52 protein-coding genes are annotated in these 57,091 nt (G+C 71.9%); 25 read left to right on the forward strand and 27 right to left on the reverse strand.

Annotated elements, in window-relative coordinates; genetic code table 11:
* Nucleotides 1-452 precede the first annotated feature (452 nt).
* The gene (locus tag ACFXMF_RS19775; RefSeq protein ID WP_360324188.1) at nt 453-1,067 is read left to right on the forward strand and encodes a DUF2797 domain-containing protein; all 615 of its coding nucleotides are present in this window, start codon (nt 453-455) and stop codon (nt 1,065-1,067) included.
* A gap of 28 nt (nt 1,068-1,095) precedes the next feature.
* On the opposite strand, the gene ACFXMF_RS19780 is transcribed toward ACFXMF_RS19775, so the two are convergent.
* Nucleotides 1,096-2,121, reverse strand: a complete 1,026-nt coding sequence (locus ACFXMF_RS19780; RefSeq protein ID WP_360324186.1) for a hypothetical protein — start codon at nt 2,119-2,121, stop codon at nt 1,096-1,098.
* Between the two features lie 349 nt (nt 2,122-2,470).
* Between ACFXMF_RS19780 and ACFXMF_RS19785 the strand changes: the two genes are divergently transcribed.
* Nucleotides 2,471-3,304: a carboxymuconolactone decarboxylase family protein gene (locus ACFXMF_RS19785; RefSeq protein WP_360324184.1), complete on the forward strand. Its 834-nt coding sequence runs from the start codon at nt 2,471-2,473 to the stop codon at nt 3,302-3,304.
* 3 nt (nt 3,305-3,307) lie between these two features.
* Here the strand turns inward: ACFXMF_RS19785 and ACFXMF_RS19790 are convergent, their stop codons facing one another.
* The gene (locus ACFXMF_RS19790; protein ID WP_360324182.1) at nt 3,308-3,856 is read right to left on the reverse strand and encodes a GNAT family N-acetyltransferase; all 549 of its coding nucleotides are present in this window, start codon (nt 3,854-3,856) and stop codon (nt 3,308-3,310) included.
* Nucleotides 3,857-4,056: 200 nt separating this feature from the next.
* Nucleotides 4,057-5,046 (reverse strand): AraC family transcriptional regulator, encoded by a 990-nt coding sequence (locus ACFXMF_RS19795; protein ID WP_360324180.1) that lies wholly within the window; start codon nt 5,044-5,046, stop codon nt 4,057-4,059.
* An 80-nt stretch (nt 5,047-5,126) separates the two neighbouring features.
* On the opposite strand from ACFXMF_RS19795, the gene ACFXMF_RS19800 reads away from it, so the two are divergent.
* Genes ACFXMF_RS19800 through ACFXMF_RS19810 form a run of 3 tightly spaced genes read left to right on the forward strand, consistent with a single transcriptional unit; the run spans nt 5,127 to nt 7,052 of the window.
* Entirely contained in the window at nt 5,127-5,981 is an 855-nt protein-coding gene (locus tag ACFXMF_RS19800) for an NAD(P)H-binding protein (RefSeq protein WP_379990482.1), read from the forward strand.
* Between the two features lie 2 nt (nt 5,982-5,983).
* Nucleotides 5,984-6,463, forward strand: coding sequence for a DUF1772 domain-containing protein (locus ACFXMF_RS19805; protein WP_379990483.1), 480 nt, complete (start codon nt 5,984-5,986; stop codon nt 6,461-6,463).
* 43 nt (nt 6,464-6,506) lie between these two features.
* Nucleotides 6,507-7,052 carry an anthrone oxygenase family protein gene (locus ACFXMF_RS19810; RefSeq protein ID WP_360324174.1) on the forward strand — a complete coding sequence of 182 codons (546 nt, stop codon included), beginning with the start codon at nt 6,507-6,509 and terminating at the stop codon, nt 7,050-7,052.
* Between the two features lie 98 nt (nt 7,053-7,150).
* Here the strand turns inward: ACFXMF_RS19810 and ACFXMF_RS19815 are convergent, their stop codons facing one another.
* Nucleotides 7,151-8,344, reverse strand: coding sequence for an RtcB family protein (locus ACFXMF_RS19815; protein ID WP_379990484.1), 1,194 nt, complete (start codon nt 8,342-8,344; stop codon nt 7,151-7,153).
* Nucleotides 8,345-8,775: 431 nt separating this feature from the next.
* Here ACFXMF_RS19815 and ACFXMF_RS19820 point away from each other — a divergent pair, with 431 nt between their 5' ends.
* The gene (locus ACFXMF_RS19820; RefSeq protein WP_360324170.1) at nt 8,776-8,994 is read left to right on the forward strand and encodes a hypothetical protein; all 219 of its coding nucleotides are present in this window, start codon (nt 8,776-8,778) and stop codon (nt 8,992-8,994) included.
* A gap of 19 nt (nt 8,995-9,013) precedes the next feature.
* On the opposite strand, the gene purU is transcribed toward ACFXMF_RS19820, so the two are convergent.
* The 6 genes from purU to ACFXMF_RS19850 form a co-directional block, all read right to left on the reverse strand.
* Nucleotides 9,014-9,910, reverse strand: a complete 897-nt coding sequence (gene purU / locus ACFXMF_RS19825; RefSeq protein WP_360324169.1) for a formyltetrahydrofolate deformylase — start codon at nt 9,908-9,910, stop codon at nt 9,014-9,016.
* 147 nt (nt 9,911-10,057) lie between these two features.
* Nucleotides 10,058-10,495 (reverse strand): hypothetical protein, encoded by a 438-nt coding sequence (locus tag ACFXMF_RS19830; protein ID WP_360324190.1) that lies wholly within the window; start codon nt 10,493-10,495, stop codon nt 10,058-10,060.
* Between the two features lie 187 nt (nt 10,496-10,682).
* On the reverse strand, nt 10,683-11,537 hold the full coding sequence (locus tag ACFXMF_RS19835) for a hypothetical protein (protein ID WP_379990486.1): 855 nt from the start codon (nt 11,535-11,537) through the stop codon (nt 10,683-10,685).
* A gap of 119 nt (nt 11,538-11,656) precedes the next feature.
* Nucleotides 11,657-12,781 (reverse strand): uroporphyrinogen-III synthase, encoded by a 1,125-nt coding sequence (locus tag ACFXMF_RS19840; protein ID WP_360324165.1) that lies wholly within the window; start codon nt 12,779-12,781, stop codon nt 11,657-11,659.
* A 121-nt stretch (nt 12,782-12,902) separates the two neighbouring features.
* Complete coding sequence (locus ACFXMF_RS19845; RefSeq protein ID WP_360324164.1) at nt 12,903-14,252, reverse strand: hypothetical protein; 1,350 nt, start codon at nt 14,250-14,252, stop codon at nt 12,903-12,905.
* Between the two features lie 275 nt (nt 14,253-14,527).
* The gene (locus ACFXMF_RS19850) at nt 14,528-15,904 is read right to left on the reverse strand and encodes a transcriptional regulator (RefSeq protein WP_360324163.1); all 1,377 of its coding nucleotides are present in this window, start codon (nt 15,902-15,904) and stop codon (nt 14,528-14,530) included.
* Between the two features lie 443 nt (nt 15,905-16,347).
* Between ACFXMF_RS19850 and ACFXMF_RS19855 the strand changes: the two genes are divergently transcribed.
* Nucleotides 16,348-17,004 carry a bifunctional DNA primase/polymerase gene (locus ACFXMF_RS19855; RefSeq protein WP_360324161.1) on the forward strand — a complete coding sequence of 219 codons (657 nt, stop codon included), beginning with the start codon at nt 16,348-16,350 and terminating at the stop codon, nt 17,002-17,004.
* A gap of 176 nt (nt 17,005-17,180) precedes the next feature.
* Here ACFXMF_RS19855 and ACFXMF_RS19860 read toward each other — a convergent pair whose 3' ends face one another.
* Nucleotides 17,181-17,870, reverse strand: coding sequence for an iron dependent repressor, metal binding and dimerization domain protein (locus tag ACFXMF_RS19860; protein ID WP_360324159.1), 690 nt, complete (start codon nt 17,868-17,870; stop codon nt 17,181-17,183).
* Between the two features lie 254 nt (nt 17,871-18,124).
* On the opposite strand from ACFXMF_RS19860, the gene ACFXMF_RS19865 reads away from it, so the two are divergent.
* From ACFXMF_RS19865 to ACFXMF_RS19875, 3 genes are all read left to right on the forward strand, one after another.
* Entirely contained in the window at nt 18,125-19,468 is a 1,344-nt protein-coding gene (locus tag ACFXMF_RS19865; RefSeq protein WP_360324157.1) for a deoxyribodipyrimidine photo-lyase, read from the forward strand.
* Between the two features lie 76 nt (nt 19,469-19,544).
* Nucleotides 19,545-20,291 carry an SIS domain-containing protein gene (locus ACFXMF_RS19870; protein WP_360324155.1) on the forward strand — a complete coding sequence of 249 codons (747 nt, stop codon included), beginning with the start codon at nt 19,545-19,547 and terminating at the stop codon, nt 20,289-20,291.
* An 8-nt stretch (nt 20,292-20,299) separates the two neighbouring features.
* Complete coding sequence (locus ACFXMF_RS19875; RefSeq protein ID WP_360324153.1) at nt 20,300-21,139, forward strand: hypothetical protein; 840 nt, start codon at nt 20,300-20,302, stop codon at nt 21,137-21,139.
* 70 nt (nt 21,140-21,209) lie between these two features.
* Here the strand turns inward: ACFXMF_RS19875 and ACFXMF_RS19880 are convergent, their stop codons facing one another.
* On the reverse strand, nt 21,210-22,466 hold the full coding sequence (locus ACFXMF_RS19880; protein ID WP_379992847.1) for an MFS transporter: 1,257 nt from the start codon (nt 22,464-22,466) through the stop codon (nt 21,210-21,212).
* A 586-nt stretch (nt 22,467-23,052) separates the two neighbouring features.
* Entirely contained in the window at nt 23,053-23,751 is a 699-nt protein-coding gene (pdxH, locus tag ACFXMF_RS19885) for a pyridoxamine 5'-phosphate oxidase (RefSeq protein WP_360316316.1), read from the reverse strand.
* Between the two features lie 320 nt (nt 23,752-24,071).
* Here pdxH and ACFXMF_RS19890 point away from each other — a divergent pair, with 320 nt between their 5' ends.
* Nucleotides 24,072-25,181, forward strand: a complete 1,110-nt coding sequence (locus ACFXMF_RS19890) for a citrate synthase 2 (RefSeq protein ID WP_360316319.1) — start codon at nt 24,072-24,074, stop codon at nt 25,179-25,181.
* Nucleotides 25,182-25,263: 82 nt separating this feature from the next.
* On the opposite strand, the gene ACFXMF_RS19895 is transcribed toward ACFXMF_RS19890, so the two are convergent.
* Complete coding sequence (locus ACFXMF_RS19895; protein ID WP_360316322.1) at nt 25,264-26,112, reverse strand: (2Fe-2S)-binding protein; 849 nt, start codon at nt 26,110-26,112, stop codon at nt 25,264-25,266.
* 200 nt (nt 26,113-26,312) lie between these two features.
* On the opposite strand from ACFXMF_RS19895, the gene ACFXMF_RS19900 reads away from it, so the two are divergent.
* Nucleotides 26,313-27,260, forward strand: coding sequence for a threonine/serine dehydratase (locus tag ACFXMF_RS19900; protein ID WP_360316325.1), 948 nt, complete (start codon nt 26,313-26,315; stop codon nt 27,258-27,260).
* Between the two features lie 90 nt (nt 27,261-27,350).
* Here ACFXMF_RS19900 and ACFXMF_RS19905 read toward each other — a convergent pair whose 3' ends face one another.
* Nucleotides 27,351-27,782 carry a PPOX class F420-dependent oxidoreductase gene (locus ACFXMF_RS19905; RefSeq protein ID WP_360316328.1) on the reverse strand — a complete coding sequence of 144 codons (432 nt, stop codon included), beginning with the start codon at nt 27,780-27,782 and terminating at the stop codon, nt 27,351-27,353.
* 72 nt (nt 27,783-27,854) lie between these two features.
* Nucleotides 27,855-30,704, reverse strand: a complete 2,850-nt coding sequence (locus tag ACFXMF_RS19910) for an FAD-binding and (Fe-S)-binding domain-containing protein (RefSeq protein ID WP_360316331.1) — start codon at nt 30,702-30,704, stop codon at nt 27,855-27,857.
* 161 nt (nt 30,705-30,865) lie between these two features.
* On the opposite strand from ACFXMF_RS19910, the gene serC reads away from it, so the two are divergent.
* Nucleotides 30,866-31,984 carry a phosphoserine transaminase gene (gene serC, locus ACFXMF_RS19915; RefSeq protein WP_360316334.1) on the forward strand — a complete coding sequence of 373 codons (1,119 nt, stop codon included), beginning with the start codon at nt 30,866-30,868 and terminating at the stop codon, nt 31,982-31,984.
* 70 nt (nt 31,985-32,054) lie between these two features.
* Here serC and ACFXMF_RS19920 read toward each other — a convergent pair whose 3' ends face one another.
* The 6 genes from ACFXMF_RS19920 to ACFXMF_RS19945 form a co-directional block, all read right to left on the reverse strand.
* Nucleotides 32,055-33,083 carry a hypothetical protein gene (locus ACFXMF_RS19920; RefSeq protein WP_360316337.1) on the reverse strand — a complete coding sequence of 343 codons (1,029 nt, stop codon included), beginning with the start codon at nt 33,081-33,083 and terminating at the stop codon, nt 32,055-32,057.
* Between the two features lie 204 nt (nt 33,084-33,287).
* Nucleotides 33,288-33,440, reverse strand: a complete 153-nt coding sequence (locus ACFXMF_RS19925; RefSeq protein WP_360316339.1) for a hypothetical protein — start codon at nt 33,438-33,440, stop codon at nt 33,288-33,290.
* Nucleotides 33,437-34,216 (reverse strand): maleylpyruvate isomerase family mycothiol-dependent enzyme, encoded by a 780-nt coding sequence (locus tag ACFXMF_RS19930; RefSeq protein WP_360316342.1) that lies wholly within the window; start codon nt 34,214-34,216, stop codon nt 33,437-33,439. The genes ACFXMF_RS19925 and ACFXMF_RS19930 overlap by 4 nt, the downstream gene beginning before the upstream one ends.
* A gap of 108 nt (nt 34,217-34,324) precedes the next feature.
* Nucleotides 34,325-35,719 carry an MFS transporter gene (locus ACFXMF_RS19935; RefSeq protein ID WP_379989849.1) on the reverse strand — a complete coding sequence of 465 codons (1,395 nt, stop codon included), beginning with the start codon at nt 35,717-35,719 and terminating at the stop codon, nt 34,325-34,327.
* Between the two features lie 32 nt (nt 35,720-35,751).
* Complete coding sequence (locus ACFXMF_RS19940) at nt 35,752-36,153, reverse strand: MarR family transcriptional regulator (protein WP_360316348.1); 402 nt, start codon at nt 36,151-36,153, stop codon at nt 35,752-35,754.
* Between the two features lie 248 nt (nt 36,154-36,401).
* On the reverse strand, nt 36,402-37,856 hold the full coding sequence (locus ACFXMF_RS19945) for an NCS2 family permease (protein WP_360316351.1): 1,455 nt from the start codon (nt 37,854-37,856) through the stop codon (nt 36,402-36,404).
* Between the two features lie 175 nt (nt 37,857-38,031).
* Here ACFXMF_RS19945 and ACFXMF_RS19950 point away from each other — a divergent pair, with 175 nt between their 5' ends.
* Complete coding sequence (locus tag ACFXMF_RS19950; RefSeq protein WP_360316354.1) at nt 38,032-38,709, forward strand: DUF2530 domain-containing protein; 678 nt, start codon at nt 38,032-38,034, stop codon at nt 38,707-38,709.
* A 128-nt stretch (nt 38,710-38,837) separates the two neighbouring features.
* Complete coding sequence (locus tag ACFXMF_RS19955) at nt 38,838-41,210, forward strand: cation-translocating P-type ATPase (RefSeq protein WP_379989847.1); 2,373 nt, start codon at nt 38,838-38,840, stop codon at nt 41,208-41,210.
* A 40-nt stretch (nt 41,211-41,250) separates the two neighbouring features.
* On the opposite strand, the gene ACFXMF_RS19960 is transcribed toward ACFXMF_RS19955, so the two are convergent.
* Nucleotides 41,251-44,325, reverse strand: coding sequence for a sacsin N-terminal ATP-binding-like domain-containing protein (locus ACFXMF_RS19960; RefSeq protein WP_360316360.1), 3,075 nt, complete (start codon nt 44,323-44,325; stop codon nt 41,251-41,253).
* Nucleotides 44,326-44,539: 214 nt separating this feature from the next.
* Between ACFXMF_RS19960 and ACFXMF_RS19965 the strand changes: the two genes are divergently transcribed.
* Entirely contained in the window at nt 44,540-44,797 is a 258-nt protein-coding gene (locus ACFXMF_RS19965) for a hypothetical protein (RefSeq protein ID WP_360316363.1), read from the forward strand.
* Between the two features lie 124 nt (nt 44,798-44,921).
* Here ACFXMF_RS19965 and ACFXMF_RS19970 read toward each other — a convergent pair whose 3' ends face one another.
* Nucleotides 44,922-45,773 carry a DUF3027 domain-containing protein gene (locus tag ACFXMF_RS19970; RefSeq protein ID WP_360316505.1) on the reverse strand — a complete coding sequence of 284 codons (852 nt, stop codon included), beginning with the start codon at nt 45,771-45,773 and terminating at the stop codon, nt 44,922-44,924.
* A 134-nt stretch (nt 45,774-45,907) separates the two neighbouring features.
* Here ACFXMF_RS19970 and ACFXMF_RS19975 point away from each other — a divergent pair, with 134 nt between their 5' ends.
* The 4 genes from ACFXMF_RS19975 to ACFXMF_RS19990 are packed head-to-tail and all read left to right on the forward strand — an operon-like array spanning nt 45,908 to nt 49,402.
* On the forward strand, nt 45,908-47,446 hold the full coding sequence (locus tag ACFXMF_RS19975) for an MFS transporter (protein ID WP_379989846.1): 1,539 nt from the start codon (nt 45,908-45,910) through the stop codon (nt 47,444-47,446).
* Between the two features lie 10 nt (nt 47,447-47,456).
* Nucleotides 47,457-47,915 carry a DUF2771 domain-containing protein gene (locus ACFXMF_RS19980; protein WP_360316366.1) on the forward strand — a complete coding sequence of 153 codons (459 nt, stop codon included), beginning with the start codon at nt 47,457-47,459 and terminating at the stop codon, nt 47,913-47,915.
* A 3-nt stretch (nt 47,916-47,918) separates the two neighbouring features.
* Nucleotides 47,919-48,569, forward strand: a complete 651-nt coding sequence (locus ACFXMF_RS19985) for a futalosine hydrolase (protein ID WP_379989845.1) — start codon at nt 47,919-47,921, stop codon at nt 48,567-48,569.
* The gene (locus tag ACFXMF_RS19990; protein WP_360316372.1) at nt 48,566-49,402 is read left to right on the forward strand and encodes a 1,4-dihydroxy-6-naphthoate synthase; all 837 of its coding nucleotides are present in this window, start codon (nt 48,566-48,568) and stop codon (nt 49,400-49,402) included. The genes ACFXMF_RS19985 and ACFXMF_RS19990 overlap by 4 nt, the downstream gene beginning before the upstream one ends.
* Nucleotides 49,403-49,538: 136 nt before the next feature.
* On the opposite strand, the gene ACFXMF_RS19995 is transcribed toward ACFXMF_RS19990, so the two are convergent.
* Complete coding sequence (locus tag ACFXMF_RS19995; protein WP_020556830.1) at nt 49,539-49,922, reverse strand: cold-shock protein; 384 nt, start codon at nt 49,920-49,922, stop codon at nt 49,539-49,541.
* A gap of 203 nt (nt 49,923-50,125) precedes the next feature.
* Here ACFXMF_RS19995 and ACFXMF_RS20000 point away from each other — a divergent pair, with 203 nt between their 5' ends.
* The gene (locus tag ACFXMF_RS20000; protein ID WP_360316375.1) at nt 50,126-50,362 is read left to right on the forward strand and encodes a hypothetical protein; all 237 of its coding nucleotides are present in this window, start codon (nt 50,126-50,128) and stop codon (nt 50,360-50,362) included.
* A gap of 34 nt (nt 50,363-50,396) precedes the next feature.
* Here the strand turns inward: ACFXMF_RS20000 and larE are convergent, their stop codons facing one another.
* On the reverse strand, nt 50,397-51,821 hold the full coding sequence (larE, locus tag ACFXMF_RS20005; protein WP_379989848.1) for an ATP-dependent sacrificial sulfur transferase LarE: 1,425 nt from the start codon (nt 51,819-51,821) through the stop codon (nt 50,397-50,399).
* Nucleotides 51,822-52,130: 309 nt separating this feature from the next.
* On the opposite strand from larE, the gene ACFXMF_RS20010 reads away from it, so the two are divergent.
* Together ACFXMF_RS20010 and ACFXMF_RS20015 are read left to right on the forward strand one after the other, a co-directional pair.
* A complete protein-coding gene (locus ACFXMF_RS20010; RefSeq protein WP_360316377.1) occupies nt 52,131-52,340 on the forward strand; it encodes a hypothetical protein in 210 nt (69 codons plus the stop codon).
* 6 nt (nt 52,341-52,346) lie between these two features.
* Nucleotides 52,347-53,003, forward strand: a complete 657-nt coding sequence (locus ACFXMF_RS20015; protein ID WP_360316379.1) for a VanZ family protein — start codon at nt 52,347-52,349, stop codon at nt 53,001-53,003.
* Between the two features lie 20 nt (nt 53,004-53,023).
* On the opposite strand, the gene ACFXMF_RS20020 is transcribed toward ACFXMF_RS20015, so the two are convergent.
* The gene (locus ACFXMF_RS20020; RefSeq protein WP_360316382.1) at nt 53,024-54,670 is read right to left on the reverse strand and encodes a DNA repair helicase XPB; all 1,647 of its coding nucleotides are present in this window, start codon (nt 54,668-54,670) and stop codon (nt 53,024-53,026) included.
* A gap of 297 nt (nt 54,671-54,967) precedes the next feature.
* Between ACFXMF_RS20020 and ACFXMF_RS20025 the strand changes: the two genes are divergently transcribed.
* On the forward strand, nt 54,968-55,852 hold the full coding sequence (locus ACFXMF_RS20025) for an ABC transporter ATP-binding protein (protein WP_360316385.1): 885 nt from the start codon (nt 54,968-54,970) through the stop codon (nt 55,850-55,852).
* Nucleotides 55,849-56,694 (forward strand): hypothetical protein, encoded by an 846-nt coding sequence (locus tag ACFXMF_RS20030; RefSeq protein WP_360316388.1) that lies wholly within the window; start codon nt 55,849-55,851, stop codon nt 56,692-56,694. Before ACFXMF_RS20025 ends, ACFXMF_RS20030 begins: the two co-directional genes overlap by 4 nt.
* Nucleotides 56,695-57,091 lie beyond the last annotated feature (397 nt).

Here is a 57,091-nt window from a genome sequence, read left to right on the forward strand (position 1 = left end):
GTGTCCCTTCGCTTCGCTACGGGCCACGAAGTCAAAAGTTTGCGGCTCCGCCGCTCTCCGCGCTGCGCGTCGATCACCGGGGTGGGGCTGGGTCGGGGGCGCTGACGCGCCTGGGGGTGGGGGGTGGGGTGGGGTGGGTCGCTTATCGTGGCGGGGTGATTGTGCCTTCGCAGCGGGGTGGGTTGCTTGCCACCGGGGTTCGTTGGGGTGATGGGCGGCCCTATTTGGTGTTGAGCGATTCGGGGGACGTGGAGTCGCTTCAGTCGCTTGCGCCGGGGGGTAGTGCCGGGTGGCGGTTGGTGGGGCCGCGGGTGTGTGTCGGGATTCGGCGCAAGGGTGGGCGGCGGGTTTCGTGTCCTGCGGGGGCGGAGTTGCCGGCGACGGCCGCGCGGTCGCAGTGTGAGGCGTGTGCGCTGGCGGATCCCGGGCGGCGGCTCGCGCGGGATCAGGCGATGGATGATCCTCGGCCGTTCTCGCTCTACCTCGCGTGGTTCGGGCCCGGGCTGGTCAAGGTCGGGCTGACCGCCACCGAGCGTCGCGCGGCCCGGCTCGCCGATCAGGGGGCGCCGATGTTCACCTGGCTCGCGCACGGGCCGCTGGTGCCCATCCGCGGTACCGAGCGGGCGTGTTCGGCCACCGGCACGGTCCGGGAGCGCATACCGCACAAGGCGAAGGCGGCGGCCTGGTGGCGTACCCGCGAGCCCGGCCTGCCGACCGAACTCGCCGACGCACACGCGCGGTTGACCCCGCTGCTGCCGGACACGCTGACCCCGGCGCCGTGCGACATCCAGGACCTGACCCGGTTCTACGGTCTCGCCGAGGCGCCGCCGCCGACCCGGGATCAGGTCGCCGGGCTCGCCCACGACGCGCTGCTGCACGGCGAGTTGACCTGCGTCGCGGGCCACGACGCGCTGATCACCACGGACAGCGGTCCGCTGTTCGTGGATCTACGGCTGCTCACCGGCTGGCAGTTGACCCCGGCTCGGGGTCGCACCCAGGGCGTCACCGTCAAGCCCCTGGAGACGGGCCGGGCGCCGGATGGGTCGGTACAGGAGGGGTTGTTCTAGCGGCGCACCCCGAGGGGCGCGGTACCGCTCAGATCCGGGACACCGACGGGCAGGTGCCGGGCGCGCTCGTGTTGTCGATGGGCTTGCTGCGGTCGTACGGATCGATCGTTGCCGGGGCCTTGGTCGGGGCATCCGCAGGAATTCCGTCCTCCGGGAACTCCGGGCGGATGAAGGCGTCTTCGCGGGTGCACGAACTGTTCGCGATGTCGTTCTCGATCTTCGCCACGGAGATCCGGCCCCGTGGGGTGGAGCGGTAGCGAGGGGCCCGGTAGACCTTGGTCTCCAGCACCCGGCGAACCACGGAACGGGTGACGCTCGCGCCGGATCCGCTGCCGGTCTTGGCCACCGGGTAGACGAACGAGAAGTCGGCGTGCACGGTGAGCATGCCCTCCCCGTCGACGTCGTAGCCGGCGATCCCGTTGACCTTGACCACCGAGCCGACCGGCTCGACGTCCTTGGGGTCGAACCTGGTCACCCACGCCTTCGGGTTGTCACCCGAATCCCACCGGGTCGCGGTGATCGCGTTGTCGATCCGCGCGACCAGTTCGTCGGAGGGATCCAACAGGGCGAGAAAGCCGGCCGGGCGGGCGCCCGCGAGCACGTCGCGGTCCAGGTTGCCCGCGATCAGCAGCCGGCGGGTCAGGTCCAGGGCCTCGGCGACCTCGGCGGCGGAGTACCCGGGCACCGCCTTGGCCTGGGGCATCGACAGGCCCGCCTCGTTGTCCGCGTAGTTGAGCGCCGGGGAGCCGGCGAACGGGTTCTTTCGGGTGGGCCGGTTCGGGTCCACGTCCTGCCGTTGCGCCGCCACCGAGGGTACGGAGGTGGCGAGCCCGGTCATCGGCGGTTGCACCAGCGGGTCGTCCGCGGTGGCCGTGTTGGACGCGCTGAACCAGCCGAACACCCGGTCCGGAGCGGCGGCGAAGGCCACCAGGGCGAGCACCGAGACGGTCAGCAGGACCGTCCTGAGCCCAGGCCGTCGACCGCGCGTCCTGGGCGGGTCGGACCGCCAAGGGCGCTCCGGCGGCGGCTCGTTCGCCCACTGGCGAGCCAACATCCTTGCTCGTGCGGATCCTTCCGTGCGGGTCGCGCCCTTGACGAAATCCTCGTCGAACACGTAAGAGGCGAACGGATCGTTCGCCTCGGCCCCGTCCGACGAACCACCCGACTGTCCATCGGTCCGGTCGCGGCCATCGCCTGCGTCCCGGTCCCCCCTGTTCTCCGACACGCGATCAAGATATCGACGCCCACCGACAGAGTTGGCCGATCGTGGTGCTTGTCACGTTTGGCGAGGGAAATGGTCGATTACACGATACGGATGCTTTCCGCCTCGGGCATCCTCGCGCCGAGCGGGGCGGATGTGCGTTCTTGACTTGGAGTTCACTCCAACTCTTAGGGTTCCGGTCATGAACAGCGCACCCGACACCGTCACTTCGGACAACCGCTACGAGCGTGGCCTCGCCGTACTGCGACAGGTCTCCGGCACCGATCGGCCCGCCGTGCTCGAAAGCCTCGCCGACATCGCCCCGGACCTGGCCCGATACACCGTCGAGTTCGGCTACGGGGACATCTACTCGCGCCCCGGACTCACGCTGCGGGAACGCCAGTTGGCCAACGTCGCGGCCCTGGCCGCGATCGGTCACGCGGCGCCGCAGCTCCGCTTCCACCTGGCCGGCGCGCTCAACGTCGGCTGCACTCGGCGCGAGATCGTGGAGACCCTGATCCAGGTCTGCGTCTACGCCGGCTTCCCGGCCGCACTCAACGGGCTGACCGCGGCTCGGGAGGTCTTCGAGACCCGTCCGGCGGCGACCGAGGCCACGCCGAGCCGGGCCTGCGTGCCCGGCGAGACCACCACCGACCGCTACCGCCGGGGCCTGGCCGCGCTCACCGAGATCGACGGCCACGTCGGCGAACAGGTCATCGCCTCGCTCCGCGACATCGCCCCGGATCTGGGCCGCTACCTGCTGGAGTTCGCGTTCGGCGACGTGTACTCGCGCACCGGCCTGGACCTGCGGACCCGCGAACTCGTCACCGTCGCGATGTGCACCGCCCTCGGTACGGTCGCGCCGCAGCTCGCGGTGCACATTCACGGCCTGCTCAACGTCGGCGGCACCGAGGACGAGGTGGTCGAGACGATCACCCAGATGGTCGGCTACGCGGGTTTCCCCGCCGCGTTGAACGGGATCACCGTGGCCCGCACGGTGTTCGCCGAACGGGCCGCGGCCGGCTCGGCGGGCTGAGAGCTAGGAGCCGTCCGGCCCGTCGGCCTGCGGCAGCATGTAGACGTCGCGGCCCTCCACGTCCACGAACGCGTCGCTCGCCCGGAAACCGACCCGGCGGGCCAGGGTCAGGGACGGCACGTTGGCCGCGTCGATCACCGCGACGATCGGCATCGTCGGGAGCGTGCGGCGGGCCAGTTCGAGGGTGACGTCGACCGCCTCGCGGGCCAGGCCCCGGCCCCAGGCGATCGGGGCGAAGCGATAGTAGAGGTTGAACACCGGTATGCCGTCCGGCCGCAGCCGCCGGGTCAACTGGGTCCCGGCGAAGCCGAACACCCCGGCCGGATCCGCACGCGGCGCGACCGCGCAGTAGCCGATCCCGTCCCGCTCCCAGTCCTCGATCATCGAGTCCAGGAACGCCACCCCCTCCTCGGCCGACCGCATCGGCCCGTGCGGGTTGTAGCGATTGGTCTCCGGGTCCCCGTGCACGGCGAACACCGCCGCCGCGTCCTCGGGGTGGGGCCGGGTCAGAACCAGCCGGGCGGTCTCGACGACCGTGATGCGAGATGACACGCGGATGCCGTTCGGATCGATTCGGTTCGGATCGGGTTGAAATTTGGGCTGATTGGCTTCGGGTTTGGTTCGGGTGTCCAGGTTACTGAAGCTTCGGTACGACCGTCCGGGGCCGCGGTTCGTCCGCACGGGCCGGCTCGCGGCCGAGTTCGGCCCGCCCGGCGGCCCGCCGGTAGCCGCAGACCCGTTCGGCCGGTCGGTCAGTCGTGGTCCGCGAGCAGGTGCCGGGAGCCGTCGATGCCCACACCCTCGCGGCGCAGCGCGCGGGTGCGGTGTTCGCGCGGGCTGATCCCCCGGACCCGCTTGAAGGCCGTGCTGAGCGCGAACGCGTCGCCGTAGCCCACCTTCTCCGCGATCCCGCCGACCGTGGCGGTCGGTTCGCACAGCAGATCCGCGGCCAACGCGAGGCGCCAGCCGGTGAGGAAGGTCATCGGTGGTTCGCCGATCAGCTCGGCGAACCGGCGGGCCAGCGACGCCCGGGAGAGCCCCGCCTCGGCGGCCAGCGACGCGACCGTCCACGGCTGCTCGGGGTTGTTGTAGATCAGGCTCAGCACGTGCCCGATCACCGGATCGCGGTAACCGCGGTACCAGCCCGGCGCGTCCGTCCCCGACCGGGCGAACCAGGTGCGCAACATCGCGATCAGCAGCAGGTCCAACAGCCGGTCCAGGACCGCGTCCTGGCCGGGGCCGTCCTTGACGATCTCCTCGGCCAGCAACGGGATCAGCGGGGAATCCCCCTCGCTGTGGCGGATCACCGCGAGCGTGGGCAGCGCCTCCAGCAGCGAGCGGCTGACCTCGCCGGCCATCTGGTACGTCCCGGTCAACATGATCGTCTCGGCGTCCGCGCTGTTGCCCCAACTCCGCACGCCCAGGGCCATCTCCTTGGCCAGGTCGCGGCCGTCCGGGGTCGAACAGCGCTGGCCGGGATGGATGACGATCTGCGGCTGCGAGCCGGGCTCGTCGGAGATCCGGTAGTGGTCGGGGCCGCGCACGATCGCCACGTCGCCGGCGGTCAGTCGTACCGCCTCACCCCGGTCCAGCGCGATCCAGGCATGGCCGCGCACCATCGACACGATGGTCAGTGGCGCCTCGTCGTGGATCCGCATGGACCACGGCGGGCTCAACATCGAGCGGAGCAGGAAGGCGCCTTGCGCCCGGGGCCCGTTGAGCAGACTCGCGAGAGCGTCCATGTGTAAATCCTAGACGATCGAACATGTAATTGGGTGTTTCAGCGATGTTCAGTCTCATCGCCAGGGCCTTGAATAGAGCCATGACGACGAACGAACAACGCCTCGCGAACACCACCGACACCACCACGCTGGTCCTCGGCGGGACCGGGAAGACCGGCCGCCGGATCGCCGAGAAGCTCACCGCGCTGGGCCGCCCGGTGCGGCTCGGCTCCCGGTCGGCGGCCGTTCCGTTCGACTGGGCGGACCGCACCACCTGGGCCCCGGCGCTGCGCGGCATCGACAGCGTGTACGTCTCCTTCCAGCCCGACATCGCCGCGCCCGGTGGCGCGGACACGGTCGGCGCGTTCGCCGACCTCGCGGTCGAGAGCGGTGTCCGGCACCTGGTGCTGCTGTCCGGTCGCGGCGAGCCCGAGGCACAGGACGCCGAGGCCCGGGTGCGGGCGTCCGGCGCCGAGTGGACCATCGTGCGGGCCTCGTTCTTCGCGCAGAACTTCGACGAGGGCGATTTCCTCGGCCCGATCCTGAGCGGCGAGGTCGCACTTCCGGTCGGCGCGGTGGGCGAACCCTTCATCGACGTGGACGACATCGCCGACGTCGCGGTCGCCGCGCTCACCCAGGACGGGCACACCGGCCAGGTCTACGAGGTGACCGGGCCGCGGTTGCTCACCTTCGCCGACGCGGTCGCCGAGATAGCCGGGGCAACCGGCCGGGAAATCACGTTCGTGCAGGTCCCGTTGGAGGCATACTCGGCGGTCCTGGCCGAGCACCAGGTGCCGGCGGAGGTCATCGACCTGTTGTCCTTCCTCTTCGGCGAGGTTCTCGACGGACGCAACGCACACGTCTCCGACGGTGTGCGGCGCGCGCTCGGCCGGGCACCCCGCGACTTCTCCGACTACGTACGCGACGCCGCCGCCCGCGGTGTCTGGAAGGTGTGACCATGAGCGGCCCCCTGTTCATCTCGACGCTTGTCGCAGCCCTGGGCTGCGCGACCATGGGCGGAGTCTTCTTCGGCTTCTCCTCCTTCGTCATGGCGGGCCTCGGCCGGCTGCCGGCGGCTCAGGGGGCCGCGGCCATGCGTTCGATCAACGTCACGGCCGTGACCGCGCCCTTCATGGCCGGCCTGTTCGGCACCGCGCTGCTCTGTGTGGGGCTGGGCATCGCGGCGGTCGTCTCGTGGGGCGAGGCGTACGCGGTGTACCTGCTCGTCGGCGCCGCTCTCTACCTGATCGGCGCGATCGTGCTCACCGCCGGCTACCACGTGCCCCGCAACAACGCGCTCGCCGAGGTCGAGCCGAACTCCGCCGCCGAGGAACGCCTGTGGGCCGGCTACCTCGCCGACTGGACCAGAGCGAACCACGTGCGCGCCCTCTCCGGCATCGCGGCCGCCGCCTGCCTCGTCGTGGCCCTGACCCGCTGACGACGCGACACCACCCACACCACTCGAAAACGGGGATCCGGGCATGACCGAGCAGTCCACCACCGCACCCGAAACCGCACGTCCGACCCGCACCGCCGCCGTACTGCTCGGCGCCACCCTGCTCACCACGGGCCTGGTCGCCGGTGTCTACTTCTGCTTCGCCGTCGCGATCATGCCGGGCCTGGGGCACGTCGACGACCGCACCTTCATCGACGTCCTCCAGCAGGTCAACAAGCGCATCGAGAACCCGGTCTTCTTCGCGTGCTTCTTCGGCGCCCCGATCCTCGGCGTGATCTCGATCGTGCAGACCCGCAAACTCGGCCACACCGAAGCGAACCGCTGGATCATCGCCGGCGTGGCCCTCGCCTTCGTCGGCATGCTGATCACCATCGGCGGCAACATCCCGCTCAACAACAAGCTCCGGGACGCCGGCGACCCGGCGAAGATCGCCGACCCCGCCAAGCTCCGCGACGACGTCGAAAACGCCTGGATCGCCTGGAACACGGCCCGCACCCTCGCCGCCACCGCCGCCCTCGCCACCCTCACCCGAGCCACCCGCCTCCTCCCCCGCACCTCCCACCCCTCCTGACCGACCGCCGGGACAACCCCGGGAAACGCCGAAGTCCCGCCCTCCGACGAGCAGTTGCTCGGGGAGGGCGGGACTTCGACCGGTCCGGCTCCGGACCCTCAGCCCTTGACGCAGACCACCTGACGCAGTTCGGCGACGACCTCGACCAGGTCCTTCTGCTGGCGCATGACCTGCTCGATCTTCTTGTAGGCGCCCGGGATCTCGTCCACGACACCCGAGTCCTTGCGGCACTCCACGCCCTCGGTCTGCTTGGCGAGGTCCTCGACCGTGAACCGCTTCTTGGCGGCGTTCCGGCTCATCTTGCGACCGGCACCGTGCGAGGCGGAGTTGAACGCGTCCGCGTTGCCCAGACCCCGGACGATGTACGACCTCGTGCCCATCGAGCCCGGGATGATGCCGAGGTCGCCCCTGCCCGCCCGAATCGCGCCCTTGCGGGTCACCAGCAGATCCACGCCGTCGTAGGTCTCCTCCGAGACGTAGTTGTGGTGGCAACTGATCGGCTCCTCGAAGCCCACCCGGGCCTTGCGGAACTCGCGCCGGATCACTTCCTGGAACAGGGCCATCATGATCGCCCGGTTCTTCGCCGCGTACTCCTGTGCCCAGTACAGGTCGGAGCGGTACGCGTCCATCTGCGGGGTGCCGCTCACGAACACCGCGAGGTCGCGGTCGACGATGCCCTGGTTGTGCGGCAGCGACCGGGCCACCGACATGTGGTGGTCCGCCAGTTCCTTGCCGATGTTGCGGGAGCCCGAGTGCAGCATGAGCCATACCGAATCGGACGTATCCACACAAAGCTCAACAAAGTGGTTGCCGCCGCCGAGCGAGCCCATCTGCTTGGTCGCCCGATCCCGGCGGAACTTCACCGCATCCGCGACATCGTCGAACCGCGACCAGAACTCGGCCCACCCGGTCGACCCGAGCCCGTACAGCGTGCTCGGGTCGACCGCCTCGCCGTGCATGCCCATCCCGACCGGAATGGCCTGCTCGATCTTGGACCGCACCCGGGACAGGTCGTCGGGCAGGTCGGCCGCGGTGAGCGTGGTCTTGACCGCGCTCATCCCACAGCCGATGTCCACGCCCACCGCCGCCGGGCAGACGGCGTCGCGCATGGCGATTACCGAGCCGACCGTGGCGCCGCGGCCGAAGTGCACGTCGGGCATCACGGCGAGGCCGTGCAGCCAGGGCAGGGTGGTGATGTTGCGGAGCTGCTGCATGGCCTGGCTCTCGACCGCGGCGGGGTCGGTCCACATGCGAATGGGTACCCGGGCGCCCGGGACCTCGGTGTACGACATGACTGGGTCACTCTCCTGAGTGGGTACGACGAAACATGAGCACATCGGCTCGAAGACTTGGTGGGCCGTCCCGGCGCACTCCGGGTGGTGAAGCCGGGTGCGGCACGGGGCGGCCGGTGGCGGGGGCCGCAGGGTTTGGCGACTGCGGGCCCCGCGGAGCGGAAGCGAAGCAGGGGTTACACGCGGCGGGCCGAGGCACCCTGGACGGGGCGTCGGCTGTTGTCACGGAACCGCACCGGCTCGCTCCTCTCCCTACGAGGACAGGACACACGGAAGGACCTGTCGTGGCTGGAGACCCATCAAGCCACGGCAACCGCCCACCCCGCAAAGGGTTTTCCCGATCGGCGCAGGGGCGCGACCGGCGGGCGCCCCCGCGCGCACCTCGCGCGCCGCTGTGACAGCCAACCGGGTCGGGCGTACATTCCCGAGGCATGTTCGTCGTCGGGGTAGCCGCGTGGATCACCGCCGTAGCCTGTGTCGTGTTCGGCCGCGATCGGCATCGGCCCGGGGTGCGACCCGTGGTCCGCGACTTCGACGGCGACGGCCCCCGGGAGCGCACCGAGTTCCCGCGCGGCACCCGGGCCGGCCGGCTCGCCGGTGCCGCCGCCGCCCTGGTCGGCGTGGTGGCGTTCGTGCTGAACGCCCGGTGAGCCGGCGACGACCCCGGGGTCAGGTGAAGACGACCGTGCGGGTCCCGTTGAGCAGCACACGACGCTCGGAGTGCCACTTGACCGCTCGCGAGAGCGCCTGGCACTCGACGTCGCGACCGACCGCGACCAGGCCCGCCGGGGTGACCGCGTGGTCCACCCGCTCGACCTCCTGCTCGATGATCGGGCCCTCGTCCAGGTCGCCCGTGACGTAGTGCGCGGTCGCGCCGATCAGCTTGACCCCGCGCGCGTGCGCCTGGTGGTAGGGCTTGGCGCCCTTGAAGCTCGGCAGGAACGAGTGGTGGATGTTGATCGCACGGCCTTCGAGCTGCTTGCACAGGTCGTTCGACAGGACCTGCATGTACCGGGCCAGCACCACCAGTTCCACGTCGTACTCGCGCACCAGGGCGAGCAGTCGCGCCTCGGCCTCGGCCTTGGTGTCCCGGGTCACCGGGATGTGGTGGAAGGGCACGCCGTACGAGCGGGACAACTCCTCGAAGTCGCGGTGGTTGGACACCACACCCACGATCTCGATCGGCAGCGCGCCGATGCTGCTGCGGAAGAGCAGGTCGTTGAGGCAGTGGCCGAACTTGCTGACCATCACGAACACGCGCATCCGCGCGTCCCCGTCGTGGATCTGCCAGTCCATGTGGAAGGACGCGCCGACCGCGGTGAAGCCGGCCCGCAGCGCGTCCAGCTCGACGCCCTGCTCGGCGGTGAAGTGCACCCGCATGAAGAACAGGTCGGTGTCGCGGTCGCCGAACTGCTGGCTGTCCACGATGTTGCAGCCGGTCATCATCAGGAAGCTGGCGACCGCGTGCACGATGCCGCGCTTGTCCGGGCAGGACAGCGTCAGTACGTACTGGCCGCCGGTCGACCCGGCACCGGTTTCGTCGACAGGCCGGCTCTGCTCGGTCATGGACGCGCCCTTCTTCTCCATCTGCGGCATTGGTACGGCTCTCGGTTCTCCGCCACCCGGCCTTGCGACGCCCGTCCGCGCGGTGGATCCGCCGCCGTCGAGCGGGCCGAGCCGCCGGTCGTACAGGATCCCACGTCCCGCGCGGGCTCAGCGCCCGCCGGTGCGGATGCGCAGCACGTCGAGCGAATCGGGTGGCAGGTCCGGGTCCTCCTCGTCCGTCCCGGCGAGTGCGACGTGCGCGGCCCGTGACGCGGCGACCACCTGCGGCCAGCGCGGGTGGGTGAGGTAGGCGGGCGCGGGTGCGTCCTCGCCGATGTCGTGCAGGACGGCGAGGATCTCCAGCACCGCGGCGTCCACCAGCGCGGCCTCGTCCGCGTCCACGACCAGGCAGCCGACGTAGGTGCTCGCGGACCAGCGGTCCAGCCACGAGTCGCCGACGAGGCGATAGACGGCATCGGTGATCGAGCCGTACTCCGGGCGGCCGGCCAGCCAGGACTCGCGCTGGAACGTCGGGTCGCCGAACATGTGCAGCGCGGAACGGACCTGGGCCCGCCAACGCCACCACGGAACGGTGCTCTGGCGCATACGTGTCATCGTGGCGCCTCCTCCCCTGTCTCCGCTTCGGTTTCGCCGATCCGATCCTGTTCCGTTCCCGATCGGTTTCGGGCGGGATGCTTTCGATCACCGCGAATTCCCACCGATCATGCCGCAGACCGGACCGATCCCGGCAACCGGGCGGTCCACCCGGCGCACCTGCTCGGCAGCGGGTCGCTCAGTCCACGACCTTGATCGTGACCAGTCCGCGTTCGACGTCGTACACCCGCAGCGCGGCCACCTCGAAGCCCGGGTGGTCGCGGATCCAGTTCTGCGCCCCGCGCACGATCCGGGCCGCGGTGTTGAACGCCTGCGCGGCCTCCGTCGTGTAGTCCCCCGGCAGGTGCGAGGACAGGTCGGTGTCGATCGCGATCTCGTACTTGCCCTTGTGGTCCAGGGTGAGCCGCACCTGCTGCAGCCGGGTCCCCTCCGGGGCGGTGTGCAGCGCGGCCAGCATCGCCGCGCCGTAGTCGTCCGCGGCCGCCTTGCGGTCGTCCCGCTCGGCGCCGAGCCGGAAGTCGATCGCGTCGCGGTCCGAGTCGAGGATCTCCACCCCGCCGACCCACAGCGCCGGGTGGTCCTCGGCCCACTGCGCGGTCTCGGTGAGCAGCTTGCCCGCCCGGTCCCGAACGATCTCCTCGGCCTGCACGTTCGAGCCGTCGCCGCGCACCAGGTCGGTTTCGAGCGTGACCTTGTAGACCTTGTACGAGCTGGCCACTCGGACCCTGGTCACGTGGCCCCCGTGCGGGGTGGTCCGCAGGTGGGTCAGCAGCTCGCTCCCGTAGGCACCCGATTCGGCGGTGTCACCGGCGGCGGCGGGCGGGACCACCGGCGGCACGCTGCCGCTCGGGCGGTCCGCCGTGATCGGCTTGGAGCCCGTCGAGGACAATCGCGCCGCACTCGGCCCGGCGCTGGTCACCGTGTCGGCGATCCGGCCGGTGTCCGAGGATCCGGAACACGCGGCGACACCGGCGATGGTCGTGGCGAACAGCACGACCACCGACAGTCGTGTGCGCTTCCGTATGCGTATCAAGGTTCGTGTTCACCCCCTGTCACCCAGCCATGGTGCGGGTTGGCCCTCGGCTCCTACCAGGCGGGGGGTGGCGGGCGCTGGAAATATACCGCTTTGCGCGCCCGGCCTCGGCCATCGACTCAGGGGTCCACGGCCAGTCGGTAGCCGCGTTTGGTGACCGTGCGGACCAGGCCGGCGTACGGGCCCAGCGCCGTGCGCAGTCGGGCCACCGCCGCCTCCACGGCGTGTTCGTCGGTGTGCGTGTCGGCCCACACCCGACGCAGCAGTTCGGCCCGGCTGAGCACCCAGCCCGGCTTCTCGGCGAGCGCGCGCAACACCGCGCCCGGCACCGGCGGCAGCCAGATGGTCCGACCGTCCACCAGCAGCGCGTTGCCCTGGAGCATCAGGCGCCGGCCGCCGGTGTGCAGTTCGCGGCGGGCCCGGGCGGGCAGTGCCTCGGCGATCGTGCGCACCAGCGACCCGAGCCGGCCACGCTCGGGCCACACCGACTCGACGCCCTGCTCGGCCAGCGGCCGGGCGCACACCGGCCCGATGCACACCGGCAGTACGTCGGCGCGCAGCGCGGTCAACACCTCGCCCGCCCGGCCGTGTTCCTCGGCGGTCTCCAGGAACGCGCCGATCGCGGGCGCGCTGGTGAAGGTCAGCGCGTGCAGTTCGCGGCGCACGGTCTGCTCGACCAGTCGGCGGACCGCGCCCGGGTCTTCCGGTGGACCCCAGCGGTAGACCGGGATCTCCAGCACGTCGGCGCCGCGCCCGCGCAGCGCGTCGGCGAAGCCCTCCGACGGCGCGCCGTGTTCCTGGATCGCGATCCGCCGCCCGCGCAGGTCGCGCGCGAGCAGCCAGGCCAGCACCTCGTCGCCGGTGTCGGAACCGGGCGCGTACACCTCCCGCAGGCCGGCCGCGCGCACCGCGGTGGCGGCCTTGGGGCCGCGGCAGACCAGTACGGCGGCCCGGCACGCGGCGGTCAGCCGGGCGGCGCGCCCCCAGCCCTCGGCGGCGGCGAACCAGGCGCGCCAGCCCACCCCGGTGGTGGCCACCACGTAGTCGAGTCGGCGTTCCAGGGCACGGTCGGTGGCCCGGCGCAGGATCGGGTCGTCGGCCGGCGACACGATCCGCACGGTCGGCGCGTCGACCACCTTGGCGCCCAGATCCCGGAGCAGCGCGACGAGTTCCTCGCGGCGGCGGGCCGCGGTGACGCCGATGGTGAACCCGATCAGCGGTTCGGCCCCCGTGCCTGTCTCCATGGGGTGAGACTCGCCGACGTGTGTTACGGCGCTGTTGCCGGACGGTCACGCGGGAGTTAGCTCCCGGGTCGGGTCGGCGCATCGGTGGCCCGGGGACGGTCCGGCGGTGGTCGCACGCGGGTCAGAAGTCGCCGGCGCTGCGCTTCTTGAGGTTGTTGGCGGAGGCGATCGGGTTCCAGAGTCCGACCACCTTGTTCTTGGCGGTGGTGGCCCGGCCGCCCGCCCGGTCGGCGGCGCGCTTGTGGTCGGTGTATTCGGCGCGGTGGTCCCGGCAGCCGCCGTGCGCCATCTCGTCGCCCCAGGCCGCGAGTTCGCGGTCCGACTCGGCGGAGGCGCTCCACGCGTCGCGCAGTCCGGCGACCAGTTCGGCGCCGCCGCCGAGCTTGTCGGTGGACAGTTTGGCCAGGCCGGCGATCTGCTGGTCGCGTTGTTTCGCGGCCTCGGTCAGCGCTTGCGCGCCGGCCGCGGGGTCCTCGCACTTTTGGATCTGCTGTACGGCGCGGGACACCGTCTGTCGGGAGCCGGCGCCGTCCTGGAGCAGTCGGTCGACGGCGGTCGCCTGGGCGGCGGAGCCGTCGTCGCTCTTGGCGGGCGGTGCGCTGGTCTTGGGCGGGGCGGCGGCGCCGGAGTCCTGCGGCGTGGCGGACGCGGTGGTGGCGGCGCCCTTGTCGGCGCTGTCGCTCTTGTCGTCGTCGCCGAACGCGCCGCTGGCGAACACGCCGATCGCGGCGACCACCACGAGCGCGCCGACCCCGGCGGCTATCAGCGGGGTCCGGGGGCGGCCGGCCGGGCCGGGGTCGGCGTGGTCGCCGGGGCCCGGGCCGTGCGGCGGGCCGGCCGGGGGCGCGTAGTGCGGGGAGTAGGGCTGCGGCGCGGCATACCCGGCGGGCGGCGCCGAGTGGCCGGGCGGCGCGGGCTGCGTCGAGTAGGCGGCGGGCATCGGCTGTCCCGGCGCGCCCGTCGACCCCGGTCCGGCCGGCGACGCGCCGACATCGTCCCGGAACAGACCGGCCGGGAACACCTGGGTGGCGTCGGCCGGCCCGGCGGCGGGGGTGGGGCTCGGTCGGAACAGGTCCGGCCCGACCGGCGGGGCGCCCATCGGCGCGGCGGCACCCGGCGGCGCGTGCGCGGGGCGCGGCGGCATCTGTCCCGGCCCGGCGGGCGGCGCGAACGCGGGCAACGGGCCGAGCCGGGTCGCGCCGGACGGATCGACCGGTCCGGTCGGCGGGTACGGCGTGCGCGGGTCGTGGGGCGGCTGCGGTGCGCCGTAGGGCTGTTGCTGCGCCGGATATTGCTGCTGCCCGGAATGTTGTCGGGGTGTTCCGTAGTCCTGCGGGGGTCCCTGGTCCGCGTAGTCCTCGAACCTCGGCAGCACCTCGGTCTCGTCGCGCGGGAGTTCGAGCGGGCCGAAGGGCGAGGGCCCCGGCTGCTCGCCATTGGGGCCCCGTCCGCCCGATCCAGCCGATCCCATGCCATCCACCCGTTCGTCGCCCGTGGCCGTCGCTCCCGGCGGTCGCACGACCGTCCGGATCGTCCGGCGGCCGGTAATCCGTCCGCCCGACGGTAACTCAGACGTTCGAGCGACGAACAGCGGCGCTCCTCGCATCGGCGCCGCCGGGCCGTCGGCCCGGGGTCGCGGCACGGGCCGCGCCACAGGTCGGCGGCCCGAGCGGGGCCCGGGCCCGCTCCGGCGGATCTTGTCGGACCTACGCCGCCGGAGTGGGTCCGGGCCCCGGTGGACAGCGCCTAGACCGGCACCGCGTGCACGGCTTCGGCGAATTCGCGGACCAGGTGCTCGTCCCGGTACGGCTCCAGCCGGCGCTGGAAGTCCTTGAGGTACTCCATGCCGCGCGCCGAGTGCAGCCGGCCCACCAGGTCCAGCGCCTCGGAGCCGACCGCGCACGCCTCGTCGAGCCGGTTCTGCTGCAGGTGTGCGGTGGCGAGCAGGAGGGTGTCGACCGCACGCCGGCGCACCCGTGTGTCCGCGTGTCCGTCCAGGGCCGCGCGGGCCGCCGCCTCGGCCTGTCGGGGCCGGTCCAGGTCGCGGTAGCAGTGCGCGAACTCGTCGGCGAGATACGCCTGGGAGAAATGCCCTATCCAGGACGGATCCTCGTCCGGGACCGCGACGTCCATCGCGGACTGGGCCCGGGACAGCGACGCCTCGCACGCGCGCCCGTCGCCGAGCAGCGCGTGCCCGCGTGCCTCGGCGGCGTGGAACATCGCCTGGGTGGTCGGCGTGGCCTCGTGCTTGGCGCCCTCCTGTGCGGCGCGGGCGAGTTGGGTGATCTCGCGCGGGTTGCCCAGGCTGCCCGCGAGGTGGCTCATTCCGGCGGCCAGCACGTAGCCGCCGTAGGCCCGGTCGCCCGCCGCCTGGGTCAGCCGCAGGGCCTGGATGTAGTAGCGCTGGGCGAGACCCGGCTGGCCGGTGTCCACGGCCATGTACCCGGCCAGCTCGGTGAGTCGGGCCACCGCGGCGAACAGCGCGCGGCCCGTCTCGTCGGAATAGGTCCCGTTGAGCAGTTGGCTGACCACGCTGCCCAGGTAGTGCACCACGACCGGGCGGATGTGCCCGGCGCCGAACCGGTGGTCCAGCGCGGACAACATCTCCGTGGTCGCGCAGACCGCCTCGATGTCGGAGACGCCCACCCGCGGCCCGCCGATCCGGGCCACCTGCGCGTCCGGTTCGGTGATCAGCCAGTCCCGGCTGGGGGCCACCAGCGCGGCGACGGCGACCGAGGAGTTGAGCAGGAAGTCCCGTCGGTTGACGTCGCTGCGCCACAACTCGGTGACCACCTCGACGGTGGCCGCCGGGGTCGCGGCGAACTGGAGACCGACGTTGGTCGCCAGTGAGCGACCGTCCGCCATGCCGATCTCCTCGACGGTGACCGGCCGGCCGAGCTTGCGGCCTATCGCCTCGGCGATCAGGTTCGGCACCGCGCCGCGCGGCTGTTGACCGCGCAGCCATCGGGCCACCGAGGTCTTGTCGTAGCGCAGATCCATGCCGTGCTCGGCCCCGCACATGTTGACCCGGCGGGCGAGCCCGGCATTGGAGCAGCCGGCCTCCTGGATCAGTGCCGTCAGCCTCTCGTTGGGCTGCCTCGTCGCCTGCGTTCGCGCGGCCATCGGCGTTCCCTCCCCGACCGTTGGTGCGGGCTGTCGACATGCGGGATCGGCGCGACGGGGATCGTGTGCTCCCGTCGGGTCCGCGTCCGGATGCCTGCTGAGTCCGTGATGTGTGTCCAGCGGACGTCGTCCACGTGCCGAGGCCCGAGTCGGCCGGAATTGCCGATGTTGCCCGGCAGTCATACGAAATGTGATCCGCGTACGGAGCGTAGTGACCCGTATAGCGCAGCGGATAGGGCACCCTTGATTGCGCCCCCGGCTCTGCACCCATGCGCCCCCCTTGCGCCGGATGGCGACCGATGATCCCATCACCCCTGATCACCCGGTTTCGCCTGCCCGGGGCGCGGGCGGGGGCGCGCCGCCCGGCGCGGTCGGGGACGCGCCGCGCGGGTGGCCGCGAGCGGGGGGCCGGCCGGCCGTAACCATCGCGGGGCGGTGCAGTTGTGCAGCACGTGGAAGACACCCTGGGGGCCCGGCAACTCGCCCGCGACACGCTTGTAGAGACCGCAGTCCGCTACGCCGAGGATCGGCACTGGGATGTGGTTCCCGGTGCCTCGGTGGTCGAGAACAGCGTGGGACGTCGTTGTAGCTGCGCCCATCGCGGGTGCGCCACCCCCGGCGCACACCCGATCCTGCGCGACTGGGCGATCCAGGCGGCCGGCTCGCCGGCGTTGATCCGGCGCTGGTGGGGCGAGCATCCGGACGCGGCGATCCTGCTGCCCACCGGCCGCGGCTTCGACGTGATCGACGTCCCGGAGCAGGCCGGTTGCCTCGCGCTGGCCCGGCTGGAGCGGATGGGCCTGCCCCTGGGGCCGGTGATCGCGACGCCGACCCGACGCCTGCAGTTCCTCGTATTGCCCGGTGCCCGGGACAAGATGGGCGAGATGTTGCGCCGGATCGGCTGGGCCGCCGGCACGATCGACCTGATCCCCAAGGGCGAGGGCGACTGGGTGGTGGCGCCGCCGTCCCGGATGAGCGGCTCCGGCAGCGCCTCGTGGGCCCGCGAACCCACCGAACTCAACCGCTGGCTCCCCGAGGCCCGCGAACTGGTCAGCCCGATCGCCTACGCCTGCGGCCGGTCCATGGCCGAGGCCAGGTGACGAGCACCGTCGTGACGACCGGGCCGCCCCGTCGGGCCGCCCCGCCGTCGTGATCCCGCAGCCGTTCCACCGGCACGGGTAGCGGGTGGGGCCGAAAGAACCCGGACACGACGAAAGGGCCCTCGAAACCGAACCATCTCGGTACCGAGGGCCCAAAGCCCGCGCGCCCCGCGCAACTAGCGCGCGGCCACGAACACGTGCGACGCGACCTCCGGCGACAACTCCGCGGCTTCGCCGCCGCTGCCCGCCATCACGCCACCCGCGGATTCGTGCACACTCACGACCGCCCCGGGACGAATCCCGGCCCGGCGCAACGTGTACATGAGCTGGGCGTCGGTCTGCAACGGCTCGCCGAGCCGCCGCACCACGACGTTCTTGCCGTCCGGCCCCGCCGACTCGAGCAGCGTGACCAGTCCGCCTTCCTTGAAGGAGTCGGCGTGCAGTTCCTGGTCCAGCTCCTCCAGGCCCGGGATCGGGTTGCCGTACGGCGATTCCTTGGGGTAGCGCAGCAGTTCGAGCAGGCGGCGTTCCACCTGCTCACTGATCACGTGCTCCCAACGGCACGCCTCGGCGTGCACCTGCTCCCAGGGCAATCCGATGACGTCCACGAGCAGGCACTCGGCGAGCCGGTGCTTGCGCATGACCCGCGTCGCGATTCCCCGCCCCTCGGGCGTCAGTTCCAGATGACGGTCGCCCTCGACCGTCAACAACCCGTCCCGCTCCATTCGTGCCACGGTCTGGCTCACGGTCGGCCCGCTCTGCTCGAGCCGTTCCGCGATCCGCGCCCGCAGCGGGACCACGCCCTCCTCCTCCAGCTCGAAAATCGTCCGGAGGTACATCTCCGTGGTGTCGATGAGTCCACTCACGACCAGCGGCTCCGTTCTTGGGTGGTCCTGCCGTCCAATTCTGACGCACCCGGACCGCCGATGCGGACGTCCGGCCGCTCGGGTCCGCTCGGCTGGCCCCGCCCGCGCCGTCCGACACGTGCCGCCGCGTCATCCGTACGTGTGCCCTGCCCGTGTGGGCCCGCGTTGTCGAGTGCTTACGGTCATAACGTTCCGGTATGCCAATGCCATCCCGAAAGGTCTCGGGTACATCGGGATCCCTCGATCGTGTACACGTGTTGTGGTTCCGGCGGGATCTGCGACTGAGCGATCACCCGGCGCTGCACGCCGCGGCCGGCACCGGTTTTCCCGGTACCGGCACCGGCGAGCCCGCCCGGGTGTTGCCGGTCTTCGTGTTCGACCCGGTGTTGTGGGACGCCTCCGGGCCCGCGCGCCGGGCCCACCTGGTCGACTCGCTGCGCGCCCTGGACGCGGATCTGCGCGAACTCGGCGGGCGGCTGGTGCTCCGCATGGGCGACCCGGTTCGCGAAGTGCCCGCGCTGGTGCGCGAGGTCGGCGCCGAGGAGGTGCACGTCTCGGCCGACTTCGGGCCCTACGGGCGCACCCGCGACGCGGCCGTGGCGGCGGCGCTGGACGTGCCGTTCCGGGCGACCGGCTCGCCGTACGCGGTGGCTCCGGGGCGGGTGCGCAAGGCCGACGGGACGCCGTACCGGGTGTTCACCCCGTTTCTGCGCGCCTGGCTCGAGCACGGCCGGCCCGACCCGCTGCCGCGCCCGACCGACCTGGCCTGGGCGGACGCCGACTCGGTCGAGCCGCCCGCCGCGCCGGCGCCCGCGGGGGTGGCGCTGCCCGAGGCGGGCGAGCGGGTCGCCCGCGCGAGGTGGGACGCCTTCCGCGCGCACGGCCTGGCTCGTTATCGCGAGCTGCGCGACCGGGCCGACCTGGCCGGCACCTCGCGGTTGTCGGTGCACCTGAAATTCGGCGAGATCCATCCACGCACACTGCTGACCGGCCGCGTCGACGAGACCTTCCGCGCCGAACTGGCCTGGCGCGAGTTCTACGGCGACGTGTTGTGGCATCACCCGGAGACCGCCCGGGAGTATCTGAACCGCGACATGGCGGACATGCGATACGACACCGGACCGGACGCCGACGCGCACTTCGACGCATGGCGCGCGGGGCGGACCGGCTTCCCGTTCGTGGACGCCGGGATGCGGCAGTTGCTCGCCGAGGGCTGGATGCACAACCGGGTCCGAATGGTCGTCGCGTCCTTCCTGGTCAAGGACCTGCACCAGGAGTGGACGCGCGGCGCGGCGCACTTCATGCGGCACCTGGTGGACGGCGACCCGGCCGCCAACAGTCACGGCTGGCAGTGGACCGCGGGCTGCGGCACCGACGCGTCGCCGTGGTTTCGGATCTTCAATCCGATCACCCAGGGACGCAGGTTCGACCCCGACGGGGACTACGTCCGGCGCTACGTGCCCGAGCTGCGCGCCATCGCGGGCCGGGCGGTGCACGAGCCGTGGAAGATCGGCGTTCCGGGCTACCCCGACCCGATCGTCGAGCACGCCGAGGAAAGACGCGTCGCACTCGACCGCTACGAGGCGATCCGGCGGTAAGGTGCCGGATCCGCGTACGCACGGCGGATCCGTATACGAAGCTCCGCACGCACCGAAGAAACGGGAGGACCGGGCAATGGTCGAGCTGGGTGCGCGCTACCTCGACGCGGCGATCGCACTGCTGGAACGGCTGCGCGACGAAGAACTGCCCACCGTGGACCGGGCCGCGGACCGGGTCGCCCAGGCGCTGGCGGACGGCGGCCGGTTGTTCGTGTTCGGCGGCGGCCACTCCGCGCTCGCCGCCCAGGACGTGATCTACCGTGCGGGCGGCCTGATCCTGGCCAACCCGCTGATCGCCCCCGGCAACGAACTCTCGGTGCGCCCGATCACGGTCAGCACCGCGGTGGAGAAGCTCGCCGAGTTGGCCGGCCCGGTGCTGGACGGCGCGGGGGTGCGCAAAGGCGACGTGCTCGTGGTGATCTCGCTGTCCGGCCGCAACGGGCTGCCCGTGGAGATGGCCCGTCGGGCCCGCGAGCGCGGCGCGCTGGTGATCGGTGTCACCTCGATCGTGGCCAGCGAGGCCGAATCCCCCCGGCACCCCTCGGGTACGCGAGTCCTGGACAATTGCGACGTCGTGCTGGACACCGCCATCCCGCCGGGCGACGCCGCGCTGGAGGCGACCGGCGTGCCGCAGCGGATCGGCCCGACCTCGGGCGTGGTGTGTTCGGCGGTATTGCAGACACTCATGGTCGGTGTGATCGGCCACCTGGTCTCCCGGGGGATCGAACCCCCGGTGTTCATGTCCGCGAACGTCGAGGGCGGAGCCGCGTGGAACGAGCGGTTGCTGGCCGAACACGCGGACCGGATCTTCTATCTGAGGTGAACCCGGCAGTGCATCCCAACGCACGGTCCCACTCTTCGGACCGGCAGGCCGCGCAGGCGTCCGAACAGGCAGCCGACCCGGCGTCGGCCGAGGCGGTCGGCGTGCCCGACCCGCGCTCGGCCGCGATCGTGGTCCCTGGGCGGTTCAACGGGCCGCCGGGCATCGGCAACGGCGGCTACCTGGCCGGCCTGCTGGCCGGCCGCGCCGGCGGCGGGCCGGCCTCCGGGGTGACCGTGACGCTGCGCCGCGCGGTGCCGCTGGACCGGGCGCTGGCGCTCACCCGCGACGCCGGGACGGGTGTGCTGACGCTGCATCAGGACGACGGGCCGATCGCCGAGGCGGTGCCGGTCGACGCCGAGTTGCCGCTGCCCGCGCCGATCGACCCGGTGACCCCGGCCGAGGCGAGCGAGGCGAGCCGGTCCTTCGCCGGGTTCGCGGCGTGGAACCCCTACACGGAGTGCTTCGTGTGCGGCACCGGGCGGGCCGAGGGCGACGGCCTGCGGTTGTTCCCGGGCCTGCTCGCGGACCGGCCGGACACCAACGCGTGCGTATGGACCCCGCACGCCTCGCTGGTCGCGCCCGGCACCGAGCAGATCGCCCCCGAGTTCGTCTGGGCCGCGCTGGACTGCCCCGGCGGCTGGACCGGGATGGACCGGGACACCGCCGTGTTGCTCGGCCGGATGACCGCGTACGTGTACGCGCTGCCCTATCCGAACGAGCCCTGCGTCGTGCTCGGCCGCCGACTGGGCCGGGACGGCCGCAAGCTGTACACCGCGACGACGCTCTACGACGCCGAGGGCCGGGTGGCCGCGCACGCCGAGCAGGTGTGGATCGCGCCGCGCACCTGACCCCTGCCCACCGGTCGGCCGGACGGGTCGAGCCCCGTTCGGCCGGCGGGCCGTCCGCCGACCCCGTCGACTACGGCTGCGGGTCGCGGGCGTCGTAGCGCCAGAAGCCGCGCCACCGCAACGACAACACGATCGCCAGGAGCACGCAGGCCAGTCCGCCGCTGACCACGGAGATCCGCTCGGTGCTCAGCGCGGCCACCGACCCGGCCTCGAAGTCGCCGAGCCGGGGCCCGCCGGCGACCACCACGATGAACACGCCGGCCAGCCGCCCCCGCATCTCGTCCGGGGTCGCCACCTGCATGATGGTGTTGCGAAAAACCATGCTGATGGTGTCCGCGCAGCCCGCGAGGGCCAGCAGGATCAGGCCGAGCCACAGCGGGCCGCCCAGCCCGAACACCGCGACGCAGGTCCCCCACGCGATCACCGCGAGCACCACCGCCCGCCCCTGCCGCTGCACCCGGCCCAGCCAGCCGGAGAACAGCCCGCCCGCGAGCGAGCCCACCGCGGGCGCCGCGACCAGCAGGCCGACCGTGGTGGCCCCGCCGCCGTACAGCGTCGCCGCCATCGCCGGGAACAGCGCGCGGGGCATGCCGAACACCATCGCGACGATGTCGGTCAGGAAGGTCATCCGGATGTTGGGCCTGCTCCGCAGGAAGCGCAGCCCCTCCAGCACGGAGGCCCGTCTGGGCCCGCCCGCCGCCCGGGCGGGCGGCATCGACGGCAGCCGCCACATCGCGTACAGCGCCGCGGTGAAGGCGATCGCGTCGATCAGGTACGCGGCCTGGAAGCTCCACAGGCCGATCACCAGGCCGCCGAGCATCGGCCCGACCGTCATCGCCAGCGCCATGGCTATCGAGTTCAGCGCGTTGGCGGCGGGCAGCCGGTCGACGGGCAACAGCTTGGGGAGCATCGAGGTGCGCGCGGGGTTGTTCACCGCGAAGAACGCGGACTGCACCGCCACCGCCGCGTACAACAGCCCCACCTGGCCGAGATCGAGGAACGCCTGTACGGCCAGCACGATCGACACCGCGGCGAGCCCGACCGCGGTCACCAGGCCGACCACGCGGCGATCCACGCTGTCCGCGATCGCGCCGCCGAGCAGCCCGAACACGATCAGCGGCACCACCGAGCACAGCCCCACCAGCCCGACCGCGAAGTTGGAGTCGGTCAGTGCGTACACCTGGATCGCCACCGCGACCGAGGTCATCTGCTGCCCCAGCGAGGAGACCGAGTGGCCGAACCACAGACGACGAAAGTCGGGGAACTCGCGCAGGGGGGTCAGGTCCGCGAGGACGGCCTTGGCGAGGCGCTTCGAGGCAAGGGGCACCCGCGCTATCCAATCCCAATGTGCCCTGCATCTATTCCTGATTTCGATGTGGGATCAGGCACCCCGTAAATGCGTTGCACCCGCCTGCGGGGCAGATCTAACCTCACTGGCACACGGGAGAGGAGGTGGTCTGAAGTTGCATAGCATTCGGACGCGTGAGGTGGCTGCCCGCTAGCCGCCACTCCGGTTTTCCGGCTCGGCAGGCCCCGTCGTGAGTGCACCGCGACGGACGCAGGCAGGCGGCCGGCAACACCAGGCAGACACCCGACCCGCAGGTCGCCGGGATCGTCCCCCGGCCTTCGTTCCACCTCACCGAGGTGGACGGAGAAGCGACCTGCGGGTCGCTGTTTTTTGGGCGCCTTCGGCGCCGGCTCGCGAGGCAGCACTTTTTGCTCCCCCGCTGACGCTCCTCCGCAAAAAGTGGCCCCTCGCTCGTGACTTCGTGTCCCTGCGCTTCGCTCCGGGCCACGAAGTCAACGTTTTGCGGCTCCGCCGCTCTCCGCGCTGCGCGCGTCGATCACCAGGGTGAGCCCGAGTCGGGGGCGCTGACGCACCTGGGGGTGCGGCTGTCTGTGGGGGCTTGTGCTTACGGGCTCAGGCGTTCGACCTGCCATGGGGTGCCCTCGGGGCCCCGGCGTAGGTAGCGCAGGCGGTCGTGCATTCGGTTTTCGCGGCCCTGCCAGAACTCCACCTCGTCCGGGCGGACCCGGAAACCGCCCCAGAACTCCGGCGGCGGGATGTCGTCGATGCCCGCGAAGCCGGCCTCGGCCTCGGCGTAGCGCTTCTCCAACTGTTCGCGCCCGGACACCACCCGGGACTGCTCGCTGGCCCAGGCCCCGATCCGCGAGCCGCGCGGCCGGGAGCGGAAGTACTCGGCGGTGACCTCGCGCGACACCCGTTCGGCGGAGCCGCTCACGATCACCTGGCGGGCGAGCGCGTGCCACGGGAAGAGCAGGCTCACCGCCGGGTTCGCGGCCAGTTCGCCGCCCTTGCGCGAGCCGTAGTTCGTATAGAAGACGAAGCCGTGCTCGTCGAACTCCTTGAGCAGCACCGTGCGCGTGCTCGGCCGGCCGTCCGGCGTCGCGGTCGCGACCACCATCGCGTTCGGCTCGGGCAACTCGGCCGCGGCCACCTCGGCCAGCCACGCGGTGAACAACGGGAAGGGGGTCGGCGGCAACGCGCCGACGTCGATGCCTTCGCCTCGGTACTGCCGGCGCATGGCGGCAAGCTCGGTGAACTCCACGGACAACGAGTACCACTCGGCGCCCGTCGCCGGCACGGTCACCCCCGAGCGGGTGACAATCGGGGCGACCGAACCCGGCGGTTTGTGCCGGACCTCACTCGGTCCGGCGTGTTCCGGCGTAGGTCGTCTCGATATCGAGAGATATCCTGACCGACGGACTTCGATCGGCCCATACCTTCAGGCGAGGCACCATCCCGGCCTTGCCCGGACCGAGCGGAACACCTCCCCGAGACACCGGTGGACCCGGCGTGCGGAGCATGATCGGCACCCGGCGCCCCGGCCTCGTTCGGGGGAAGACACGGTGTGGCAGTGCGGGGTATGAAGGACCACAAGTCAGTCGAGATCGCATGAGGAGCCGCCTGATGTCCGAGTTCGTACCCGGGCTCGAAGGAGTCATAGCGTTCGAGACGGAGATCGCCGAACCCGACAAGGAGGGTGGCGCGCTCCGGTACCGAGGTGTGGACATCGAGGACCTCGTCGGCCACGTCTCGTTCGGCAATGTCTGGGGCCTGCTGGTGGACGGGGCGTTCAACCCCGGCCTGCCGCCGGCCGAACCGTTTCCGATCCCGATCCATTCGGGCGATGTCCGCGTGGACGTGCAGAGCGCGCTGGCCATGCTCGCTCCGGTGTGGGGTCTGAAACCGCTGCACGACATCGACGACGCCCAGGCGCGGGACGACCTGGCCCGGGCCGCCGTGATGGCGCTGTCGTACGTCGCCCAGTCGGCCCGCGGCCTGGAGAAGCCGATGGTGCCGCAGAGCGAGATCGACAAGGCACAGACCATCGTCGAGCGCTTCATGATCCGCTGGCGCGGCGAGCCGGACCCGCAGCACGTCAAGGCGGTCGACGCCTACTGGACGTCGGCGGCCGAGCACGGCATGAACGCCTCGACGTTCACCGCGCGTGTGATCGCGGGCACCGGTGCCGACGTCGCCGCGTGTCTGTCCGGCGCGGTCGGCGCGATGTCCGGCCCGCTGCACGGTGGTGCGCCCTCGCGCGTGCTGCACATGATCGAGGAGATCGAGCGCACCGGCGACGCCACGGCGTACGTCAAGGGCGTCCTCGATCGCGGCGAGCGCCTGATGGGCTTCGGTCACCGGGTCTACCGGGCCGAGGACCCCCGCGCGCGCGTGTTGCGGCGCACGGCCAAGGAGCTGGGGGCGCCTCGCTACGAGGTGGCCGCGGCGCTGGAGAAGGCGGCGTTGGAGGAGCTTCAGGCTCGGCGCCCCGACCGGATCCTGGCCACCAACGTGGAGTTCTGGGCCGCAGTGATGCTGGACTTCGCCGAGGTTCCGGCGCACATGTTCACCTCGATGTTCACCTGCGCCCGGACCGCCGGGTGGAGTGCGCACATCCTGGAGCACAAGCGCACCTCGCGCCTGGTGCGGCCGGCCGCCCTGTACATCGGCCCGGGCACCCGCCCGATCACCGAGGTCGCGGGTTACGACGACACGGTCCGCAACCTGACCTGAGGTATGAGTGCTCGACGCTCATCCGGAGCCCCGTCCCCCGCAGGGGGTGCGGGGTTCCGTCGTGTCCGCCGCGCGGCACCGGTCAGGCGCGGCCCTCCAGGATGGCCACCTGGCGGGCGTCGTCGGCGCGGGGGCAGGTGCCGCACAGGGCGTCGGGGTCGACGGTGTACCACAGACAGCACACGCTCTGGGTGCGGTTGCAGTGGGTGCGGCCCTCGGTGCCGCGCAGGGTGCGAAAGCCCGCGTCGCGCTTGAACCGGCCGGTGTCGCCGGGGAGCAGTTCGCCGAGTTCGCGGACCGCGCGCTCGCCCTCGGCCTCGCCGAGCATGCGGCCCAGATACCAGACGGCGCTCACCAGTTCGTCCGCCACCATGCCCCACAACACCCGCTCGCCCCGGCGCAGGTGCGGCCGGAAGGCGCCGAGCAGCGGCTCCAGGTGCGCGGACACCGTGCGCAACAGCTCGGCTCGCAGCGCGGCCTGGTCGGCGACCACGCGGGCGCCGGCGGCGCCCGCGTCCGGGTCGTCGGGCAGGCACGCGAAGGTGTTCGAGGTGACCGTGAAGCAGCGGTTGGACCGTTCGGATCCGAGGTCGATCCATACCTCGTCCAGGCTCACCAGCGGGACGCGGCGACCGAGGAACCAGGGCCCGGCGAGCATCAGGCACGCGTACCACGCGTAGCCGTGCAGGGCCCACATCGCGATCGCGTCGGCGCGTGGTTCGGCGTCGAGCGTCGCGAGGATGCGCCGCCGTTCGGCGGCCAGCGCGCCGGCGATCACGTCGGGGTCGCTCGCCAGCCGCGAGGCGTGCAGCAGGTCCGCTCCCGGACGCCCGGGCTCGACCGCGATCAGCGGGCACGCGGCCCCGAGCGCCCGGAAGGTCTCCGCGAACGCGGGGCACGGTGCGAGCTGCCGAAGATCGAGCAACGTCATGATCCGAAGGTAAGGCTTGCCTAACCAGACTGTCCACATGATGCGCCCGAGAGTGCGATCACACGCCGCGACCCCACCCGGTCGGCCGATGCCACCGCGGGGCGCACGATCGCCTCGCGCGCCCTGCGGACGCGCTGCCGCCCGGAGGCGCGCAGCCGACGCGGGCCCGGGCGGGCGGCCAAGCCATAGGGTCGGGCGTCATGGATACCGCCACGCCCGAACTGACCTACGGCGACATCAGGAACGCCGCCGAACGCATCGTGGGCCAGACCCAACCGGTCACCATGATGCCGATTCACCCGTCGCCGCACGTGTGGCTCGCGTTGGAGTACATCCAGCACACCGGATCGTTCAAGGCCCGCGGCGCGGCGAACTTCACCACCGCGCACATCGAGGCGGGCACCATGCCCGAGGCCGGCGTGGTGATCGCCTCCGGCGGCAACGCGGGCCTCGCGTGCGCGTGGGCGGCGCGTGGCGCGGGCGTGCGCGCGACGGTGTTCCTGCCGGAGACCGCGCCGCGGATCAAGGTGGAGCGGCTGCGTACGTACGGCGCGGACGTGCTGCTGGTGGGCCGCGAGTACGCGGACGCGTTGGAGGCGTCGCGGCGCTACGCCGACGAGACCGGCGCGCTGTTGTCGCACGCGTACGACAACCCGCTGATCGCCGCGGGCGCGGGCACGCTGGTGCCGGAGATGGTGGCGGGCGTACCCGGGAAACTGGACACGATCATCGTCTCGGTCGGCGGCGGCGGCCTGTTCGCGGGCGTGGCGACCGCAGCCGAGGAACACGGGATCCGCACGGTCGCGGTCGAACCGGAACACTGCCGCGCGCTCAACGCCGCCCTGGAGGCCGGCGAGGTCGTGGACGTGCCGACCGACTCGATCGCCGCCGACTCGCTGGGCGCGCGCCGGGTCTCCCGCACGGCCCTGGCGACGGCACGACGCACCGGCGCGTTCTCGGTCCTGGTCTCCGACAAGGCCATCATCGAATCCCGTCAGGCCCTGTGGGACAACTTCCGCATCGTCGTCGAACCCGCCGCCGCCACGGCCCTGGCCGCCCTCTCCACCGGTGCCTACGCCCCGGCCCAGGGGGAAAAGGTCGCCGTCATACTGTGCGGCGCCAACACCGACCCGGGTGACCTGGTCTGAACCCGGCGCCCGACGCCGCACGGGCGGCCACCGCGCGAGCACGGTCGTGCGGTGGCCGTTTCGGTATCGGGTGACGATCCCGGGTCGGGCTCAGCCGAGGTCGGCGCCGTAGACGTGGTCGACCGTCATGGTCATCAGCACTCGGCGGTCGGCCACCATCACCGCGCGGTATTCGGTCCAGTTCGGGTGCTCGCCGGCGGCGTGGCGGTAGTAGTCCACCAGGGCCTCGACCTCCGGGCCGTCGGGCGTGGCCCCCGGCCCGGTCAGGGTCACCGTGCCCTCGGCGGTGGCCCATGAGCGGCCGTCGGGGCCGGTGACCTCCAGGGCGGCTCGTGGATCGCGGCGCAGGTTCGCCGTCTTGGCGCGGCCCTCGGTCATCGAGACGTAGAGGAGGCCGGTCTCGGGGTCGTAGAAGGGCATGACGGGGGAAAGCTGGGGGCGGCCGTCCGACTTGATCGTGGCGAGGACGCCGAGTCGGCTTTCCGCGAGCAGCGTGCGTGGGTTGAACGACGTGTCGGTCATGCCGATGCCAAGTCGCCGTCGCCCGCCGACATTCCCCGCCGCGTCCGGCCGGGTGACGTGGGCGGGGCCGACTCACCCGCCGGATTCCGCGCGCCCGGGGCCCGGGGGCAATGCGGCGGCCAGGAGTTCGGCCAGGTGCAGCGGCCGGCGGTCGCTCACGTGGGTGATCTGGGTACGGCAACTGAACCCGTCCGCCAGGGTCACCGCATCCGGCCCGGCGGCCTCCAGCGCGGGCAGCAGGCGGTCCGCCGCGACCGCGCGCGACAACTCGCCGTGCGCCGCCTCGTACCCGAAGTTGCCCGCCAACCCGCAACAACCGCCCGCGAGTTCGCCGGTCAACCCGGCGCGCGCACGCAGCCGGCGATCGGCCGCGTCGCCGAGCACCGCGTGCTGGTGGCAGTGCAGTTGGCCGGTCACCGGGCGATCCAGCACCGGCGGCGACCAGTGCGGCGCGTACTCCTCCAGGGCCTGGGCGAAGGTCTTGACCGAGTCCGCCAGACCGGCCGCGGCCGGGCCGAGCAGCTCGGGTACGTCGGTGCGCAGCGCCGCCGCGCAGGACGGTTCCAGGCCCACGATCGGCAGTCCGGCCTCGATCGCCGGCCGCAGAACGCGCACCGTGCGGCCCATCACCCTTCGGGCGATGCCCAGTTGCCCGGTCGAGACCCAGGTCAGGCCGCAACACACCGACCCCGGCGGCACCACCACCTCCAGCCCTGCGGCCTCCAGCACCTCGACCGCGGCGCGCCCGACCTCGGGCCGGAAACGGTTGGTGAAGGTGTCCGGCCACAACACCACGCGCGGTCGCGAACCACCCTTCGCACGCGGCCGATCGCGCCACCAGCGGGTGAACGGCTCGGCGGCCGGCGACGGGATCTCCCGAGTGCGATCGAGCCCGGCCGCACCGAGCGCGGCCCGGCGCAGCGCCGGCACCCGCGCCGCCGCGTCGATCACGCCCGCCAGACCGGGCACCGCACCCACCGCGCGGGCCCACAGCGGCAGGTTGCCCAGCACGTAGTGCGCCGCCGGCCGCAGTCGACCCCGATAGTGGTGGTGCAGGAACTCGGCCTTGTAGGTGGCCATGTCCACATCCACCGGACAGTCGCTGCGGCAGCCCTTGCAGGACAGGCACAGGTCGAGCGCGTCGCGCACCTCGGTGGAGCGCCAGCCGTCGGTGATCACGTCGCCGATCAGCATCTCGTGCAACAACCGGGCGCGTCCGCGGGTCGAGTGCGCCTCCTCGCCGGTGACCCGGTACGACGGGCACATCACCCCGCCCGAGGAGGTGTCCGCCGACTCGCGGCACTTGCCCACCCCCACACAGCGACGCACCGCCGCCGCGAAGTCGCCGCCGTCCGCCGGATAGCCGAACTCCACCGACACCGGCGTACGCGTCCCGGTGAAGCGCAGATTGCCGTCCACAGGGTGTGGACGAACCAGGATGCCCGGGTTCAACAATCCCGCCGGATCCCAGATCGCCTTGAAGGCGCCGAACAGTTCGACGATCTCCGGTCCGTACATCCGGGGCAGGAACTCGGCCCGGGCCTGCCCGTCGCCGTGTTCCCCGGACAGTGAGCCGCCGTGCGCGACGACCAGGTCCGCCAGGTCGGACGAGAACGCCCGAAACGCCGCGACGCCGCGGGTGGTGAGCAGGTCGAAGTCGATCCGGATGTGCACACACCCCTCGCCGAAGTGGCCGTAGGGCAGTCCGCGCAACTCGTGCCGGTCCATCAGCTCGGCCAACGCGCGCAGGTACGCGCCGAGCCGCTCGGGCGGCACGGCGGTGTCCTCCCAGCCCGGCCACGCCTCGGAGCCGTCCGCCATCCGGGTCGCGGTGCCGGACGCCTCCTCGCGGATCCGCCACAACGCCCGCTGTTCCGCCGGGTCGGTGACCACCCGAGCCGGTCCGGAGCCGGCCGACGCGTGCGCCCGGGCCACCGCCTCGGCGATCGAGTCGCCGCCGAACTCGACGAACAACCAGGCCGCGCCGGGCGGCAGTTCGACCTCGCGGGCGGACGCGGCCAACGCGACCAGGCCCGCGCTCAGGCTCTCCACGGTCAGCGGCCCATACGGCAGCAGAGCGGGCGCCGCGTCCGCCGCGGCGAAGTCGTCCGCAAAGCCCAGCACCACCAGGGCGCGGGCCCGGGGCGCCTCGACCAGGCGCAGGCCGGCCCCGAGCACCACCGCGCAGGTGCCCTCGGTGCCGACCAGGGCCCGGGCCAGGTCGCGCCCGTGCTCGGGCAGCAGCCGGTCCAGGGCGTAACCGGAGACCCGACGCGGCAGGGCCGGGAAGCCCCGCCGGATCAACGCCAGGTTGGCGTCGGCGAGTTCGGCGAGCGCGGCGTGGATCTCGGCGGCGCGGCCGGTCGTGGGCACCGGCTGATCGCGGCCGACCCGCATCCGGGTGCCGTCCATGGTCGCGACGTCGAGCCATTCCACGTTGGCGCTCGTCCGGCCCCAGGCGACCGAGTGCGACCCGCACGCGTCGTTGCCGATCATGCCGCCGAGCGTGCAGCGGCTGTGCGTGGAGGGGTCCGGGCCGAAGGTGAGTCCGTGTCGGCCGGCCGCGCGGCGCAGGTCGTCGAGCACGACGCCGGGCTCGACGTGCGCGATCCGGTTCGCCGGGTCGACGTGGTGGATCCGGTTCAGGTGCCGGGCCAGGTCCAGGACCACGCCGTTGCCGGTGGCCTGCCCGGCGATGCTGGTGCCGCCGCCGCGCACGGTGACCGGCGCCCCCAGCTCGTGGCACACCGCGAGCGCGGCGAGCACGTCCTCGGCGTCCAGCGGCGCGACCACCCCCGGCGGCACGTTGCGGTGGTTGGAGGCGTCCATCGAGTACAGCGCGCGGGCCTGCGGGTCGAACCGGACCTCGCCCCGCACTCGTGCCCGCAACGCGTCTTCGAGGTCCCCGAACTGTGCCGTCACCCCGTCATCCTCGCGCGTGCCGGGCGCTCGGGTCGCCGGACCCGGTCGGGCGCGGCGGGTCGGCCGGCCGTCGAGACGGCGAATGCTCGCATGGTGGGCGGGATCGTCTCATTGTTCGGAATGCGCGTCACTCGCGAATCGGGCGCGACTACGCTCTTCGCGTGGCCGAGATCCAGATTCCCGCAGCGCTCATGCCCGCCGACGGCCGGTTCGGTTCGGGCCCGTCCAAGGTACGCCCCGAGGCACTCGCCGCTCTCGCGGCGACCGGTACCTCTCTCCTGGGCACCTCCCACCGGCAGGCGCCGGTGAAGAACCTGGTGCGCCGGGTTCGCGAAGGTGTCGGCAGCCTGTTCTCCCTGCCCGAGGGATACGAGGTGATCCTGGGCAACGGTGGTGCCACCGCCTTCTGGGACATCGCCGCATTCGGCCTGGTCGAGCGCAAGTCCCAGCACCTGTCGTTCGGCGAGTTCTCCTCCAAGTTCGCCACGTCGGTCAAGGCCGCGCCGTGGCTGGACGAGCCGACGGTACTCAAGGCGGAGCCCGGCACGCACCCGCTGCCGCAGGCCGAGGCGGGCGTGGACGTATACGCCCTGACCCACAACGAGACCTCGACCGGCGTCGCGATGCCGATCGCCCGACCGGCCGGCGCCGACGCGGGCTCGCTGGTGCTGGTCGACGCGACCTCCGCGGCGGGCGGCCTGCCGGTGGACGCGGCCGAGACCGACGTCTACTACTTCGCACCGCAGAAGAACTTCGCCGCCGACGGCGGTCTGTGGCTCGCCGCGTTCTCGCCGGCCGCGCTGGAGCGCGCGCAGCGGATCGCCGCGTCGGACCGCTACATCCCGCCGTTCTTCGACCTGGCCACCGCGATCGACAACTCGGTCAAGGACCAGACCTACAACACGCCGGCGCTGAGCACGCTGTTCCTGCTCGCCGACCAGCTCGACTGGATCAACGGGCAGGGCGGCCTGGACTGGGCCGTCGCGCGCACCGCCGACTCGTCGAGCCGGCTGTACGGGTGGGCCGAGAAGTCCGCGTACGCGAGCCCGTTCGTGACCGACCCGGCGGCCCGCTCCCAGGTCGTCGGCACGATCGACTTCGCCGACTCGGTGGACGCCGCCGCGGTGGCCAAGGTGCTGCGCGCGAACGGCATCGTGGACACCGAGCCCTACCGCAAGCTGGGCCGCAACCAGCTCCGGGTGGCGATGTTCCCGGCCGTCGAGCCGGCCGACGTCGAGGCGCTGACCGCGTGCGTCGACTACGTGATCGAGCAGCTCTGATCCGCGTCCGCGAAGCCTGACGGGCCGCCGCCCCGGACCACCTCGGTCCGGGGCGGCGGCCCGTTCCCGCTCAGTCCCCGTTCCGGCCGCCCAGCCGCCGGTACGCGAAGAACAGCACTCCCAGGCCGACCACGGCCAGCAGCACCGGGCTGTAGGTCTTGGCCTTGTCCGCGACGGACTCGCCCCCGCTCTCGTCGCCGGCGGACGTGGTCGCGTCCGCGGCACCCCCGCCGTCCGAGCCGGAGCCGGGCTTGCCGCCGGGCGCGTTGCGCACCAGGTCCGGGCGGTTGTCGCCCTTGAGCTCGACCCGGCGGACCTGACTGCCCTTGCCCTCGCTGCCGAACAACAGCTCCTTGCCGTCCCGACTCCACGCCACCGATTCGCCCTGGCGCTGGATCGGCACGCCGACCCCGGCCAATTCCTTGCCGGGCGCGGCGAACACGGTCGCGGAGAAGTAGCCGCGCAGCACGAACCGGGAGCCGTCCGGCGCGAACGCGCCGTCGGTCACCGTCGAGCCGCCGGCGGCGATCCGCTTGAACGTGTTGACCCCCGTCGAGGAGAGCTGCTCGGGCTGCTCGTACAGGCCGCCCTCGCCCTCCTTGCTGGCGATGTACAGCTTGTTCGTCCGCGGATCCAGCAGCAGCGCCTCGGCGTCGCGCGGACCGTTGTCGTACTTCACCCGGAATTTGGTCGCCTTGACCGTCGCGTCGGCCAGCGTCGCGGGTTCGGCGAAGCGGTAGATCCACACCTCGGGCCATTTGCCGTGCAGGTTGTCGCCGATGTCGCCGACGAACACCGCCGGATTGCCCGCGTCGTCCTTGCCAACGGTGATCGCTTCCCAGTCCCGCGCGTCCACGCCGGACAGCGTGATGGTCGCCTTGGTGGCGCCGTCCTTGCCGATCGCGTAGATCCTGGGCGCGTCCGAGCTGTCGTTGTGCGTCCAATAGACGTCCGGGTGCCGCAAACTGGCCACCAGGCCGCTGGACTCGGTGATCCGCTCGTCCTTGATGGTGAACAACACGTCCGCGTCGGCCACCGCCGACGCCGGTATCGCCATCACCAGGGCGGCGGCGGCCGCCAGGGCTCCGAAGCCGCGCATCCCGCGTCCCACCCGGCCCCGTCCCACCCGCTTCACCCGTCCCGTCCTGTCATGGGGTCCAGCCTGCCGGCCCGGCCCCGATCACCGTCGAGGCGGCGGCACTTTGTGACAGCTCGGTCGCATGCGTCGCGGATCGCCGTGCATCGGGGCCGGCCCCGGCGACGACACGCGAGTTCGCGCCGCGCCGGGTCCGGCGTCGGTGCCTCAACGCATCAGGGCACCGATGATCACGGCGATGAGCAGGAGGGCCAGGGTGGCCGTGACGATGCGGGTTCTGGTGCGGGGATTCACGCCCCAGAGACTACGCGGCGCGGGCGCGCGGTCGAATTCCGGCCGGGCGCCCGCGCTCGCGGTCACACCATCGACACCGCCAGCCTGCGCCGGAAGGCGGCGAGCACGGTGCGGTCGCCGGTCTGCGAGACGACCGTGCCGGGGCGTCGGCCCCACAGGTAGAGCAACAGTTCGGCGGGCTCGCCGCTGACGGCCGCGTCCGCGAACCCCTGGTCGCGGGACATGGCCACGCCGGAGCGCTGCATGGTCAGCCGCCAGTGGTGCCGGTTGCTGTGCACGCCGATCGTGCGCCCGCTCGCGCCGTCGCGCGCGCTGCCGTCGTAGTGCGCCGGGAGCAGTACGCCCAGCACCTCGTCGATGCCGTCCAGGGACTGCTGGGCGTCCAGCGGTCCCGGGGTGCCGACGGCCATCTCGATGTCGGCGCGGTGCACCGCGGCCTCGCGCGCCATCCGACGGATCAGGAAGCCGGCGGTGCCCGGGTCGGGCCCGTCGCCGTCCACGCCCTCCGCCACGCCCGGGTCGAGGTTCTCCCCCTCGATCGGGTCGAGCGGGTCCCGCCGGGCCATCTCGGTCACGAGCGCCGCGTGCGCCCGGGTGTAGGTGTCGAGCAGATCCCCCTTGGTTGCGCTGCCCGCGACCGGGAGCGGGTCGCCCCCGACCGGGCGGTGCTGCGGGCGTAGTTGCCCGGCTGCATCGGTGTACATGAGCACGGAATGTCGTACGACGTCGGCGACCGTCCAACCGGGACAGGACGGTACCGGCGCGTCCATGTCCGTGACGGCCGCCTGGCCCAGACGGAGACCTTCCGCCTGGAACAGGTGCTGGAACCGCACGTAGTCCATCCATCGAGGATTCCAGCGTTTCGGGTGACGTGTCGATGGCCTGCGTCACCCCTGAGTGTGAATCCCACGTCAAGAAAAGGTGTGTCGCACACTCGTGCTGACACTCTGTCAGATCTTGACCACAGGATTACCGAACTCCGACCGTGTCGCCGAGACGGCGGGCTTCGCCGGCCGCATCGCCCGCACCACGGTGCTCGGCCGCAGCCGGATTCCGGCATGCCGGGCGAGCAGCACGCCCACCACGAGCGCCGCGGCCAACGAGATCAGGCCGCCCACGAGCAAACCGGTACGTGGCCCGAAGCTCTCCGCCAGCCACCCGGTCAGGGGGCCGCCCAGCGGGGTGCCGCCCATGAAGACGAGCATGTAGATGCCCATCACCCGACCGCGCATCGCCGGATCGCTGCCGAGTTGCACGGTCGAGTTCGCCGCCGTGTTGAAGGTCAGCCCGGCGATCCCGATCGGCACCAGCAGCAGCGCGAAGCTCCAGTAGCCGGGCATCAGCGCGGCGATCGTCTCCAGCAGTCCGAACACGATCGCGGCACCGACCAGCACCCGCAGCCGGGTCCGGCCACGCTTGGCCGCGAACAGGGCACCCGCCAGCGAGCCGACCGCGAACACCGTGTTGAGCAGCCCGAACGAGCCGGGTCCGGCGTGGAAGACGTCGTTGGAGAAGGTCGCCAGGGTGACCGCGAAGTTGTAGCCGAAGGTGCCGATGAAGCCGACCAGGGCGATCGCCACGAGCAGGTCGGGCCGACCGCGCACATAGCGCAGCCCCTCGCGGAGTTGTCCCTTCTCGCGCGGCACCACCGGCATCGTGCGCAGTTCCGACTCGCGCATGGCCAGCAGGCCGAGCAACACCGCGATGTAGGACACCGCGTTGACCGCGAACACCCAGCCGGTGCCGATCGCGGTGATCAGCAGGCCGCCGACCGCGGGGCCGACGATCCGGGCGAGCTGGAAGTTCGCCGAGTTCAGGCTGACCGCGTTGGCCAGGTCCTTGCGGCCGACCATCTCGATCACGAACGCCTGCCGCGCGGGGTTGTCCACCGCGGTGGCCATGCCCAGTCCGAACGCGAGCAGCCACACGTGCCACACCTGGACGGCATCGCTCAACACCAGCACCGCCATCACGGCGGCGAGCAGACCCATCACGGTCTGCGTACCGATCAACAACAGGCGCTTGCGGTAGCGGTCGGCGATCACGCCGCCCCACAGGCCGAACAACAGCATGGGCAGGAATTGCAGCCCGGTGGTCACCCCGAGCGCGGTCGCGCTGCCGGTGAGCTTGAGCACGAGCCAGTCCTGGGCGATGCGTTGCATCCAGGTACCCGTGTTCGACACTGTCTGCCCCGCGGCAAACAGCCGGAAGTTGCGGTTTCGTAGTGATGAGAAGGTGCCGGCTGTCGCCGCCACGGGCTCCCCCTTCGTCGTACGGTCGGCCTGGGCCGGATGAACATCCCGTCCCTGAACCGACCACGACGCGGGGCGCGCGGATTCCCGCACACGCAAGGCCGTCGAGCCTGCGCGCCGGGCTCCTAGGCCTGCGCCAACTTCTCCAGCACCGGCAGGGCCGCGCGCAACGCCTCGTTCTCCTCGGGCGTGAGCCGGGACAGGTTCTCCGCCAGCCAGGCGTTGCCCAGCCTGCGGTTCTCCTCCACCACGGCGGCGGCGGGCTCGGTCGCGGAGACCACGACCTGCCTGCGGTCGTCGGGGTGCGGCTCACGCCGCACCAGGCCGCGCTCCTCCAAGCCGGCGATCACCCGTGTCATCGAAGGCGGTTGCACCTTTTCCTGCCGGGCGAGTTCACCCGGAGTCATGGCGCCGCGCACAACGAGCACGGTCAACACCGAAAGCTGGGTGGGGCTCAGCGTCTCGTCGGCCCGCTGATTGCGCAGGCGACGGGAGAGCTTCAGCACCGAGGCACGGAGAGCAGCCACCGTGGCACGGTCGGGTTCGGACGGGGACACGTTGTTTAGCTTAACTCTTTACTCTCGCTAACTTCCAATGGTTTGCCCCCCGGAGATATTCCCGAAGACACCAGCAGGCCACAACCGGCCGCCCACCCCCGACAAAGCCCCAGCACCGCCCACCCGCCACCCCCACTTCCGAGCCCGCAGTCTCAGACTTCGCCCCAGCTCCCGAATGCGGCCCCGACCCGGCGCGCCGGCGCCCCCGACCCAGCCCCCTACTTGACCCCCAAAACCTGCTCAATCGGATCAATAGCAAAATGCACCACAAACAACCCCGAAACGACCCACAACAACACCGGAATCTCCCGCGCCCGGCCCACCGCAGTCCGCAGCACCACATACAGCACGAACCCCGCACCGATCCCGGTGGTGATGCTGTACGTGAACGGCATCAGCGCGATCGTCACGAACGCCGGCGCCGCGACCGTCAGGTCGTCCCACTCGATGTGCTTGATCTGCGTCATCATCAACGCGCCGACCACCACCAGCGCCGGCGTGGCGGCCTGCGCCGGCACCAGCTTCGCCAACGGCGTGAACAGCAGCGCGAGCGCGAACAGGCCACCGGTGACCAGGTTGGCCAACCCGGTCCGGGCCCCTTCGCCGACCCCCGCCGTGGATTCCACGAAGACCGTGTTGGAGGACGCCGAGGCGCCACCACCGGCGATCGCGCCCACCGACTCCACCGTCAGGATGCGGCCCAGATTCGGCACCCTGCCCTGCTCGTCGAGCAGTCCGGCCTCGCGGCTGACCCCGATGATGGTGCCCATGCCGTCGAAGAAGTTCGACAGCAGCAGCGTGAAGATCAGCAACGACGCGGTGATGAAGCCGACCCGACCGAACGCGCCGAACAGGTCCACATTGCCGATCAGTCCGAAGTCGGGTGTGTCCACGACACCGTTCGCCTCGGGCGCGGTCAGCCCCCAGGTCGCCTTGTCCAGACCGGCCGCCTGGTGCACGATCACCGCGAGCGCGGTCGAGGCGACCATGCCGATCAGGATCGCGCCCGGCACCTTGCGCACGACCAGCACGAACGTGAGCAGCAGCCCGAAGCAGAAGACCACGGCGGGCCAGCCCTTGAGCGTGCCGCCACTGCCCAGCGCGACCGGCACGGTGCTGTGCACGTCGTCCGGGACCCTGGTCACCACACCCGCGCTGACCAGGCCGACCAGGGTCACGAACAAACCGATGCCGACCCCGATCGCCTGCTTGAGGGCCAGCGGGATCGCGTTCATGATCGCCTCGCGCAGCCCGGTGGCGGCCAGGATCAACAGGCCGATGCCCTCCAGCACGACCAGGCCCATCGCCTCGTCCCACGTGGTCTGCGGCGCGATCTGGAACGCGACCATCGCGTTGATGCCCAACCCGGCGGCCAACGCGAGCGGCATGTTGCCGACCAGGCCCATCAGGATCGTCATCACCGCGGCGACCAGAACGGTGGCGGTGACCAACTGCGGCTGGGACAGGTGATGGCCGTATCGATCCTGGGCAGACCCCAAAATAATGGGATTCAGCACAATGATGTAAGCCATCGCGAAGAAGGTGGCGAGACCACCACGCACCTCGCGCAGCGGCGACGAGCCACGCTCCGAGATCTTGAAGAAGCGGTCGAGCCCGCCCCTTCGCGCGGTCGAAATCTCGGGGTCGGTCGCAGCGGCGGCCTGGCGGGACATGCTGATCCTCGGAGCGCGGGAACGGGTGGTCGAGACACGCACACGGCACCTGGGACCGGTGCCGGGAGACCTTGAAAGGGTGCCAGACACCACACCAAAAACCGGAACCGACCCTTCCGCTTGTTCGTCGGGACGGGCGCGGGACCGGCACAGGCGGCCAAGTAGCCTAGGTTTCGTGAGCAGGCACGGGAGCGGGAAACGACGGCGCACCTCGCCGGATCCGGACGACACGGGCGCACCGCGCCCGGACACCAGCCCGCTCGGCGGCGGTGAGTACACGTCCGACGAGGCGGCGGACGAGTACCCGCCCACGGGCTACGACCCGACCGAATACCCATCGCCCGCGTACGAGCCCGCCGAGTACGAGCCGTACTCGTCCGGGGAGCACCCCGTGCAGTACTCCTCCGGGGATCAACCCGAGCCGTACTCCTCCGGGGAACACTCCGTGCCGTACTCCGGGGAACACCCCGTGCCCACCTACGGCGCGAGCGCCTACGACCCGGCCACCGATCCGGCCCTCATGGGCGGAACCGCCGAATTCGCCGCCGTCGTCGACGAGCCTGCCGAGCCCGACCGGCCCCGATCCGCCGAGCCCCGCCCCACCGAGCCTCACGACACCGAGCCCCCCGACACGGACACCGGCATGCGCCCCGCGCCCCCTCCGCACGAGGGCGACATCATCAAGCTCGTCGCCGTCGGCAGCCTGATCTGGTTCGCCCTGTTCGTGGTCGCGTGGTTCATGCGCGACTCGCTCGCCGAGGACCGGGAGTGGTGGCCGTGGTGCGCGCTGGCCGGCTCCGGCCTGGGCCTGTTCGGTCTCTGGTACTGCCGCCGACTCCAGAACGACGACTGACCGCAACCCCACCACAGGCCACAAACCACGAGCCACCAACCACAGGCAACGAGCCGCGACCGACGAACCGCAATCGCAAACAATACAAAATCCGACATCAAGCCCATTTCCTAACGTAGCGTCAGGGCATGCTCGAAGCCCCCGCCACCCTCCCCGGCCTGACCGCCGCCCAGGTCGCCGAACGCGTCGCGGACGGTCGCGTCAACGACGTGCCGGCCCGGTCCAGCCGCAGCACCTCGGCGATCGTCCGGGGCAACGTCCTCACCAGGTTCAACGCGATCATCGGCACCCTGTTCGTGGTGATCCTGATCGTCGGCCCGATCCAGGACGGCCTGTTCGGCCTGGTCATCGTGGCCAACACCGCGATCGGCATCATCCAGGAGCTGCGTGCCAAGCACACCCTGGACGCGCTGGCGGTGGTCGGCGAGGCCAAGCCCCGGGTGCGCCGGGACGGGCACACCGCCGAATTGTCCGCACGCGATCTCGTCCTGGACGACGTCTGCGAACTCGGCGCGGGCGAACAGGTCCTGGTGGACGGCGTGGTGGTCGAGGCGGACGCGCTCGAACTCGACGAGTCGCTGCTCACCGGCGAGACCGATCCGGTCCACAAGAAGGTCGGCGACCAGGTGATGTCCGGCAGCTTCGTGGCCGCCGGCAACGGCGCCTTCCGGGCGGGCAGGGTCGGCCGCGACGCCTACGCCGCCGAACTCGCCGAGGAGGCCGGCCGATTCACCCTGGTCGACTCGGAACTGCGCCGCGGCCTGGATCGCATCCTCACCTACGTGACGTGGTTGATGATCCCGGTGGGCATCCTGCTGATCATCAGTCAGCTCCGCACCCACGACGGCCTGCCCAACGCGCTGCGCGGCATGGTCGCGGGCCTGGTCACCATGGTGCCCGAGGGCCTGATGTTGCTCACCTCGGTCGCGTTCGCGGTCGGCGTGGTGCGGCTGGGTCGCAAGCAGTGCCTGGTCCAGGAACTGCCCGCGATCGAGGGCCTGGCCCGGGTCGACGTGGTCTGCCTGGACAAGACCGGCACGCTCACCGAGGGCGGCATGGACGTGGCCGAGACGCGCCCGCTCGACGACACCCTGCCCGTCGACGCGGCGCTGGGCGCCCTGGGCACCTCCGACCCGCGGCCGAACGCCAGCCTGCAGGCGATCGTGGACGCCTACCCGGCGCCGCCGAACTGGCCGGTCACCGACGTCGCCGCGTTCTCCTCGGCCCGCAAGTGGAGCGGCGCAAGCTTCGCCGGGCACGGGACCTGGCTGCTCGGCGCGCCCGATGTGCTGCTCCCCGAGGGCCACCCGGTGCTCGCGCAGGTGGACGAACTCGGCGCGCGGGGGCTGCGGGTGCTCCTGTTGGCGACCGCCGACGCGCTGACCGACGAGGCGGGCGGCCGGGCCCGTCCCGCCGCGCTGGTGGTGCTGCAACAGCGGCTGCGCCCTGACGCTGCGGCAACGCTGCGCTACTTCGCCGATCAGGGGGTGGCGACCAAGGTGATCTCCGGCGACAACGCGCTCTCGGTCGGCGCGGTGGCCGCCAAGCTCGGCCTCGCGGGCGCCGAACACGCGGTGGACGCCCGCCGGTTGCCCCAGGACCCGACCGAACTCGGTCGAGCGCTGGAGGACGACACCGTGTTCGGCCGGGTCACCCCGCAGCAGAAGCGGGCGATGGTGGCCGCGCTCCAGGCCCGCGACCACACGGTCGCGATGACCGGCGACGGCGTCAACGACGTGCTCGCGCTCAAGGACGCCGACATCGGCGTCGCGATGGGCGCGGGCAGCGGCGCGAGCCGCGCGGTCGCGCAGATCGTGCTCCTGGACAACAGCTTCGCCACGCTGCCCTCGGTGGTGGCTGAGGGCCGCCGGGTGATCGGCAACATCGAGCGGGTCGCGAACCTGTTCCTGACCAAGACCGTCTACGCACTGCTGTTGTCGCTGCTCACCGGCGTCGCGAGTGTGGTCTTCCCGTTCCTGCCCCGCCACCTCACCCTGATCGGCTCGCTCACCATCGGCGTGCCCGCGTTCTTCCTCGCCCTCGCCCCGAACACCGAACGGGCCCGCTCCGGCTTCGTGCCGCGCGTCCTGCGCTTCGCGATCCCCGGCGGCGTGGTCGCCGCGCTGGCCACCTTCCTGTCCTACTGGCTGGCCCACCTCAACCACGGCTCGAACCTCGACCAGGACCGCACCACCGCGGTGATCACCCTGTTCCTGGTCGCGACCTGGATCCTGGCGATCGTCGCCCGCCCCTACACGTGGTGGCGGATCGCCCTGATCGCGGCCATGGTGGCACTCTTCCTGATCGCGCTCTACGTCCCGTTCGTGGCCGACTTCTTCGCCCTGTATCCCCAGCACCAGGGCAACAACGGCACCGCGGTCGGCATCGCCCTGGTCGCCGCCGCCCTCCTCGAAGTCGGCTGGCACGTCTCGGGTTGGCTGGCCCACCGAAACACCGAGGACACCGAGCACCCCGAAAACGACGGGGACACCGCGGCCTGAGCCCCGGCGCCCCCATCGCCCCCGACGTACCGAGGCCCGCTCACACCCCGTCGAAGTCGCGTTCCGTCGCGAAGTGGTCCGCGTTCTCGGGGTGGGTCAGCAGTTGTTCGACCTCGAAGCGGCGGTGCCACTCGCCCGCCGCCCAGGCCAGGCCGCGCGCGACGCCCTCGAAGGTGGTGGCGTGCACCCGGCCGTCGACGTAGCGCCAGTCCGCGTCGAGTTCGCTCTCGTTCGGGCCGGAGACGATCAGCTCCTCGTGCTCGTAGTACTCCTTCGGCGCGTCCGGCATCGCGGCCAGCACGTCCTCCGGCACCTCGTGCAGCGTGCCCTCGGAGAGCACCTTGCCCGGGATCGTCTCGGACAGCAGCGGTACGTCGAGCAGGTCGGCCAGCGCCTCGGCACGATCCGGACGCACCGGCAGCACCACGTGCGCCGCGTCGTCCGCGACCAAGGCCGCCAGGTCCGGCGCGTCGCCCACCAGCGCGTCGGCCACGTCGGCGACGGTCATCCGCCCACCCGAGACGCCGCGCAGTTCGGCCGGCGCGGACAACCGCTCCGGTGCGACGTCGGCGAGCGCGGTGTACAGCGCCCGCAACTGGTCGCGCGTCACGGGCCGCTCCGGGTCCGCCAGACGCTCCAGAAGTTCGTCCGGGCCGTCCGGGTCGGCCAGCAGCGCCGCGAGCGTCGTACGCACGCCCAGGGCCGTCAGGAAGACCGGATCCAGGCTCGCCCGGACCTCGTCGTAGAGCCCGTGCAGCAGCCGGTCCCCGTCGGCGGCGAGCAGCCCCGCCGGCCGCCGGCCGTCCAGCACCGGATGTCCGCGCAGCCACCACGAGGTGTAGGAGGGCACCCGGGCCGTGCCGCCGTCCGGCAGCAGGACGTGCGCCGGCTCGGTCACCGCGCTGCGCAGCGGCGGCGTGGCGATCACCTCCAGCGCCTCGTCCCAGGCGTCGTCCGCGACCAGGTCCAGGTCGCGCACCGCGACGAAGGTCGCCAGCACCGGCGGCACCCCGTCGTCCGGCATGTGGTCGAGCACGTCGTCGAGCCAGTCGTCCTCGGCGTCCAGGTCGTGATCGCAGCCGTCGTGGTCCAGGACCACGTCGTCCTCCCGGACCAGGCCGAAGGTGCCGAGCACGCCGACCGCCTCCAGCACGTCCTCGCCCCAGCGCTCGACCAGGTCCGGGTAGACGACGCCGAGCGCGTCCGGCTCGACCACCGCGGCGATCCGGCTGCCGGGCAACATCAGTTCGCCGGCCGGGACCGCGTCGCCGTCCGCGTCCGGCAGCAGCAGCGCGGACAACCAGGGCTCGTCGCCGGGGCCGATCCGGGCGGCCCGGACCAGTTCCAGGATCGCGTCGGCGATGTCGTCGCCGTCCTCGCTGTCGGCCACCGCCGCGCGCACCGCCGGGTCCGCGAGCACCGCCCTCGGGGTGGCCCGGATCGCGCCCAGCCGTTCCAGGAGCGGGTGGGTCGCGTCCGGGTGGGCGACGCGCAGCCGGAGCACGTCGAGCGCGGCCGGGTCGGGGCTGTCCGGACCGGGCAGCAGGATCCCGCGCGGCCCGCGCACGATCCGGCCGTCCGCGAGCGGCACCGGCAGCGCGCCCAGCGCGTCCCGGGCGGCCGGGTCGAACGCGTCGTACAGGGCCCGCCACCAGGCCGGCTCCCGATCCATGCCGGCCAACTGGTCGACCACTTCGGCCAGCGGCAACCGACGCACCCCCAGCACCCGCAGGGCCGCGCTGCGATCCAGCCCCGCGGGCAGCAGCCCGGCCACCACCGGTGCCAGCGCGTCGACCAGGCCCGGGCCCGCCGTCTCGATCAGCACCGCGTCGCGCGGACGCAGCAGGTCCCGGTCGCGCGCGGCGGTGCCCCGATCGAGCAGCAGCGCGTCCGGGTCGTCCGGCTCGGCCTCGGAGGCGGGCGCGGCGGCGGGCAGGAACGCGGTGTCGGCGAGTCGGGCCAGCACCCGATGCCGCAACAACCCGTCCAGCTCGCCCTCGGCGGTCGGGCCGGGCACCAGGCTCAGGATGCCGGTCGTACTGGTCGGCCAGGTGCCCAGCAGCGTGGCGTAGGTCTCGGCGGCGCGCTCGATCAGGAAGTCGCGCAGCGGGCCGGGCGCGGTGTGTCGGCGGGTCGGGTCGAGCGGGAAGGACGCGACGAGCAGCGCGGGCAGCCCGAGCGGCTCGTCGGTGGGCGTGGGGGCGTGCACGACGGGCCGTACGTCGGGCCGGCGCGGCTGGTCGACGGCGTCCAGCGGGACCGCCCACAACACCGACCAGGCGGCCCGCCGGCGCTCCTCTGTGGGCCGATCGGCGAGCAGTTCGGGCGCCAGCGCGCCGCCGTCCTCACCGACCCGCCAGCGGGTCGTCACGCCGTTGTCGGTCACCACGAGGGCGCCGCCCTCGGCCCGGCAGGTCAGCGTCCGCACGCCGTCCGCGGTCTCGATCACGATCTCGCCGAGCCGGCGCAGGGTGAGCAGCAACGCGTCGTCGATCTCGGCGAGCAGCCGGGCGGCCAGATCCGCGGCGGCGCCGTCGCGCAGCGGCAGCACCACGCAGGTGTCGTAGTCCTCGGGCGGCGTGCCCTCGGCCGGCATCGGCAGCCGCAGCACCGGCACACCGCCGTCGCGCCGGGCCAGCTCGTCGGTCAGTCCGGCGTTGTTCCGAGCCTGTTCGGCGACCAGGTCGCGGGCCTCCTGGAGGGACCAGCGCACGCCGCCGGTGCGCGAGAGCACGCACGGCTCGTCGGTGACCGCGAGCACCGCGGCGAAGCCGACCCCGAACCGGCCGACCGCCTCGGGCCCGTCGTCGCGCTTGGCGGAGGCGCGCAGCGTGGACAACGCCTCGACGCCCTGGGCGTGCAGCGGGTCGCCGGTGTTGGCCGCGACCAGCACGCCGTCGCGCAGGGTCAGCCGCAGCCGGCCCGGCACCCCCGCGCGGGCCGCCGCGTCGGCGGCGTTCTGCGCGAGTTCGACCACCAGGCGGTCGCGGTAGCCGCCGAGGGCGAGTTCCTCCTCGGCGTTCGCGTCCTCCCGGAAACGCGCGGGCGACGCGGCCCACGCGTCCAGTACGGCTCGCCGAAGCGAAGCGGTGCCAAAGCGGTCGTCGATGCCCATACCGTGCGCCGTCCCTCGTTCGCGGATGTGGCCGGAACCCTATTGCGTTTCCGGTCACACGGCTTCCCGGCGATCCCACCGGATGGACGGCAGTGGATCAACCCACACAAAACCCTCACATGCGAGCCTGTCCGTTCGTGTGGCGAGACCCGCGGACACGGGAGTAGACACGGCGGTGGGGGAAACCCCGCTCGGCTACGGAAGGGGAGACAACGTGGCTACCTATCGCACACAGATCCAGTGGGGCGGCCCGGACGCCGCCTGGCACGACGACGCCGACCTCGCCGTCGTGGTACAGAGTCGCAACGCCGTGGTTCCGGACAAGGCCCGCCCGGCGACCGGCACCCAGCTTTCCTGGTCCGGCCCGCAGGGCAACGCGACGATCACCTTCTTCGACGACGGCGCGCGCTTCCAGGGCTCCGCGCAGTTCCCGGGTGAGGGCCCGGTCGGTTTCCGCGGCACCGCACGCTGATCCGAGCCCGAAACGACCCGAAGCCGCCACCGGTTCGGTGGCGGCTTCGGCGTGTCGGTCGGGTGGGCGGATTCGAGGACGTCGGGCGTGTCGCGCGAGGTCGCGCACACGGGCACGGGATCGATCAGGAGTGGCCCAGTTGGTCCTCGCCGGGCTGCATGCCGTCCTCGTCCACCGGACTCTCCACCGGGCGGATCCGCACGGTCTCGATCCGGTATTCGTCCAGGGACAGCTCGGCGGCGGGCGTCGCGGCGGGCATGACCGCCGCTTCCGAGTGGCCGCCGCAGCCGTACGCCAGCGAGACCATCCGGCCGTCGGCGGGCGAGTACTCGTTGGCGCACACTCCGAACGCCTGCCCGAGCGGGCCGCCGACCTTGACCAGGAAGCCACAACTCGTGCAGTGCGCCGGGGCGGCCTGGGCCATGGGCGTGGCCCGGCCGAAGTGCTCGTCCCAACGGTCTGCGGCCAGATCGCGGCCGACCGGCGACAGGACGCGTGCGCGCCCCTGTCCCAGCTCGTACGCGACCGCCTTGGGACCGAACGCGATCGGTTCGGTCAGTTCCTCCTCTGTCTCGTCCGCTCCGGTGTAACCGAATTCGAGACGGGGGTCGTCGGCGTCGGTGGGCAACAGGTCGCCCACGCCGAGGTCGCCGGGACGAAGGCGCTCGTTCCACGGCACCCAGGCAGGCGCCAGCAGCGCCTCGGGTCCCGGGACGAGGACGGTTTCGTCCACGGTCACCAGCTTGGCGCGGGGCGCACGGGCAACGGTCACCGCCCACCGCCAGCCGTGGTAGGCGGACTCGCGGCACGCGAACAGGTGGGTGACCAGGCGATCACCATCCACCTGAACACCCAGATGCTCGCCGACGGAGTCCTGACCTGCGGCTTCCTCGGCGGCAGCGAAGGCAAGATCAACCGCCTCGGCGCAGAGGCGGTCCGGGGTTCGACTACGGGTCGCGGCACTCACGAGAGTGATTCTCTCTCACGCGTCGAAGGTCTCCACCGCCGATACCCTCAAAACACGTCCGATTCCCGAACGGGCGCGCGGAGCGAGCCCTTCCTGGCGTGTCGCGACCGCATCATCCGAGGGAGCGAGGGCAGGATCCCGGCGTGGCAGCCTCCAAGACCAGCACCGCATCACGGCGCACCATTCGGGCGCCGAGTTCGACCCGCGGGTCGTACCCCAGGAACCGAGGTCCGGCGCGGCGCGCGCTGGGTTGGTTCGGCGGACTGTTCACCGGCGGCTTCGGCAGACTGCGCGGCGCGGCCCGGGCCAAGGGGGCCGGAGAAAGCGGTCTCGCCAAGCTGATCGAGCTGCATCTGATCAACAACGCGGGCGACGCGTTGGTGACCATGGCGCTGGCCACGACCGTGTTCTTCTCGGTGCCCACCGGCGAGGCGCGCGACCGGGTCGCGATGTACCTGCTGATCACCCTCGCGCCGTTCGCGCTGCTCGCCCCGGTGCTCGGTCCGATCCTGGACCGGATGCGCCGCGGTCGGCGCGTCGCGATGGCGATGGCGATGCTGGTCCGGGTGGGGCTGTGCTGGCTGATGGCCGGTTCGGTGAACGACGGCGGGCTGGAGCTGTATCCGGCCGCGTTCGGCGTGCTGGTCTCCTCCAAGGTGTACGGGGTCAGCCGCAGCGCGGTGGTGCCCCGGCTCCAGCCGCGCTCGGTCTCGCTGGTCAAGGCGAACTCGCGGATCACGCTGTTCGGCCTGATCGGCACGATGGGCGCGGCACCGGTCGCGGGCGGCCTCAAGTACGCGTTCGGCACGCCCGGGATCCTGTACGGCGCGTGTGTCGTGTTCACCTTCGGCGCGGTCCTGGCACTCACCCTGCCCGCCAAGGTCGACTCGGCCGAGGGCGAGGACCGGGCCTCCTTCACCGCCGAGGCGCCCGGCGTCGACCACAAGCGCAAGGTGTCGCTGACCAAGCTGCGGACCGGCCGGGACGGGGGCGGCGCCGAGCCGGCGTCCGAACCCGAGGCGTCGACCGAGCGCGAGCCCGGTCGCAAGCCGGTCCGGGTCAAGACCTCGCGGCGGCTGCGCAGTGTGGGCCCGTCCGTGGTCCAGGCGTTGTGGGCGAACGCGGCGATGCGCGGCTTCTCCGGCTTCCTGATCATGTTCCTCGGCTTCCTGATGCGCCAGCACCCGGTGGCCGACCTGTCCGCGACCCAGGCCACCATCGCGGTGGTGGTCGCCGCCGCGGTCGGCAACGCGGTCGGCACCGCGCTCGGGGCCTGGCTCAAGTCCCGTGCGCCGGAAGCGATCATCGTCGGCGTGCTGCTGGTGTCCGCGACCTGCGCGGCCTGGGCGGCGGTGATGTACAGCCTGGTCACCGTGCTCGCGGTGGCGGCGGTCGCCGGTCTCGCCCAGGCGCTGGGCAAGCTCTCGTTGGACGCGATGATCCAGCGCGACATCCCCGAGGCGGTGCGTACTTCCGCCTTCGCCCGCACCGAGACCGCGCTCCAGGTGGCCTGGGTGATCGGCGGCGGCATCGGCATCGCGCTGCCCCTGAACGGCACGCTGGGGATGAGCGTCGCGGCGGGCGTGCTGACCCTGGCGCTGGTGATCGTCGGTCGCAAACTGACGACTCGCCGGGCGCGTCGCAAGCGGTCCCCCGGCGTCCGGCTGCGGGCCGCCCGGTAATCTTCCGATCATGAAGACTCGCCGCCCTGCCGCGCTCGCCGGCGCCGCCGTCCTGGGCGCGCTCGCCCTGACGGGTTGCAACATCGACAAGCCCACCCCGTTGGTGACCCTGGTCACCGGGACCACGTCGGTCCACTCCGAGGCGGAGTGCTACAAGGACGGTGGCACGCTCGACGACGCCAAGGTGTCGGAGTGCCTGAACAAGACGAAGCTCAAGACCATCTCGGTCGACGAGGGCGGCAGCTTCTCGGTGGGCGTGGACAAGAAGATCGCCGACAAGGGTTGGCTGCTCCTGTTCGACGGCAAGCCGCAGACCGCGTCGGCGATCAAGACCACCTACTACTCCGACATTCGGCTGAAGTACGGGGCGCCGGAGAAGGGCGACGAGCCGATCCTGGTCCAGGTCGTGCAGCCGGACGGCAAAGAGGGCTACCGGGGCATCTGGTCGTTCAAGGTCAAGAAGAAGTAGCTCTTGCCCATTCTGGTGATCACCGCCGTGGCCGCCGAGCGCGACGCCGTGCTCGGCGGTTCGCGTTCGTGGCGCACTCCCGGTCCGGAGGTGCTCGCCGTCGGTGCGGGTCCGGCCGCCGCTGCCGCCGGGACGGCCGCGGCGCTCGCGCGTGGTGCCTACGACCTGGTGATCAACGCCGGTATCGGCGGCGGCTTTTCGGGCCGGGCGCCGGTCGGCTCGACGGTGTTGGCCACCCGGGTGGTGGCCGCCGACCTGGGTGCGCAGACCGCCGACGGGTTCGTGCCGATCGAGGAACTGGGCTTCGGGACGGGCGCGTTCGACGCGGATCCGGGGCTGATCACCCACGTGGGTGACGCGTTGCGGGCGGCCGACATCCCGCTCGTCACCGGACTCGCCCTCACCGTGTCCACCGTGACCGGCACCGCCGCGCGCGCCGCCGAGTTGGCCGAATGGCACCCAAACGCCGCGGTCGAGGGCATGGAGGGCTTCGGAGTGGCCACCGCCGCCGCCGCGTTCGACGTGCCGATGCTCGAACTGCGCACCATCTCCAACGCCGTGGGCCCGCGCGACCGCGCGGCGTGGCGCATCCCCGACGCACTGCGCGCCCTCACCTCGGCCTTCGCCGCGCTCGAAGGGAGCCCGACCCGATGACCCTGTCGCTGGCCTACTCGCCGTGCCCGAACGACACGTTCGTCTTCCACGCCTGGACGCACGGCCTGCTCGCCGACGCGCCGCCGGTGGACGTGCGTTACGCCGACATCGACATCACCAACGGCCTGGCCGAACGCGGCGAACTGGACCTGCTGAAGGTCTCCTACGCGGCGCTCCCGTGGGTCCTGGACGAATACGCGCTGCTGCCCTGCGGCGGCGCGCTCGGCCGCGGCTGCGGCCCGCTCGTACTGAGCCTGGGCGCGAGCACGCCGGCGGCTCTGGCGGGCAAGGTGGTCGCGGTGCCGAGCGAACGCTCCACCGCCTACCTGCTGTTCCGGTTGTGGGCGGCGGGCAACGTGCCCGGCGGCGTTGGCGAGATCCGGGTGCTGCCGTTCGACGAGATCATGCCTGCGGTGCGCGACGGCCTCGTGGACGCGGGCCTGGTGATCCACGAGGCCCGCTTCACCTACGCGCGCTACGGGCTGACCTGCCTGGCCGACATGGGCGACTGGTGGGAGTCGGACACCGGGCTGCCGATCCCGCTCGGCGCGATCATCGCGAAACGCTCGCTGGACCTGCCCGCCCTGGCCGCCGCCGCCCGCGCGTCGGTCGAACACGCCTGGGCGAATCCGGCCGCGTCACGCGCCTACGTCCTCGCACACGCCCAGGAGATGGACCCGGACGTCGCCGACCGGCACATCGCCCTGTACGTCAACGAGTTCACCCGGGACCTGGGCGAATCCGGCCACGCGGCAGTGACCCACCTGCTGACCCGAGCCGCCGCCGAGGGCCTGGTCCCGCCCGTTCCGGCCGACGCCCTGAAACTTCCCTGACCCGGCGGGCGCCGGACGGCCCCGAGCACGCCGGACGCGCCGCCCGGGCCCGCCCGGCACCATCCGGCCCGTCCGGTGTTCGAGGGCACCGCACCGGCCGCCGGGCGGGGTGTCCCGCGCCGCCGTCAGGCGGTGCTCACGTGTCGAGTTCGTCGGCGACGGCCCGCAGCAGTTCGGCGACCTTCGTGGTCGCGCGCTTGTCGGGGTAGCGGCCGCGTTCGAGGGTCTTGTCGACGCCTTCGAGGACCTTGAGCAGGTCCTGGATGATCGAACTCATCTCGTCGGGCTTCTTGCGACTCGCGGCGACGACCGAGGGACGCGGGTCCAGGACCCGGAGCGAGAGGGCCTGTTCGCCCCGTCGCCCCTCGACGATGCCGAACTCGACCCGGGTGCCCGGCTTGAGCGTGTCCAGGCCCTGCGGCAGCGCCGACGCGTGCACGAACACGTCGCCCCCGTCGTCCCGGGACAAAAACCCGAAGCCCTTCTCGGTGTCGAACCACTTGACCTTGCCGGTGGGCACGGGAGACCTCGATCGTGTCGGGACGGCTTCGTCGGGACTTTTACGAGCATTTACCAGGCTGGGTGGGGCGCACACATCGAATCCGAGCAGGAACGCGTAGTGACCCCGTTCACTCGACCAGGCTAATGGTCGCGTTCTCGGCCGGACATCGGGATACCGCCCCGGGCGCATCGGGGCCGGATCGGGGCATCTACCCTGGGCGTGTGTACAACGCATCCGCAGGCCCCGGCGATCGGCTCGTCCGCATCGGCGCGGTGCTCTTCGCCATCGGGACGATCGCCACGCTCGCCACCGTGACACCGCTGCTGATCGGCGCCGACGCGCTGCCGACCGCGGTCTATCTGGTCAGCGCGCTGATGCCGGTCGGCTTCGCGGTGGCCGCCGCGGGCCTGTTCAAGTCGGCCCGCAGCAGGCGCCGCCCGGTGCCCGAGACGCTCTGACGCCGCGCCCGCCGCAACGCGCCGGGGGGCGTTCCTAGCGGTACGACTCCGGGTCGGGCAACAGTTCGTTCATCGCGCCCTCGCGGTAGCCGAGCGGGTCCACCTCGACGCTCGTGAAGCCGGCCTCGTGGACCGCCGCCAGGGCGGGTTCGTGCCCGTCCACGGCGGCGCTGAGCGCGGCGTCCACCTCGATCCGCGCGGACTGCCCCAGGTCGCGCACCCGCAGGTTGCGAACCGGGATCCCGTCCCGGGCCAGGACCGCGCGCAAGGCGGTCTCGGCCCGCTCCACCCGGGCCAGCCTGCTCGGGGTGATCGCCACGCCGAAGGCGACCCGGCTGGACAGGCACGCCGCGGCCGGCTTGTCCCAGGTCGGCAGCCCCCAGGTCCGGCTGATCGCCCGCACCTGAGCCTTGGTCAGGCCCGCGTCCAGCAGGGGGGTGACCGCCCCCGCCTCGGCCGCCGCGGCGATCCCCGGCCGAAAGCCCACCCGCGCGTCGTCCGCGTTGGTGCCGGTGGCCAGGTGGGCCATCCCCGCCGCACGCGCCACCGGCGCGAGCACCGCCATCAACTCCGTCTTGCAGAACCGGCATCGGTCGCCATTGTTGGCGCGATAACCCTCGCGGGCCATCTCGTCGCTGGGCACCAGTTCATGACGCACCCTCAGGTCCGCCGCGAAGGCCCGTGCGGCGTCGCGTTCGGCGGCCGGCAGGCTCGGCGACTCGGTGGTCAGCGCGAGCACGTTGGCCGCGCCCAGCGTGCGAACCGCCGCGGCCAGCAGGAAGGCCGAGTCCGCGCCGCCGGAGAAGGCCACCGCGACGCTGCCCAGGCCGCGCAGCCGCTCGCGCAGCCCGGCGAGCCGCAGGTCGGCGACGTGTGCCTCCAACCACGCGGGGAACTCGGTCAGATCGGTGAGCACGACGTCGGCGCCGGCCGCGCGCAGGTCCTCGGCGGAGATCGGTCCGGTCGCCACCCCGACCGCGACCGCGCCCGCGGCACGGGCCCCGGCCAGGTCGCCGAGATGGTCGCCGACGTACACACTCGCCCCCGACGCGCGCAGCGCCGCGCCCTTTTGTTCGGCCCACAGGTCGCCGACCAGATGATCCACGGCCAGATCCAGATGGTCCAGATGCAGCCGGGCGTTGGGCTCGTGCTTGCCGGTCACCACCATCGTGCGACCGCCGAGCCGATGCACCGCCGCGAGCGCCGCACGAGCACCGGGCAGCACGTCCGTGCCGAGCACGGCATGGTCGGGATACAGCTCGCGATAGCGCGCGGCCACGGCGGTGACCTCGGCGGCCGGGAACCAGTTCGCGACCTCGATCTCCAGCGGGGGCCCCAGTCGGGAGACGACCAGCGCGATGTCGATCGGGACACCGGTCTCCGCGGCGAGCACGGCCCAGGCCGCCCCGATGCCGGGACGGGAGTCGACGAGCGTCATGTCCAGGTCGAAACCAACCATGAGGGAATTCACCCGTTCAGCCTACGATGCGGCGCGTTGCAGGCCGATGTCCGAACGCGGGCAATGCCGTGAACTGCACTTTCCTTGATCGTTTCGGCTCATTCGTGTCAAGGGCGCATTCGAAGCGGAATGCGCCCGTGGACGGCTCGCCGCCCCGCGCGCTTGTGGTCGGATTCCCGTCCGCCGCCCCCGAGTCCCAGGGGTCGGCCGCACGGTCGACCCCTGGGGGGCGGTCATCCGGGAGAGGTATCGCAGCGGGCGCCCTGGTGCTGACGCGCCCGTTATGTCGGTCCGCATAGCGTCGGGGACATGAGCACGATGACGCATCTCCCCGCCCCCCATTCGTTGCGGATGCCGAAGCTGCGCGGCTCCTCCGCCGCCGAGATCCCGTTCACCGAACTGGTCCGCGCCCGGCTGCGTCGGCCCGCCCACCTCACCGCGACGGTCGCGCGCGGCGCGTGGGTGTTCACCGGCACGGCCGTTCGAGTCACCCTGCTCGGCAGGCATGCCGTGCCGTGACCCGGCATGGTCCGACTGCGCGCGGGCAGACGTCCGCTCGGGCAGCCGAATCGACACTCGGGGGTGGACACGGTGGACGACCCGTTCGGGACCGAGGACGCGCGACCCGGCACCGCCGCGAAGCCCGCCGATGCCGCCGACGGCCCCCGGCCCACCCGCACCCGTGCCGCACGCGTGCTGCGCGCCGTCGCGATCGGGTTCGGCGTGCTGGCCCTGGTCGCCTTCGCACTGGTGCTGGCCCGGGTGACGCTCACCCCACAGCCCGATTCGCAGGACCTGGTCACCGGCAACACCGACCCGGGCAACTCGATCCGGTCCTACCTGGACCGCCCCGAAGTCCGGGACGCGATCCGGCAGATCGGCGGCAACCTGGTGTTGTGCACGCCGCTGGGCGTGCTGCTCCCGGTGGTCTCCGCCCGGCTGCGCGGCCCGCTGCGGATCCTGCTCGCCGTCGGCGTGCCGATGCTCGTGGTCGAGGCGGTGCAGGGCCTGTTCGTCGTCGGCCGCGCGTTCGACATCGACGACGTGATCCTGAACGCGAGCGGCGCGGTCCTCGCCTACCTGTTCCTGGGCCGGCACCTGGCCGCCCGGGTTCACCCCCGCCGCACCCGCCGGCGACGGGAGCGACCCCCGAAGGCCCTGGAGAAGCGCCCGATCGCGTGACCGAACGCCCCGCCCGTCGACTACTTCTGCTTGTCCAAATCGTCGGAGTCGACGATCCGGTACGCGTAGCCCTGTTCCGCGAGGAACCGTTGCCGATGAGCGGCGAAGTCCTGGTCGATGGTGTCGCGCGCGACCACCGAGTAGAACCGCGCGCCCCGGCCGTCCGCCTTGGGCCGAAGCACCCGACCGAGCCGCTGCGCCTCCTCCTGCCGCGAGCCGAACGAGCCGGACACCTGGATGGCCACCGTCGCGTCCGGCAGGTCGATCGAGAAGTTCGCCACCTTGCTGACCACGAGCGCCTGCACGGCACCGGTGCGGAACGCGTCGAACAACCGCTCGCGTTCCTTGTTGGTGGTCTCACCCTTGATCACCGGCGCGTCCAACACCTCGCCCAACTCGTCGAGTTGGTCGATGTACTGGCCGATCACCAGGGTTTGTTCGCCCCGGTGCTGCTCGACCAGCTCCTTGACCACACGGGTCTTGCTCGCGGTGGTCGCGCAGAAGCGGTACCGCTCCTCGGGCTCCGCGGTCGCGTAGGCCAGCCGCTCGGTCTCGGTCAAGGTGACCCGCACCTCGACGCAGTCGGCCGGCGCGATGTATCCCTGGTTCTCGATCTCCTTCCACGGCGCGTCGTAGCGCTTGGGACCGATCAGCGAGAACACGTCGCCTTCGCGACCGTCCTCGCGTACCAGCGTCGCGGTCAGGCCGAGCCGACGACGGGCCTGCAGGTCGGCGGTGAACCGGAAGATGGGGGCGGGCAGCAGGTGGACCTCGTCGTACACGATCAGGCCCCAGTCCCGGGAGTCGAACAGCTCCAGGTGCGGGTAGACGCCCTTCCGACGGGTGGTCACCACCTGGTAGGTGGCGATGGTGACCGGCCGGATCTCCTTGCGGGTGCCGCTGTACTCGCCGATCTCGTCCTCGGTCAACGAAGTGCGCTTGACCAGTTCGGACTTCCACTGCCGAGCCGAGACCGTGTTGGTGACCAGGATCAGCGTGGTCGCCTTCGCGGTGGCCATCGCCGCCGCACCGACCAGCGTCTTGCCCGCGCCGCACGGCAGCACGACCACCCCCGAGCCGCCGTGCCAGAAGCCCTCGACCGCCTCCTGCTGGTACGCCCGCAATCGCCAGCCGTCCTCGGCCAGGTCGATCGCGTGCGCCTCGCCGTCCACGTAGCCCGCGAAGTCCTCGGCGGGCCAGCCGAGCTTGAGCAGCACCTGCTTGATCTGGCCGCGCTCGGAGGGGTGCACCACCACGGTGTCCGGGTCCACCCGCGCACCCACCAGCGGAATCATCTTCTTGCTGCGCAGCACCTCCTCCAACACCGCGCGGTCGGTGCTGGTCAGCACCAGGCCGTGGGTGGGGTGCTTGGACAACTGGAGCCGCCCGTAGCGGCCCATCGTCTCGGCGACGTCCACGAGCAGCGCGTTGGGCACCGGGTAGCGCGAGTAGCGCAGCAGCACGTCCACGACCTGCTCGGCGTCGTGGCCCGCAGCGCGCGCGTTCCACAGGCCCAGCGGGGTCAGCCGGTAGGTGTGCACATGCTCCGGGGCGCGTTCGAGTTCGGCGAACGGAGCGATCGCCCGACGGCAGTCGGCGGATGCCTCGTGCCCCACCTCGAGGAGCAGGGTCTTGTCGGACTGGACGATCAGCGGGCCATCGGGCACGGGCCAACCTTTCCGCATGGTGGAGGGGACGGGACCAACAAGTCTCAACCATCGGCGCGGCGACCGTGTTCCGAAAACCGTTTGTCATCGGCAGGAGCAGGCTCCAGGGGCCGTACTGCCCAGGGAGGAGCGCCAGACCCATCCTTACGGAGGAACACACAAACCGGCCCGTCTACCTACCCTGGATACTTGATGGCGCAACAAAAGTCGTCGGCCTCCGACGATCGGGTTCCCCGTCCCGATCGCCCCGCCGCCGAGACCCCCGAGCACGCCGGCGCACCGACCACTGGTCCCGCCGTGTCCACGCGCGCCCTGACCCGGGACTACGGCGGCGGCACCGGTATCTTCGGCATCGACCTGGCGGTGCCGCGCGGCTGCGTATACGGCCTGGTCGGGCCGAACGGCGCGGGCAAGACCACGCTGTTGTCGATCATGGGCGGCACTCGGCGGGCGGATTACGGCGAGGTGCTCTTCGGGGTCGACCGGCGCCGGGTCGCGGTGTCCACGGACGTGCCCGAATTCGAACCGTGGCTGACCGCGTCCGAGGTGGTCGAACTGGCCGGAAACCTCGTCGAACGACGGCTGCCCCGGGAGAAGGTCAAGGTCGCGCTGCATCGCACCGGGCTGTCCGGCTGCGCCGAGCGCAAGGCCGGCTCGCTCTCGCGCGGCATGACGCTGCGCCTGGGCCTGGCCGCCGCCCTGGTGGCGGACCCCGAACTGCTCATCCTGGACGAGCCCACCTCCGCGCTCGACCCGCGCGGTCGGGCCGACGTGCTCGATCTGGTGGCGAGTCTGCGCGAACACACCACGGTGGTCTTCTCCAGCCACATCCTCGCCGACGTACAGCGGGTCTGTGATCAGGTGGGCGTGATGCGCGCGGGCCGGCTGCTCTACCAGGGGTCCACCGCCGAGCTGGTGGACACGCACATGCGGCCGAGCTGGCTGGTGCGGGTGCGGGGCGGGGGCACCGATCTGTTGCGCGCGTTCGCGGCGGAGAGCTGGGTCGCGCGTGTGTCGTCGTTGCGGCCCGGGCTGTTCCGGGTCGAGGCCCGGTCGCTGGAGGCCGGCGAGCGGCACCTCGCCGAGGTGCTCAGCCGCAGCTCGGCCCGGGTGGTCTCGGTCGCGCCGGAGGAGTCCGACCTGGAGGCGGCGTTCCTGTCCATCACCGGTGGTCCGCGATGACCCGGTCCGGCGCCGTGCAGGCGCCCACAACGACCCAGCCGACCGCGTCCGCGGTGGTGGCCGGCGTCGATCGTGTCCCGCGCGGGCCGCGCCGACTGGGGCTGTGGCGGCTGGAGTGGCTGCGGCTGGTGCGTACCCGGCGGTGGTTGTTGCTCGTGATGGCCTATCCGGGCCTGGGGCTGATCGGCCCGGTGTTCGCCAGGCACCGCGATCGCATCGTCGAGGCGCTGCACATCGACGCGGTGGCGCCGGCGGGCGGTATGCGCGCGGACAGCGGGATGGCGGTGTACACGTACGGCGTCGGCCAGGTCAGCGTCCTGGTCGGGCTCGCGCTGATGGCGAGCGCCCTGGCGGTCGACCATCGACCCGGCCTGGCCGCGTTCCATCGCACCCGGATGCGCCGCCCGCGCGATTTGGTGTTGCCCCGGTACACGGTGACCACGGCGGCGGTCTCGCTGGCCTATCTGCTGGGCAGCCTGATCGCGTGGGCCCAGGTGCACTGGATGTTCGGGCCGCTGCCGGCGAAGGCGGTCTTCTACGGGTCGCTCTACGGGATCGTCGGCGTGGTGCTCGAACTCAGCGTGGTCGCCGCGATGGCCGCGTGCCTGCGCCGGCCGGTGGCGATTTTTGGCGCGACCCTGGTGAGCTTCGTGGTGATGCCGCTGGCGGCGTTGTGGCGGCCGTTGCAGAGCTGGTTGCCTTCGCAGCTCTTCAACTCGCAGATCGATTTGCTGCGGGGGCATACTCCTGGGGAGTATGTCGACAATTTTGGGTTGTCGGTGGTTTTGTCGGGGTTGTGTGTTTGGCTGGCGGTTTGGCGGATTGGGCGGCGGGAGATGTGAGGGGGTTTGTCGGGGGGTTGTGGGAGGGAGTTGCCGAGGGGTTGTTTCGGTGGTTTCGGTGGTTTCGGTGGCGGGGGCGTAGCGAGCGGGTGGGGCTGGGACGCGGGCCGAGCCCGGCAGCGGGGGCGCGAGCGCAGCGAGCCGGTGGCGCCGGTCGCGGGCCGAGCCCCGGCAACCAGACCGAGATCGCGAGCGCAGCGAGCCGGAAGGCCCCGGTCGTGAGGTGAACAGCACGACCGGACCGGGGTCGTGAGCGGAGCGAGCGGGGTGGGCGTCGGTCGGCGATGCGGCGTTGCTTCTTGTTGGGCGCCTTCGGCGCCGGCTCGCGAGGCACCACTTTTTTGTTCCGTCGCGGGCTCCTCCACAAAAAAGTGGCCCCTCGCTCGTGTCTTCGTGT

Origin of the sequence: Embleya sp. NPDC059213 (assembly GCF_042754445.1) — a bacterium.
Lineage (GTDB): Bacteria > Actinomycetota > Actinomycetes > Streptomycetales > Streptomycetaceae > Embleya.

Coding starts and splice junctions, on each gene's coding strand:
- ACFXMF_RS19775 (WP_360324188.1), top strand. CDS start 453: ATGGATGATCCTCGGCCGTTCTCGCTCTACCTCGCGTGGTTCGGGCCC.
- ACFXMF_RS19780 (WP_360324186.1), bottom strand. CDS start 2,121: ATGTTGGCTCGCCAGTGGGCGAACGAGCCGCCGCCGGAGCGCCCTTGG.
- ACFXMF_RS19785 (WP_360324184.1), top strand. CDS start 2,471: ATGAACAGCGCACCCGACACCGTCACTTCGGACAACCGCTACGAGCGT.
- ACFXMF_RS19795 (WP_360324180.1), bottom strand. CDS start 5,046: ATGGACGCTCTCGCGAGTCTGCTCAACGGGCCCCGGGCGCAAGGCGCC.
- ACFXMF_RS19800 (WP_379990482.1), top strand. CDS start 5,127: ATGACGACGAACGAACAACGCCTCGCGAACACCACCGACACCACCACG.
- ACFXMF_RS19805 (WP_379990483.1), top strand. CDS start 5,984: ATGAGCGGCCCCCTGTTCATCTCGACGCTTGTCGCAGCCCTGGGCTGC.
- ACFXMF_RS19810 (WP_360324174.1), top strand. CDS start 6,507: ATGACCGAGCAGTCCACCACCGCACCCGAAACCGCACGTCCGACCCGC.
- ACFXMF_RS19815 (WP_379990484.1), bottom strand. CDS start 8,344: ATGTCGTACACCGAGGTCCCGGGCGCCCGGGTACCCATTCGCATGTGG.
- ACFXMF_RS19820 (WP_360324170.1), top strand. CDS start 8,776: ATGTTCGTCGTCGGGGTAGCCGCGTGGATCACCGCCGTAGCCTGTGTC.
- purU (WP_360324169.1), bottom strand. CDS start 9,910: ATGACCGAGCAGAGCCGGCCTGTCGACGAAACCGGTGCCGGGTCGACC.
- ACFXMF_RS19830 (WP_360324190.1), bottom strand. CDS start 10,495: ATGCGCCAGAGCACCGTTCCGTGGTGGCGTTGGCGGGCCCAGGTCCGT.
- ACFXMF_RS19840 (WP_360324165.1), bottom strand. CDS start 12,781: ATGGAGACAGGCACGGGGGCCGAACCGCTGATCGGGTTCACCATCGGC.
- ACFXMF_RS19845 (WP_360324164.1), bottom strand. CDS start 14,252: ATGGGATCGGCTGGATCGGGCGGACGGGGCCCCAATGGCGAGCAGCCG.
- ACFXMF_RS19850 (WP_360324163.1), bottom strand. CDS start 15,904: ATGGCCGCGCGAACGCAGGCGACGAGGCAGCCCAACGAGAGGCTGACG.
- ACFXMF_RS19870 (WP_360324155.1), top strand. CDS start 19,545: ATGGTCGAGCTGGGTGCGCGCTACCTCGACGCGGCGATCGCACTGCTG.
- ACFXMF_RS19890 (WP_360316319.1), top strand. CDS start 24,072: ATGTCCGAGTTCGTACCCGGGCTCGAAGGAGTCATAGCGTTCGAGACG.
- ACFXMF_RS19895 (WP_360316322.1), bottom strand. CDS start 26,112: ATGACGTTGCTCGATCTTCGGCAGCTCGCACCGTGCCCCGCGTTCGCG.
- ACFXMF_RS19900 (WP_360316325.1), top strand. CDS start 26,313: ATGGATACCGCCACGCCCGAACTGACCTACGGCGACATCAGGAACGCC.
- ACFXMF_RS19905 (WP_360316328.1), bottom strand. CDS start 27,782: ATGACCGACACGTCGTTCAACCCACGCACGCTGCTCGCGGAAAGCCGA.
- ACFXMF_RS19920 (WP_360316337.1), bottom strand. CDS start 33,083: ATGCGCGGCTTCGGAGCCCTGGCGGCCGCCGCCGCCCTGGTGATGGCG.
- ACFXMF_RS19930 (WP_360316342.1), bottom strand. CDS start 34,216: ATGGACTACGTGCGGTTCCAGCACCTGTTCCAGGCGGAAGGTCTCCGT.
- ACFXMF_RS19945 (WP_360316351.1), bottom strand. CDS start 37,856: ATGTCCCGCCAGGCCGCCGCTGCGACCGACCCCGAGATTTCGACCGCG.
- ACFXMF_RS19955 (WP_379989847.1), top strand. CDS start 38,838: ATGCTCGAAGCCCCCGCCACCCTCCCCGGCCTGACCGCCGCCCAGGTC.
- ACFXMF_RS19960 (WP_360316360.1), bottom strand. CDS start 44,325: ATGGGCATCGACGACCGCTTTGGCACCGCTTCGCTTCGGCGAGCCGTA.
- ACFXMF_RS19980 (WP_360316366.1), top strand. CDS start 47,457: ATGAAGACTCGCCGCCCTGCCGCGCTCGCCGGCGCCGCCGTCCTGGGC.
- ACFXMF_RS19990 (WP_360316372.1), top strand. CDS start 48,566: ATGACCCTGTCGCTGGCCTACTCGCCGTGCCCGAACGACACGTTCGTC.
- larE (WP_379989848.1), bottom strand. CDS start 51,821: ATGGTTGGTTTCGACCTGGACATGACGCTCGTCGACTCCCGTCCCGGC.
- ACFXMF_RS20010 (WP_360316377.1), top strand. CDS start 52,131: ATGAGCACGATGACGCATCTCCCCGCCCCCCATTCGTTGCGGATGCCG.
- ACFXMF_RS20015 (WP_360316379.1), top strand. CDS start 52,347: ATGGTCCGACTGCGCGCGGGCAGACGTCCGCTCGGGCAGCCGAATCGA.
- ACFXMF_RS20030 (WP_360316388.1), top strand. CDS start 55,849: ATGACCCGGTCCGGCGCCGTGCAGGCGCCCACAACGACCCAGCCGACC.